Consider the following 51,501-nt stretch of genomic DNA (forward strand, 5'->3'; position numbering starts at 1 on the left):
CGCCCGGTTACATTCCGAACCCGGAAGCTAAGCCTCACAGCGCCGATGGTACTGCAGGGGGGACCCTGTGGGAGAGTAGGACGCCGCCGAACAATTCTTCGAGAGAAGCCCCCGCCGGGTGAACCGGACGGGGGCTTTTCTGTTGTAAGGTCAACGTGCATTGTCGTTACATGGGACAGGAGGCCCCCAGGTGGAGGTCCAGGAGACGCGGGTCCAGACCGATCGCGTCCTCACCATCCCCAACCTGCTGAGCATGGGCCGGCTGGTCGGTGTTCCGCTTTTTCTCTGGCTCATCCTGTGGCCGGCCTTCGGCGGGCCCAACAATGACGGTTGGGCGCTGTTGATCCTGGCGCTGAGCGGAGTCAGCGACTACCTGGACGGAAAGCTCGCCAGGCGGTGGGGGCAGATCAGTCGGGTGGGGCAGCTGCTGGACCCGCTGGCTGACCGGCTCTATGTGCTGTCCACGCTGGTCGGATTGACCTGGCGTGAGATTCTGCCGTGGTGGGTGACGGCGATTCTGCTGGCCCGGGAACTGTTCATCGCCTCGCTGTTGCCCATTCTGAACAAGCACGGTTACGGGCCGCTGCAGGTGAGTTTCCTCGGGAAAGCCGCGACCTTCAATCTGATGTACGCGTTTCCGCTTCTGTTGCTCGGCAACGTGCACAGCTGGATCGCGCGGCCGGCCGAGGTGGTGAGCTGGGCCTTCATCTGGTGGGGAACCACGCTCTACTGGTGGTCCGCCATTCTTTACGCGGTGCAGGCGCGGCAGATCGTCAAGGCCGCTTCGGCGACCTCGGCGTCCACAGCCTGAGACGTGATCTGAGAGAAGTCCCACGCTGTACCGGTGCGTCGGACGATACCTTCCGGGTAGAGAACCCTCTGGAACGGTTTGATGGACCTGCAGGTCCACCACCGCGAAGGAGGACGCACCCGTAATGAAAGCCGTTGTCATGGCAGGGGGCGAGGGCACCCGACTCCGCCCGATGACCTCCAGCATGCCGAAGCCGCTGCTTCCGGTCGCCAATATGCCGATCATGGAGCACGTGCTTCGGCTGCTGAAGCGGCACGGCCTCTCCGACACCGTGGTCACCGTCCAGTTCCTGGCGTCACTGGTCAAGAACTACTTCGGTGACGGTGAGGAACTGGGGATGCATCTCACGTATGCCCATGAGGAGACGCCACTAGGCACTGCGGGGAGTGTCAAGAACGCCGAGGACGCGCTCAAGGACGACTCCTTTCTGGTGATCTCCGGTGACGCGTTGACCGACTTCAATCTCTCCGAATTGATCGACTTTCACCGCAGCAAGAACGCTCTGGTCACCGTCTGTCTCACCAGGGTGCCGAATCCTCTGGAGTTCGGTATCACGATCACGGACGACGACGGGCGGGTCGAACGCTTCCTGGAGAAGCCGACCTGGGGGCAGGTCTTCTCCGACACGGTGAACACCGGTATCTACGTGATGGAACCCGAGGTCTTCGACTACGTCGCGGCGGGGGAGTCCGTCGACTGGTCGAGCGACGTCTTCCCGCAGCTGTTGAAGGAGGGCAAGCGGGTCTACGGCTACGTCGCCGAGGGCTACTGGGAGGACGTGGGCACCCACGAGAGCTACGGCAAGGCCCAGGCGGACGTCCTGGAGGGCAAGGTCGACGTCGAGATCGACGGCTTCGAGATCTCGCCGGGCGTCTGGGTGGCCGAGGGGGCGGAGGTCGACCCCGAGGCCGTCCTGCGCGGGCCGCTGTACATCGGCGACTACGCCAAGGTCGAGGCCGGTGTGGAGATCCGCGAGCACACCGTGCTGGGCAGCAACGTGGTGGTCAAGCGCGGGGCCTTCCTGCACAAGGCGGTGGTGCACGACAACGTGTACGTCGGCCCGCAGAGCAATCTGCGCGGCTGCGTGGTGGGCAAGAACACCGATGTGATGCGGGCCGCGCGGATCGAGGACGGCGCGGTGATCGGGGACGAGTGCCTGGTCGGCGAGGAGTCGATCATCGCGGCGAACGTCAGGGTCTACCCGTTCAAGACGATCGAGGCCGGGGCCGTCGTCAACACCTCGGTGATCTGGGAGTCCCGCGGTCAGGAGCACCTCTTCGGTCTCCGCGGCGTCTCGGGGATCCTGAACGTCGAGATCACCCCCGAGCTGGCCGTACGGCTGGCCGGCGCGTACGCCACGACGTTGAAGAAGGGTGCCACTGTCACCATTGCGCGTGACCATTCGCGAGGTGCGCGTGCGCTCAAACGGGCGATGATCTCGGCGCTGCAGACGAGCGCGATCGACGTCCGAGACCTGGAGAACGTGCCGATGCCGGTGGCCCGGCAGCACACGGCGCGGGGGAGCGCGGGCGGGATCTTCCTGCGGACCACACCCGGAGTGCCGGACTCGCTGGACATCCTGTTCTTCGACGAGCGCGGCGCGGACCTCTCGCAGGCGGGACAGCGCAAGCTCGACCGCGTCTACGCGCGCCAGGAGTACCGGCGGGCCTTCCCCGGCGAGATCGGGGACCTGACCTTCCCGTCCAGCGTCTTCGACTCCTACGCGGGCAACCTGCTGCGGACGGTGGACACCACCGGGGTCCGGGAGGCCGGGCTGAAGGTGGTCGTGGACACCGCGCACGGCAGCGCGGGGCTGGTTCTGCCGAGCATCCTCGGCCGGCTCGGGGTGGAGGCGCTCACCGTCTCCAGCGGGCTGGACGAGGCGCGGCCGACCGAGGACGCGGAGACGCGGCGGGCCGGGCTGGCCAGGCTCGGTGAGTTGGTGGCCTCCTCACGGGCGGCCTTCGGTGTCCGCTTCGACCCGGTCGGTGAGCGCGTCGCCTTCGTCGACGAGCTGGGCCGGGTGATCGACGACGACCGGGCGCTGCTGGTGCTGCTGGACCTGGTCGCGGCCGAGCGCCGCAGTGGGCAGGTGGCGCTGCCGGTGACCACGACCCGGATCGCCGAGCAGGTCGCCGCCTACCACGGCACCCAGGTCATCTGGACCACGACGACGCCGGACGACCTCGCGAAGGCGGCCTCCGCCGAGGGCACGGTGTTCGGCGGGGACGGGCGCGGTGGCTTCGTGGTGCCCGAGTTCAGCGGGGTGCTGGACGGCGCCGCCGCCTTCGTCCGCTTGGTCGGCCTGGTGGCCCGGACCCAGCTCACGCTGAGCCAGATCGACGCGCGGATCCCGCAGGCGCACATCCGGCGCCGGGACATCGCGACGCCGTGGGCGGCCAAGGGCATGGTCATGCGCTCGGTGGTGGAGGCGGCCGGAAGCCGGCGGTTGGACACCACGGACGGCGTCCGGGTGGTCGAGGCGGACGGGCGCTGGACGCTGGTGCTGCCGGACCCGGCCGAGGCGGTCACCCACCTGTGGGCCGAGGGACCGGACGACGAGGCCACCGAGGCTCTGCTCGACGAGTGGGCGGCGGTGGTCGACGGCGCGGGGCGGTGACGGCCTGAGCGTACGAATGCCCTGATCGGCGGGGCGTGCGGACTGGTTCGCACGCCCCGCTGTCCGTTTTCGCGTCATTCGGAGCGGTCCGTCACTTTCCCTGGGTGTGTGCAACGTGTGTGCAGTTCAGGGGCCGTGCACGGGGTCCCTCGCGTTCATGGGACGATGGTCCGCATGCCAGCGACGCCGACGCCGAGTGCCCCGAACGGACGGTACAACCGTCCGGACGCCTCGATGTCGCTGCTGACGAACGTGATGGACCACAGCCTGGACGAGGGCTACGCCGAGGCGGCCGCCGCGCGGGGCGGCGAGCACGACAGCCGGATACCCCGGACCCTGCGGGGTCTGCTCACGCTGGGCGCCGGACTGGCGCTGGTCGGGGGCGTGGTGACGATCGGAGCGGTGAACGCGCACAAGGCGGAGCCTTCGCTCGCCAAGGAGCGGGACGCGCTGATCCACCGGATCAATGACAGCAACGGGTCGGCCGACAACCTGCAGAAGCAGGTCCAGGACCTGCGGCGCAAGGTCGAGGAGACGCAGCAACAGGCGCTCCCCTCGGGGGACGGCGACGCGGGTGGTCTGACCGGCACGGTGGGCCTGGGAGAGGTCATCGGGCCGGGAGTGAAGCTGGTCCTGGAGGACGCCCCGGGAACGGGGAGCGGGGGAAACGTCGACCCGCGGGCCGGGCAGGGCTTCTCCAACAGCGGGCGGCTGCGCGACCGCGACCTGCAGCTGGTGGTGAACGGTCTGTGGGGGTCCGGAGCGGAAGCGGTCTCGATCAACGACCAGCGGCTGACCGCGCTGTCCGCGATCCGCGCCGCTGGTGAGGCGGTGCTGGTGGACAACCGGCCGCTGGTCCCGCCGTACAACATCCAGGCGATCGGGGACGGGCCCAAGCTCCTCTCCGCCTTCGAGAGCGACATGGCCGGGCAGTACCTGCGGCTGCTCCAGGAGAAGTACGGCATCAAGTCGACGCTTTCCGCGCAGAAGAGCCTGACGCTGCCGGCGGCGGTGGGGGTGACGCTGCGGACCGCCCAACCGGTCACGCCCGAGCCCACGCCCACGACGACCCCGTCGGCCACGTCGTCGGCCGGCCCGAGCGGCACTCCTTCGGGCGGTTCCGGAACCTCGGAGAGCCCCGGCGCGTCCGTTTCACCATCCGCACGCAGCGGTGGTCCGACCCCGAAGCGGCGTCCGACCAGCGGATCCACCAAGACCACGACAGGGACAGGAGCAGCTAGACCGTGATTGCCGTACTGGGTCTCGTGATCGGGGTGGTCGTCGGCCTCTTCGTCCAACCCGAGGTGCCGGACGCCGTCGTGCCGTACCTGCCGATCGCGGTGGTGGCGGCGCTGGACGCGGTGTTCGGCGGCGTCCGGGCGATGCTGGACGGGATCTTCAACGACAAGGTGTTCATCGTCTCGTTCCTGTCGAACGTGGTGGTCGCAGCGCTGATCGTCTTCCTCGGTGACCAGCTGGGCGTCGGCTCGCAGCTGTCCACGGGAGTGGTCGTCGTCCTGGGCATCCGCATCTTCTCCAACGCGGCCGCGATCCGGCGTCATGTCTTCCGTGCCTGAGCCGGGCCGCGAGGCGGCGGAGGAGAAAACGGCCGGGAAGGCTGTCGAGGCGCCCGGGCCGGAGGTGCCGGAGGAGACCGCTGCGGTCGAACATGCGGAGGCGGGAGCGGAGCCGGAGGCGGAGAAGTCTGACGCTGAGGCTGAGCTTGAGGGCGCCGTGGCGGAGCCGGAGCCGGAGCCGGTGGTATCGCTGACGAAGGCGCCGGAGCCGGAGTCCGCTGCCGGGACGTCGAAGGCGGAGCCCGAGCGTGACCCGAAGCCCGAGCCGACGGCCCAGCCGAAGCCCGAGCCGAAGGTCGAGCCAGAGGTCGAGGCAGGGTCGGAGCCCACTGAGTCCGAGCCCGCCGAGCCGGCCGGGACCGCCGAAGCCGAGCAGCCCTCCGCAGGGGACCGGACCGCCGGTCGGCGGCGGCTGAAGGCGGCGCTGTGGCCGCCGCGGCTGTCGCGCGGGCAGCTGGTGGTGGCGCTGCTGCTGTTCTCGCTCGGCCTGGCGCTGGCGATCCAGGTGCGCTCGACCAACGACCACCACAACCAGTTGCGCGGGGCCCGGCAGGAGGACCTGGTCCGGATCCTCGACGAACTGGACAGCCGTCAGCAGCGTCTCCAACAGGAGAAGGCGGAGCTCGAGCAGTCCCTGGCCAAGTTGGAGAACAGCTCCAACCAGGCCAAGGAGGCCCAGGAGCAGACCAGGAAGAAGATGACGGAACTGGGGGTGCTGGCCGGTACGGTCAAAGCCACTGGTCCGGGCATCGTACTCACGGTCGATGATCCCCAAGGGCAGGTGAAGGCAGATATGCTGCTGGACACCCTGCAGGAACTTCGAGCGGCGGGGGCGGAGGCGATTCAGATCAACGATGTGCGCGTGGTGGTCAACACCTACTTCACCGACCTGTCGGGCGGCGGGGTGCAGATCGATGGCAAGAAGGTCGCGCCGCCCTATCGGTTCACCGTCGTGGGGAACCCGCAGGATCTGACTCCCGCGCTGAACATCCCGGGTGGTGTCGTCCGTACGCTGGAGAGCCACCAGGCGCGGGCGACGATCACCCAGCAGCAGAAGGTGGTCGTGGACGCCCTCGTGGATCCGAAGACGCCGCAGTACGCCAAGCCGGCTTCGAAGTGACGGGGCGTCCGACGAACGGCCCGTCACGGCCGGGCGGCACCCGCTGCGGGGCGCCGCCGCCGCGTGGGAGAGACTGGTTCGCACCAGTACGCTCCGTAGCACCAATCGCAGCACCAACCGTCGGAGTACCACTCCAGCAGGCCCGAGCCGCAACCGGGCCCGCAGCCTGTCCGAGGTTCTCACCCTGCCCCGCGGGCGGGTCTGTCACACGCAAGGGGATTCGCCCGTGAGTTTCTTCTCGAAGTTGTTCGGTCGCAACAAGGGCCGTGACGCGGCCGCCGTCGAGGCGCCCACCGCTCGGCACCGTCGGCCGGAGGACGAGCCCGTAGTGCCGGGCATGCGCTCCGCCCCCGAGGCCGCGCCGTACACCGGACAGCAGCTCTACCGGGACGGCGGCGCCGCCCAGTTCGCGGGAAATCAGGCGGGCTACGGCGCGTCGGTTGACCCCTCCGGCGACCCGCGCATAGGTTTCCCGTCAGCACCCTCAACCTCTGGTGGAGGGTTTGCCCCGGACCCGTACGCCGGGCACAACCCGTCGGGTGTGCCGCGCCAGGAGGCTGTGAACATGGCTGGCCCTACTCCGTGTCCCAGGTGTGGTAACCAGAACCCGGCCGCGGCCCGCTTCTGTTCCAACTGCGGCACCGCACTGCGCGGCGGCCTGCTGCCCGAGGGGGCGGCAGAGACCACCTCGACCATCTCGATCTCCGGTCTGGAGTCCTACGATCCCACCACCACGACCGGCACCGGCACCACGCCGGCCCTGTCGGCCGAGGTGCTGCAGGCGATCGACGCGCTGCCGCCGGGCTCGGCCCTGCTGATCGTGCAGCGCGGCCCGAACTCGGGCAGCCGGTTCCTGCTGGACTCGGACGTCACCACGGCAGGACGTCACCCGCAGGGCGACATCTTCCTGGACGACGTGACGGTCTCGCGCCGCCACGTGGAGTTCCGCCGCACCCCGGTCGGCTTCAGCGTCGCGGACGTGGGCAGCCTGAACGGCACTTACGTCAACCGGGAGCGGATCGACGAGGTGTCGCTGAACAACGGCGACGAGGTGCAGATCGGCAAGTACCGGCTGGTGTTCTTCGCCGGCCACCACCGGGGGTACTGAAACCAACGTCGGCAGGAGCCCGAGTGAGCAGCGATTCCCCTTCTTCTCTCGGGGCGGCCAACCCCGCGTCGTCGTCCGGTCCGCAGCTGGACCGGGTCGGGCGCGGGGTGGTCGCGGGCCCCAGGCAGCCGCTCCGGCCGGACCGGCCGGCCGGGCGGCGGCGCGGCGGTGACGATCTGCTGAGCATCGGCGCGGTGCTGGCCTTCCTGCGCGACGACTTCCCCGAGGTGACCATCTCCAAGATCCGCTTCCTGGAGGCGGAGGGACTGGTGGAGCCGCAGCGCACTCCCTCGGGGTACCGCAAGTTCAGCCCGGCCGACGTCGAGCGGCTGGCCTACGTGCTGCGGATGCAGCGCGACCACTACCTGCCGCTGCGGGTGATCCGCGAACACCTGGACGCGATCGAGCGCGGCGAGGCCCCGCCCGCGCTTCCGCCGGCCACCGAGGCCCGGCCCGGGCCGATGGAGGAGGCCGACCGCGAGTTGGTGTCCTCCGCCGACGTTCCGTTCGGGGTCCGGCTGGGGCGCGCCGAGCTGCTGGCCGCAGCCGAGGCCGGGGAACGGGAACTCGTCGAGTGGGAGTCCTACGGGCTGGTCACGCCGGGCCCGGACGGCGGGTACGACGGCGAGGCGTTGCAGGTGGCCCGGCTGGTCGCGGAGCTCGGCCGGTACGGGCTGGAGCCGCGGCACCTGAGAGCCATGAAGGCGGCGGCGGAACGCGAGATCGCGTTGGTGGAGCAGGTGGTGGCGCCTCTGCGGCGGCACCGGAACCCGCAGACCCGGGCGCACGCGGAGGCCACCGCGCGGGAACTCGCGACGCTGTCCGTACGGCTGCACGCGGCCATGGTCCAGGCCGGTTTGCGGACCCGTCCGTAGCGTCCGAAGAGTCCTCCGCCCGTCGGGTGCACCGCGCTGACCAGCGGCGTCGGTCCTGCGCTTTCATATCCGGGGTCGGAGCCATAGGGTTGCCTGTGTGAATGAGCTCGACGTCGTGGGTGTCCGAGTGGAGATGCCTTCCAACCAGCCGATCGTGCTGCTGCGGGAGGTCGGGGGAGATCGCTACCTGCCGATCTGGATCGGCCCCGGCGAGGCGACCGCGATCGCCTTCGCCCAGCAGGGCATGACTCCGGTGCGCCCGCTGACGCACGACCTGTTCAAGGACGTCCTGGAAGCGCTCGGTCAGCAGCTCACCGAGGTCCGGATCACCGACCTGCGGGAGGGCGTGTTCTACGCCGAGCTGGTGTTCGCCGGCGGGGTCGAGGTGAGTGCCCGGCCGTCCGACGCCATAGCGCTAGCCCTGCGCACCGGCACGCCGATCTACGGGAGCGAGGAAGTGCTCGCCGAGGCGGGCATCGCGATTCCGGACGAGCAGGAGGACGAGGTCGAGAAGTTCCGCGAGTTCCTCGACCAGGTGTCGCCCGAGGACTTCGGGGGCAGCGGTCCGCAGTAGCGCGGACGGTCCGGTCGGTGGTTTCGCGCGCCGTTTTGCCAAAAACCGCCCGTCTACCCACACTGGGGGCACGAAAAACCACTCTCCTGAGTGATGTGGTTTGTCTGGCCCGGCGTGGCGATCGTTGACGGGTCATAGGGGACTGCCTACCGTCAGGAGTGGCTGTCCGGGTGGCCGATGCCCGCAGTCGGGTTGCCCGCAGCACAAGTGGACGGAGGTAGGCATGAGCAGCACCGGCGATGACGCGGCCGCGGGAGGCCTGTGCGCCGTGCACGTGCCCCGCGCCGCCCGTACCGTGACCGACCTGCCCCGCATGGGCAGGTTCCCGGCCGTACAGCCGGGGCAGCCCGCCATCGAGCGGCTGGCCCCGACATCCGAACTGATCGGCTTCCGCGGCCCGACGGCCTGCGCGGCGGCCGGCATCACCTACCGCCAGCTGGACTACTGGGCCCGCACCGGACTGCTGGAGCCCAGCGTCCGGACGGCGTACCCGGCGACCAGCCAGCGGCTCTACAGCTTCCGCGACATCCTGCTGCTCAAGATCGTGAAGCGGCTGCTGGACGTCGGCGTCTCGCTGCAGAACATCCGGGTGGCCGTCGCCCATCTGCAGTCCGCCGACCAGGCCGACCTGGCCGGGCTGACGCTGATGTGCGACGGTGCGACGGTGTACGAGTGCACCACGCCGCAGCAGGTGGTCGACCTGCTGAAGGGTGGTCAGGGGGTCTTCGGCATCGCGGTGGGGGCGGTCTGGCAGGAGCTGGAGCTGACCCTCGGTCGGCTGCACGCGGAGCGCACCGACACCGGCGAGACGCTCGTCGGGCAGGACCCGGGGGACGAGCTGGCGCAGCGGCGCAACCGGGCGGTCTGACACGCGGTTCCGGGGCACACGTTCTGACGTGCCGGTGGTGAGCCACTGATCTCGACGAGGCCGTGGGCCCGAACGGGGAACCGTTCGGGCCCACGGCCTCGTCGTGTTGCCCGGTGGAACGATCGAGGGAGGGCACGTGGGGGTCGGCACCGGGATAGCGGGGCTGCTGCGACGCCGGGCGGCGGGGATGCGGGTGCGGCTGCGGGAGCGGCGCACCCAGCGCAGGGTCTTCCAGGTGACGACGCTGCTCTGCTCGCTGGCGCTCGCGCCGAGCGCCTGGCTGTGGACCGCGGCGGGGGACCGGGTGGGCACGGTCGAGAGTGCGCCGTCTGCGCCGGTGGCGGTGGTCTTCGGCGCGGGCCTGGACCAGGGCAAACCCTCGCCGTACCTGGAGCACCGGCTGACGGCGGCGCTGGACCTGTACCGGGAGGGGAAGGTGCAGGCCATCCTGGTGACCGGGGACAACGGGCGGGTCTCGTACGACGAGCCGGACGCGATGTACCGGTACCTGACCGAGCACGGAGTGCCGCAGGACCGGGTGGTCCGCGACTACGCCGGTTTCAACACCTGGGACTCCTGCACCAGGGCGCACCGGATCTTCGGGGTGGACCGCGCGGTGCTGGTCAGCCAGGACTTCCACGTCCGGCGGGCGCTGGCGCTGTGCGAGGCGGCGGGAATCCGGTCGTACGCGGTCGGGGTGCCGGAGCTGCACGACTCCACCTGGCTGTACGGCGGGCTGCGGGAGATCGCGGGGGCGGGCAAGGCGGCGGTGAACGCCTGGTTGCGGCCGGACCCGGCGCTGCTCGGGCCCAAGGAGGACGGCATCCCGAAGGCGCTGGCGCAGGCGGCGAAGGAGTAGCCGGCGGCCCCGGCCACCGGCCCCGGGGCGCCGGGCGTCGGTCGCGGGGCGTCGGCCGGGTTCGTACACACTGTCGGACCCGTGCGCGATGATCAGCGGGTGCGATCTCTGCCGAGCATCATCCACCTCGACATGGACGCCTTCTTCGCGGCGGTGGAGCAGGCGGCCAAGCCCAGCCTGCGCGGCAAACCGGTGATCGTCGGCGGGCTCGGCGGGCGCGGGGTGGTCTCCACGGCCTCGTACGAGGCGCGCAAGTTCGGGGTGCACTCGGCGATGCCGATGGCCCAGGCGCGGCGGCTGTGCCCCAACGCGGCCTTCCTGTCCGGGCGCTTCGAGGCGTACCGGCAGACCAGCGAGATCGTGATGGGGCTGCTGCGGGAGCTGTCACCGCTGGTGCAGCCGCTGAGCCTGGACGAGGCCTTCGTCGATCTGGAGGCCGGTGCGTACGGCCCGGTGCTGGCGGAGGCGGACCATGACACCGGTGAGCGGTTGGTGCTCGCCCTGGCGGAGGACCTGCGGGCGGACATCCAGCGGCTCACCGGGCTGACCGGCTCGGTCGGGGCGGCGGGCTCCAAGCTGATGGCGAAGATCGCCTCCGAGCAGGCCAAACCGGACGGGCTGGTGCTGATCGAGCCCGGGCAGGAGCGGGCCGTGCTCGGGCCGATGCCGGTGCGGGCGCTGCCCGGCATCGGGCCGGCCACCGAGCAGGTGCTGCGGCGGGCCGGGCTGACCACGGTGTCGGACCTCGCGGAGGCGGGGGAGGCGGAGCTGGTCGCGCTGCTCGGGCGGGCGCACGGCGCCGGGATCCACCACATGTCGATAGGGCTGGACGAGCGGCCGGTGGTGGCCGACCAGGACGCCAAGTCGGTCTCGGTGGAGGACACCTACGAGGTGGACCTGGCCGACCGGGACCGGGTGCTGCGCGAGGTGGAGGCGCTGGCTGCCCGGTGCGTGCGACGGCTGCGGGCGGCCGGGCGCTCGGGGCGGACGGTGGTGCTCAAGGTCCGGCGGTTCGACTTCTCGACGCTGACCCGCTCGGAAACCCTCGGCGGGCCCACCGACGACGAGGCGGTGATCACCACGACGGCGCGGCGGCTGGCCGAGCAGGTGGACATCACCGGCGGGGTCCGGCTGCTCGGCGTGGGCGTGGCCCAACTGGCCGACTACACCCAGGAGGACCTGTTCGCGCAGGCGCTGCGCGAGGAGGCGGCCGAGCACACCGAGGCGGCCCGGGCGGCGGAGGCCGAGGAGGAGCCGGAGGAGGTCGTGGTGCGGCGCTGGATGCCCGGACAGGACGTCCACCACGCCGAGTTCGGGCCGGGGTGGGTGCAGGGCAGCGGCGTCGGGAGGGTCACCGTGCGGTTCGAGACGCCGTGGAGCGAACCGGGACGGGTACGGACCTTCGCGGTCGACGACCCGGCGCTGGAACCGGCCCGGCCGTTGCCGCTGCGGCGGGTGGCGGGCGCGGAGGACGGTGAGGGGCCGGACGGCTGAGGGCCTCGGGATGCGGAACGGCCCCACCCGGTAGGAGTACCGGATGGGGCCGCATACCGTGCCGGACTCCGCACCGTCGTGATGCCCTCGCGACGTACGGAGGCCGGGCCCGCGCGCCCTGTCCCTGAGCGCGCGGGCCGGACGCCTGGTCAGGCGTCGGTCTTGGCCAGCTCGGCGCTGGAGTCCTGCGGGGCCGAGCCGCCCAGGGGGGTGGCGGCCGGCTTGACGGTGCGGATCAGGAACGGGACGGCACCGGCGACGATGCAGACGATGGCCGTGGTCCAGAACGCGTGCTTGTAGGCGTCCAGGGTGGGCAGCAGCACCGGGATCTTGATCGGGAGCTTCATGGTGTCGCCGGTCAGGATGGCGGTCATCACGGCCGTGCCGATCGCGCCACCGACGGTGCGCAGCACGGAGTTCATGCCGTTGGCGATGCCGCTCTGCTCGACCGGGACGGCGCCGTTGATGAAGGCCGGCATCGCGGCGAAGGCGAGGCCGATGCCGAGACCGAAGATCGCCGAGGCGGTGTAGATGTCGCCCTCGTGGCTGTGCCGCAGGGCCAGGTAGGCCATCGCGACGGCGCCGAGGACACCACCGAGGACCAGCGGCAGACGGGGACCGCGGCGGGCGATCAGCAGGGCGCCGACAGGGGCGGCCACCATCGAGCCGATCGCGGACGGCAGCAGCATCACGCCGGCGTGCAGGACGGTCGCGGTGAAGCCGTAGTGGGCCAGCTTCTCCGGGGTCTGGGCGAAGTTGCTGATGACCATGAACGAGCCGTACATGCCGAAGCCGATGAGCAGGCCGGCCAGGTTGGTGAAGGCCACGGCCGGGCGGGACATCATCTTCAGGTCCACCAGCGGGTGCGAGACCTTGGTCTCGATGATCCCCCAGATCAGGGCGACCACAGCGGCGACGGCGAACAGGCCGAGGGTCTTGGTGGAGGTCCAGCCCCAGTGGTTGCCCTGGCTGACCGCGACCAGCAGGGCGGAGAGCCAGCCGGCCAGGGTGAGGGCGCCGAGCGGGTCGGCGCCGCCGTCCTTGTCGGTCACCGGGTCGGACGGGACGCGGAAGGCGACCAGGGCCACCGCGAGCAGGCCGAAGGCCAGGCCCATCCAGAAGATCGACTTGTAGTTCCAGTGCTCCAGCAGGAGGCCGGTCGCCACCAGGCCGAGGCCGGAGCCGACGCCCATCGAGGCGCTGATGGCGGCGACGCCGCCGGTCACCTTCTGCTTGGGCAGCTCGTCGCGGACGATGCTGATCGCCAGCGGCATCACGCCACCGCCGGCGCCCTGCAGGACGCGGGCGACGATCAGCCAGCTGAAGGAGTGGGTGCTGACCGCCAGCGCCGACCCGGCGACCAGGCCGGCCAGCGAGATCAGCAGCATGGGCTTACGGCCCCGGAGGTCGCCGAAGCGGCCCAACAGGGGAGTCAGCACGGCTGCGGAGAGCAGGTTGGCGGTCATCAGCCAGGTGATGTTGGACCCGGAGACGTCCAGTTCCTTGGCCAGCGACGGCAGGATCGGGACGACCGCGGTCTGCACCACGCTGAACGACAGCATCGCCAGGATGAGGGCCGGCAGGACCCGGGCGTTGCTCTGCTTCTCGGCCGCGGTGGTGGGCTGGGGTGCCTCACTCACGGTTGCTTCCTCCCGTACATAGTGAATGAACTGAAGTAACCATGCAGGGAGATACTTCAGAGTGTCAAATATCGAGTGGTTAAGCTTTGGCAAAGGCGGCGGGATGTCGCCTGCGGCGGGGCCGGGGGTTGAGGGCAGGAGGGCGGCGTTCGCGGGGAGTTGGGGCCGGGGTGGGGGCATGGCGAGGGCCCCGGACGGGGTCCGGGGCCCTGGGGGGTGGGTCGGGTCAGGAGAAGGGGCGCAGGGAGTCGGGGCGGGCGCCGTTGGTCGCGGGGGTGGTCGGGTCGGGGTCGGCGGTGGTGCTGTCGTGGAATTCGACGCGCTCGCGGCGGAGTTCGTCGCGGACCACCTCCTCCGTGGTGTAGCGCTCGACGATCAGGCGGACCCGCTCGACCGGGGCGACGTACTTGCGGATGATGGGGTGTTCCTCGCGGAGGGTGACCTCCTCGACCGCCTCGGCGATCTCCTTGTCGGTGAGGGTGGCGCGCTCGGCGTCGCTGACCGGGATGCGCTCGACCCGGACCCGCTCGCGGACCAGCGGGATGCGGCGCTCGACCTGCTCGCTGGTCACGTACTTGCGCAGCTTCGCGGTGCCCAGGGCGTGCCACTCGGTGGTGATGTCCAGCCGCTCCTCGCGGCAGGTGACCTCGACCGGGGCGCTCGGGGCCGAGGTGGCAGCGCTGCCGGTGGGTGTCGGGGTGGGCATGGCTGGGGTGGGCTGCGGTTTCGGCTTCGGCTCGACGGCGGGGGTGGTCGCTGTGGTGGCGGCGCTGGTGGTGGGTGTCGGGGTGGGCATGGCTGGGGTGGGCTGCGGTTTCGGCTTCGGCTCGACGAGAGGGGTGGCCGCTGTGGCGGCGGCGGGTGCGGGGGTGGTGAGGGTCCGCACGGTGGCCTCCGCGGCGGTGTCGGTGCCGACGGCACTGGGGACGGTGACGGTACTGACGGGGTTGGTCGGGCCGGGCTCGGCGGAGTGGAAGTCGAGCGGCTTGGCGGTCGTGGTGGCCGGAGGGGTGCCGAAGTCGAGGTCGGGCTGGACGGGCCGGCCGGGTTCCTCGGTGGCGGTCTGGCCGGCCGCCGCGGTGTCGAGGCCGTAGTAGCGGTACAGCTGGAGTTCCTGGGCCGGCGACAGGTGCTGGCCCACGCCGAAGTCCGGGGACTCCTTGACCAGCGACTTGTCGTAGGGCACCCGGAGTTCCTCGCCGGAGAACTCGCTCGTGGTGAGCGGGACGAAGGCGTCCCGGCCGAAGATGCCGGTCCGGACGGCGGCCCACTCGGGCTGGCCGGTGGCGTCGTCCAGGTACACCTCGTCGACCGTGCCGATCTTGTCGCCGTTGCGGTCGACGGCCTTGTGGCCGATGAGGTCTCTGGGGTCGAAGTCGGTCTGCACTCTTTCCTCCAGCTGCGCTGCGGCTGCGGAACTCCCGCAGGTACGGCCGTCGGAGCACCCGTCCCGGCCGCCACTTCACACCAAAAGGCATGAATCGGACCGACGCGACCGGGGTGCGCCGGACGGGCTCGGCGCTGGGCCATCCGGGGGACGCGCGTAGACCCGGAGTGACCTGACACACCCGTGATCGGCAGGCCTCCCGCTGGTACCCTGGGCGGCGACTGCCGAGCCCGCTCGGGAGAGTCCCCGACGGCGAAAGACGCTGGTCGGGGCGCCGAAGGAGCAACTCCTCCCCGGAATCTCTCAGGCATCCGTACCGTGCGGGATAGGTCACTCTGGAAAGCAGGGCAGGAGCGTCGGCGCGGGAGCCGGCGATCACCACCCTCACCGACGGTGCAAGCCGACGGAGCGCCGACAGCGCGACGTGCGGGCGAAGCTCTCAGGTCCCGATGACAGAGGGGGAGGCCTTCCGGGTTCGTCCGCCCAGGCGATCCGCTGTCCGCAGCGGAACGACCGGTCGGCGTGCGTGCCCCCGCCGGTCCGTGACCAGGAGGCCTCGACCACCATGAACGCCCAGCCGAACGCGGGACGCCCCACCGGCGCCTCGACCCTCACCGAGCTTGAGCTGGCCAGCCCCTTCGAGAACCGCCACATCGGCCCCGACGCCGCTGCCCAGGAGAAGATGCTGGCGTCCGTCGGCTACGGCTCGCTGGACGAGCTCGCCGACACCGCCGTTCCCGAGGCGATCCGCTCCATCACCGCCCTGGACCTGCCCGCCGGCCGCAGCGAGGCGCAGGTCCTCGCCGAGCTGCGCGAGCTGGCGAACCGCAACAAGGTGCTCCAGCCGATGATCGGCCTGGGCTACTACGGCACCTTCACCCCGCCGGTGATCCTGCGCAACGTCATGGAGAACCCGGCCTGGTACACCGCGTACACCCCGTACCAGCCGGAGATCTCGCAGGGCCGCCTGGAGGCGCTGCTCAACTTCCAGACCCTGGTCTCCGACCTGACCGGTCTGCCCACCTCCGGCTCCTCGCTGCTGGACGAGGGCACCGCGGCCGCCGAGGCGATGGCGCTGGCCCGCCGCGTCACCAAGGTCAAGGGCGGTGTCTTCCTGGTCGACGCCGAGACCCTGCCGCAGACCATCGCGGTGATCAACACCCGTGCCGTGCCGACCGGTGTCGAGGTCGTCGTCGCCGACCTGTCCGAGGGCATCCCGGCCGAGATCGTCGAGCGCGGCGTCTTCGGCGTGCTGCTGCAGTACCCGGGCGCCACCGGCGTGGTCCGCGACCTCGCCCCGGTGATCGAGCAGGCGCACGGGCTGGGCGCGATCGTCGCCGTTGCCGCCGACCTGCTGGCGCTGACCCTGCTGAAGTCCCCGGGCTCGCTGGGCGCCGACATCGCCTGCGGCACCTCGCAGCGCTTCGGCGTGCCGATGGGCTTCGGCGGTCCGCACGCCGGCTACCTGTCGGTGCGCGCCGAGTACGCCCGCTCGCTGCCCGGCCGCCTGGTCGGCGTGTCCGTCGACTCCGACGGCAACCGCGCCTACCGCCTGGCGCTGCAGACCCGCGAGCAGCACATCCGCCGCGAGAAGGCCACCAGCAACATCTGCACCGCGCAGGTGCTGCTCGCCGTGATGGCCTCGATGTACGCGGTCTACCACGGTCCGGACGGCCTGGCCGACATCGCCCGCCGCACCCACCGCTACGCCGCCGCCCTCGCCGAGGGCCTGCGGGCCGGCGGCGTGGAGCTGCTGCACGGCGAGTTCTTCGACACCGTCACCGCCGTCGTCCCGGGCCGTGCCGCCGAGATCGCCGCCGCCGCCCGCACCCACGGCATCAACGTCCACCAGGACGGCGCGGACCGGATCTCGATCTCCACCGACGAGACCACCACCCGCGAGCACCTGGCCGGCGTCTGGGCCGCGTTCGGCGTCCCCGCCGTCGAGGTGGCCGAGACCGCCGAGACGCTGCCCGCCGCGCTGCTGCGCGAGGACGAGTACCTGACCCACCCGGTCTTCCACAGCCACCGCTCGGAGACCGCCATGCTGCGCTACCTGCGCCGCCTGTCGGACCGGGACTACGCGCTGGACCGCGGCATGATCCCGCTGGGCTCCTGCACCATGAAGCTCAACGCGACCACCGAGATGGAGGCGGTGACCTGGCCGGAGTTCGGGCAGCTGCACCCCTTCGCGCCGATCGACCAGGCCGAGGGCTTCCTGACCCTGATCCGCCAGCTGGAGCAGCAGCTGGTCGAGGTCACCGGCTACGACGCCGTGTCGATCCAGCCGAACGCCGGCTCCCAGGGCGAGCTGGCCGGCCTGCTGGCCGTTCGCGCCTACCACCACGCCAACGGCGACACCCAGCGCGACGTCTGCCTGATCCCGTCCTCGGCGCACGGCACCAACGCCGCCTCCGCGGTGATGGCCGGCATGCGCGTGGTCGTGGTGAAGACCCTGGTCGACGGCGACGTGGACGTCGAGGACCTGAAGGCCAAGATCGAGCAGCACCGCGACAACCTCTCCGTGCTGATGGTCACCTACCCGTCGACCCACGGCGTGTACGAGACCCAGATCACCGACATCTGCGCCCTGGTGCACGAGGCCGGCGGCCAGGTGTACGTGGACGGCGCCAACCTGAACGCCCTGGTCGGCCTGGCCAAGCCGGGCAAGTTCGGCGCGGACGTCTCGCACCTGAACCTGCACAAGACCTTCTGCATCCCGCACGGCGGCGGCGGCCCCGGCGTCGGCCCGGTCGCGGTGCGCGCCCACCTGGCGCCGTACCTGCCCAACCACCCGCTGCAGGAGGAGGCCGGCCCGGCCACCGGTGTCGGCCCGATCTCGGCCGCGCCGTGGGGTTCGGCGGCGATCCTGCCGATCTCCTGGGCGTACGTCCGGCTGATGGGCGGCGAGGGCCTGAAGCACGCGACCCAGGTCGCGGTGCTGAACGCCAACTACATCGCCAAGCGGCTGGCGCCGCACTTCCCGGTGCTCTACACCGGCCCGGGCGGGCTGGTCGCGCACGAGTGCATCATCGACCTGCGCCCGCTGACCAAGGAGACGGGCGTGACGGTGGACGACATCGCCAAGCGCCTGATCGACTACGGCTTCCACGCGCCGACGATGTCCTTCCCGGTGGCCGGCACGCTGATGATCGAGCCGACCGAGTCCGAGGACCTGCACGAGATCGACCGGTTCTGCGACGCGATGATCGAGATCCGGGCCGAGATCGACAAGGTCGGCTCGGGGGAGTGGGCGGCCGAGGACAACCCGCTGCGCAACGCCCCGCACACCGCCGCCACCCTGGCCGGCGACTGGGCGCACGGCTACTCGCGGCAGGAGGCGGTCTTCCCGGCGGGCGTGAACCCGGCGGACAAGTACTGGCCGCCGGTGAGCCGGATCGACGGCGCGTACGGCGACCGCAACCTGGTCTGCTCCTGCCCGCCGCTGGACGAGTACGGCGTCTGATCCTCAGCGGACGGACATGGGGCAGGGCCCTGGCAGAACGTTTCTGCCGGGGCCCTGCCCTTTGTCGTTCCCAGTCGGGTCGTCTCTTACGGTTCGTCTTCTACGGTCGGGTCGGCGGCTGCCCCCGCCGGGCGGCCCCGGGCCGTACGGTTCCGGCCGTACGGGTCGGGTCGTCCGCCCTCGGCCCGTGCTGTCTCAGCCGGTGGTGTCTCAGGCCGCGTGGGCGACGGGGCGGCGCGGGGCGATCACCCGGCCGTCGGGCAGCAGCTCTCCGGTGTCCTCGAACAACACGACGCCGTTGCAGAGCAGGCTCCAACCCTGCTCCGGGTGGCAGGCCACCGGCACGGCCGCCTCACGGTCCTCGGACTCGGCCGACGGGCACTCAGGACGGTGCTGGCACATACGCGTACCCTCGCTTCGCTCTGCGATCCTCCCCGTGGTGCGGTCCCGGAGGTGGTGCCGTCCGGAGCCGCCGCGGTAGTCGGATCCTGTCCGCAACGCCGACCAGGTGTGGACCGGCGCTCAAGTGGGTAGGACAGGTGGTCCTTCCACGCTGGTTCCCAGTGTCGGCATCTGTGGGCGCGCGCGCAGGGATTTCGTGACATGCACCACAACCCCCGTGCAGAGATCACCCGTTCAGGTGGGGCCGGAGGGAAATCCTGCACCGATGGGCCAGTCGGGGGATAGCCCGGTGGGGCCATTGCGGGTGGCCCGGCCGGGTGATGGCCGTTCGGGTGAGGCCACGGAGCGGGGAGGGCGCGGCGAAGGGCCGCCGGGCGGTGGCCCGGCGGCAGGGTGCGGACGGGGCGGCGCGGGCTCAGGAGGAGCCGAGCAGCAGCGGTCGGGCGAGCGGAGCACGGGCGAGCAGCGGCAGCAACTCGGCGGCCGGGTAGGCGCGGTGCGCGGTGACGCCGAGCGGGGCCGGGGCGAGCGGGATCAGCAGGTCGGCGGCCGGGCCGGTGTCGGGACTGTGCAGCCACAGCGCCGTCGCGTACTGGCCGGGGAAGGTGAGCAGCCGGGGCTGGCAGCGGGAGCGGGCGTTCTGGGCGAGCTGCCAGGCCTCGCGCAGCGCCCGGACGGTGGAGGAGAGGTAGGGGCCGGCGGTGAAGTGGGAGAAGGTGTGGCCCTCCGCGCTCTGGATCACCTCGGCGGCGGCGGTCACGTCGGCGCCGTCCTTGATCAGGAAGCGCCAGCCGGTCCGGCGGGCGGCGGGGAGCTCGGGGTGCGGGCCGTCCAGGACGTGCACCGCGAGCGGATGCGCGGGGAGCAGTGGTCCGGTCGGGTGACGCAGTGCTGCGGCGGCGGGCTGGCGCAGCGCGGTGTCCGAGTCGAGCGCGCCCAGGACCGCGCGCAGGGCGCTCGGCGGGGGCTGGGGGGTCTGCAGGGTCATGGCGGGGTCCGCCTCTCCAAGCGAGATCGGCGTGCGAGTGCGGCATACCGGCGTGGCACGGCGCGTCTTCGGTGACGGGGGCCTGGCCGTGTCCGGTTGTGCAGGATCGCGGAGCCGGCGCGGTCGCCGCCGTCGACGAGGGACTCGGGGCGGGAGAAGACCGGCCGGAGCGCAGTGCGAATTCCTCGAATTCATCGAACAAATGCGCAGGGTGATCTGTTTATCACAGGCCGTGGTGGCGGGCAAGTCTACAGATGGCCTGAATTTCCGCCAGTTGCCTTGCATTGCAAGCCAGTACGAGCATTCGGGTATCGATCTTCGAGGTGGGCATGATGCTTGCACGGTCGGACGGCCGGGTGTCTCAGGAGGAGGGGACCGTGGGCGAGAAGGTCGTGGCGACTCGGGCGGATCTGGCGGATCGGCAGCAGTACCGGCTCAAGCTCCAGGCCTGCCTCGACGCGCTCGGGCGGATGCTGCGCGAGGACCGCTTCGACCGGCCGCGGGCGGTGGTGGGGCTGGAGATCGAGCTCAACCTGGCCGACGAGCAGGGCCTGCCGGTGATGCGCAACGCCCAGGTGCTGAGCGCGATCGGCTCCAGCGACTTCCAGACCGAACTGGGTCAGTTCAACATCGAGGTCAACATCGTGCCGCACCGGCTCTGCGGGCACGTCTTCGAGGAACTGCGCGAGGAGATCGACACCGGGCTGCGCTACGCCGACCGGCGGGCGGCCGAGGCCGGTGCCCGGATCGTCATGGTGGGCATCCTGCCGACCCTGGAGCACGACCACACCGGGCTGGACGCGATGAGCCACAACCAGCGGTACAGCCTGCTCAGCGACCAGATCCTGGCCGCCCGGGGCGAGGACATCGCGCTGGACATCGAGGGCGTCGAGCACCTCCAACTGGAATCGGTCACCATGGTGGCCGAGGCCGCCGCGACCTCGCTGCAGCTGCACCTGCAGGTGACCCCGGAGCGGTTCTCCTCGGTGTGGAACGCCGCCCAGGCGATCTGCGGGCCACAGCTCGCGCTCGGCGCCAACTCCCCGTTCCTGTTCGGACGGGAGCTGTGGCGCGAGACCCGTCCGGTGCTCTTCCAGCAGGCCTGTGACACCCGTTCGGCGGAGCTCAAGGCCCAGGGCGTGCGCCCGATCACCTGGTTCGGCGAGCGCTGGGTGGACTCGGCGTACGACCTGTTCGAGGAGAACCTGCGCTACTTCCCGGCGCTGCTGCCGATCTGCGACGACGAGGACCCGCTCAAGGTGCTGGCCTCCGGCGCCGCGCCCAAGCTCGCCGAGATGCGGTTGCACAACGGCACCATCTACCGCTGGAACCGGCCGATCTACGACGTCTCGGGCGGGGTGGCGCACCTGCGGGTGGAGAACCGGGCGCTGCCGGCCGGGCCGACGGTGGCCGACACGCTGGCCAACGCCGCCTTCTACTACGGGCTGGTGCGGGTACTCGCCGAGCAGCCCCGGCCGGTCTGGAGCCGGCTGCCGTTCGAGCGAGCGGAAGAGAACTTCCGCCAGGGCGCCCGGTACGGCATCGACGCGGTGTTCCAGTGGCCGCGGCCCGGTCGGGCGGGCCGCGGCGGCGGGCTGCAGACGGTCTCCGCCGTCGACCTGGTGCTGGGCGAACTGCTGCCGATGGCCTACCAGGGGCTGGACGAGTGGGGCGTGGAGCCGGCCGACCGGGACCGCTACCTGGGGATCATCGAGCAGCGCTGTCTGCGCCGCACCAACGGCGCGGCCTGGCAGAGCGCGACCTTCCACCGGCTGCGCGAGCAGTACGGGATGGACCGGCCGGCCGCGCTCGCCGCGATGACCAGGCGCTACGCCGAGCACATGCGCGGCGGAGAGCCGGTGCACACCTGGCCGGTGGGGTAGGGGCCGGCGGATCCCGCCGGCGCACATCCGCCGGACAGGCCCCGCCACCGCTGTGTCAGGATGATCGCTCCGGTGTCGGCCGACGGCCGGAGCGACCGCCCGTCCGCTGGAGCGCCCGTGACAACCCGCCCGACCGCGCCGGAGACCGCACAGCCCACCCGTCGGCTGCTCGGCGCGGAGCTGCTGATCGTCCTCGGTCTCTCCCTCGGGGCCAGCGGGATCAGCGCGCTGATCAGCTTCGCGGGCTCGCTCACCGAACCGCTCCGGCTCGGCCAGCAGGTCGCCACGCTGAACGGCTCGCGCGCGCCCGGGCGGCCCTGGCTGGACCTGGTGTGGCAGCTGTACTACGTCGGGCGCGGACTGATGCCGGTGGTGCTGGTCGGCTACCTGCTGGTGCGCGAGGGCACGTCGCTGCGGGTGCTGGGCTTCGACCTCGGGCAGAAGCTGCGCGACCTCGGCCGGGGCGCGGCCGTCGCGGCGGCGATCGGCGGCTCCGGGCTGGCGCTGTACCTGGCCTCGCAGGCGGCCGGGTACAACCTGACGGTCGCGCCCTCGGGGCTGCCGGAGGTGTGGTGGCGGGTGCCGGTGCTGGTGCTCTCGGCCTGGCAGAACGCGATCCTGGAGGAGGTCGTCGTCCTCGGCTACCTGCTGCGCCGACTGGGGCAGTTGGGATGGTCCTGGCCGGCGGTGCTGGTGGCGAGCTCGGTGCTGCGCGGCTCGTACCACCTGTACCAGGGGGTCGGCGGGCTGGTCGGCAACATGGTGATGGGGGCGGTGTTCTGCCTGCTGTACCGGCGCTGGGGGCGGGTGATGCCGCTCGTGGCGGCGCACGCGCTGATCGACACGGTGGCCTTCGTCGGGTACGCGCTGCTCGCCGGCAACGTCAGCTGGCTGCCGACCCCCTGACCGCCGATCCGCCGGCGGTCGGCGCCCGGCCGCGCGGCGGCCGGGTGAGCAGGCGGTCGACGTGCCGGCGCTCCAGGCCCTGGCCGGGATCCACCGGCACCAGCAGCCGGTCGCGGCGCCACAGCGACCTGCGGACCAGCCGGGGCGGGATGACGTCGTCCACCCAGGCGAACGGCCGGCCCTCGGCGTAGCGCAGCAGCGGCGCCCACTTGCGGGTGGAGAACAGCTCCATCAGCGGGACGCGCGGGTCGCCGGGCTGCGGGACGTACCCGGTGAAGCGGACGAAGGGGAGCGGGTCCAGGCCGATCGCCGGGGCGATGTGGGTGTTGGCGTGCTCCTCCCAGGTGGTGGCCCAGACCAGCTCGTACGATCCGGCGAGTTCCCGCAGCCACTGGCCGTGCTTGGCGGCGAGCAGGACGGCGTAGCCGAGCAGGGTGTGGGAGTCGAAGCCGGCCTCCGGATGCGGACAGACCGGGTTCAGCACCCCGTCGACGTCCAGGAACAGCAGGGGCTTCGGCACCGGTGGGCTCCCAAATGGATGGTTTTTCCTACTCGGTCGGACGAACCACGGGTACCACTGGTTGCACGTCGGCAGGCGCACGTGGGGCGCACAGGGCGCTCACGAGGCGGGCGCGGGCTCGTCGACGGGCACCGGTGCGTCCGAGGTGCTGCGGGCCGGGGACCGGCGGGTGAGCCGGCGCACCTGGGGGTCGAGCAGGACCGCGGCGCTGAGCAGCAGGCACAGCACGGCGCACGCCCAGAGTGCGCCGGAGAGGCCGAGCACGGTGGCGGCCGGGCCGGCCAGCGCGGTTCCGATCGGGGTCAGCGAGTAGGAGCCGAGTTCGTCGTAGGCGATGACCCGGGAGAACATCTCCTCCGGGACCTCCTGCTGGAGCGCGACCATCCAGTTGACGCCGAAGACGGTGACGCCGACCCCGGAGAGGAACATCGCGGCGACCAGCACCGGCAGCGGTGCGGCGACGGCCAGGGCCAGGGCGGGCACGCCGAACAGGAACACGCCCCAGTTGCCGACCAGCAGGATCCGGCGGGGACGCCAACGTGCCATCAGCAGGCCGGTGACCACCAGGCCGACGCCGTAGGCGGACATCGCCAGGCCCCAGGCGCCCGCACCGCCGAGCCGGTCGTTGGCCACCGTCGGCCCGTACACCGCCTCGACCGCGTTGATGCAGGCGACCAGGACGGCGAACTGCAGCACGATCACCCAGAGCCAGCGGCGGGAGGCGAACTCCTGCCAGCCCTCGCGCAGGTCGCGCAGCACGCTGCTGCCGGAGGCGGCGGGTGCGGACTCGGCCTCCAGGAGGAACCGGAGGGCGGCGGCGATCAGGAAGCACAGCGCGTCCAGGGCGAGCACCCAGCCGGGGCCGAAGGCGGCGGTGAGCGCTCCGCCGAGGGCGGCGCCGCCGATCTGGGAGGCGTTCTGGCCCATCCGGAAGACCGAGAACGCACGGGCGGCGTGCTCCTGGGGGACGGCATGCATGATCATGCCGCCGGCGGCGGGGGAGTAGAGGGCGTAGCCGGCGCCACCGGCGGCGGAGAGCACCAGCAGTTGCCACAGCTGGACGTTCCCGGCCAGCACCAGCGCGGCCAGGACGGCCTGGGAGACACCGCTGAACAGGTTGGCGGCGACCATGATGTGGTGGCGCGGCAGCCGGTCGGCGAGGGTGCCGCCGACGACCAGGAGCAGTACGGTGGGCAGCAGGCGGGCTGCGGTGACGTAGCCGACCTCGGCGGTGGTGCCGCCGTTGCCGAGGACGGCGAAGGCGGTGGCGATGGGGGCGCCGGCGTTGCCGAGGCCGCTGATCACGGTGGCAGCGGTCTGGATGCGGAAGTTGCGGCTCGCCCAGGCGAAGCGGCGGGCGGCTGTCGGTGGGGGTTGGGTCGGCACCCAGCGACTATGGCCTTGAGTTCGTACAGGTGTCCATCGTGTTTTGACACCTGGATCGGCGGTCAGCCGAGGTGGCCCCAGAGGAAGCTGACCGTGCGCCGCCAGGCGACCCCGGACTGCAGGGCGTCGTAGGTGCCGAGCGGGTTCTCGTCGTTCATGAAGGCGTGTCCGGCCGGGTAGAAGTGGAACTCGGGGCGGACGTCGGTGGCCTCGCCGATCCGGATCGCGGCCTCGTCCACGGCGGCCATCGGGATCGAGCGGTCGAGTTCGCCGAAGTGCCCGAGGACGTGGGCGGTCAGCCCCCGGTAGTCGAAGTCCGGGTCGGGTGGCAGGCCGTAGAAGGGGACCACGGCGGCCACCTTGTCCCCGGACCGGGCGGCCAGCATCAGGGCAAAGCCGCCGCCCATGCAGAAGCCGACCACACCGACGGCGTCGCCGACCACGCCGTCCAGCGAGAGCAGGTGGTCGACGGCGCCGGAGAGGTCCTCGACGGCCCGCTCGACCGGGAGTTCGCGTTTGAGGCGGGCGGCCTCGGTCCGGTCGTGGGTGGTGGCGCCGCCGAACAGGTCGGGGGCGAGGACGGTGAACCCCTCGGCGGCGAAGCGGTCGGCCATGTCCGCGACGTGCGAGGTGAGACCCCACCACTCCTGCACCACCACCAGGCCGGGGCCGATGCCCTGCGGAGGGCGGGCCAGGTACCCGTGCGCGGTGCGGCCGTTGCTCGGGAAGGTGACGTTCTGCCTGGAGCCGCCCTGGTCAGGCATGGCTTCCTCTCGGTGGGTCGGGCCGCGTGCGGCGTGGGTGGGCAGGGGAGCGGCCTCTCAGCCCATCTCTTCCAGGGCGCGGCCCTTGGTCTCCTTGATGCAGAAGGCCACGAACGGGATGGAGAGCAGCGCGAAGGCCGCGTAGATGACGTACGTCGCGGAGAGGTTCCAGTCGGCGAGGTCCGGGAAGGTGACGGTGATCGCCCAGTTGGCGATCCACTGGGCCGAGGCGGCGACCGACAGCGCCAGCGCCCGGATCCGGTTGGGGAACATCTCGCCGAGCAGCACCCAGACCACCACGCCCCAGGAGAAGGCGAAACAGAGCACGAAGACGTGCGCGGCGATCAGGGCGACGGTGGCGTGGGTGTGGTCGAGGGTGGCGGTCTCGCCTGTGCCGTGCCGGTAGGAGAACGCCCAGGCGGCTGTGCCCAGCGCGATCGCCATGCCGATGGAACCGGCCAGGGCGAGCGGCTTGCGGCCGATCCGGTCCACCAGGACCATCGCGATCACCGTACCGATCACGTTGATGATCGAGGTGGAGAGGCTGATCAGCAGCGAGTTGGACTCGTTGATGCCGACCGACTGCCAGAGGAAGGAGGAGTAGTAGAAGATCACGTTGATGCCGACGAACTGCTGGAACACCGAGGCGCCGATGCCGACCCAGACGATCGGCAGCAGACCGAAGCGCCCGCCGCGCAGGTCCCTCAGCCGGGGCTTGTGGGCGGACTCCAGCACCGCGCGGATCTCCGCCACCCGGGCGTCCAGGTCGACGTCCTGGCCCTCGACCTCCACCAGCACCTCGCGGGCCTGAGCCTCGCGGTGGTCGGCGATCAGGAAGCGCGGCGACTCCGGGATGGCCAGCGCCATCAGGCCGTACACCAGGGCCGGAATGGCCTCGACGCCGAGCATCCACTGCCAGGCCTGGATGCCGCCGAGGTGGCCGGTGGACTCGCCGCCGGCGGCCTGGTTGAGCGCCCAGTTGGCGAGCTGGGAGACGGTGATGCCGAGCACGATCGCCATCTGCTGGAAGGAGGCGAGCCGGCCGCGGTAGGCGGTGGGGGCGACCTCGGCGATGTAGGTGGGCGCGATCACCGAGGCGATGCCGATCGCGATGCCGCCGACCACGCGCCAGGCGGCCAGCGCCTCGATGTTCGGCGGGAACATCGAGCCGACGCCGCTGGCCGCGAACAGTGTGGCGGCCAGCAGCATCGTGCGCACCCGGCCGAGGTGGTCGGCCAGCCGGCCGGCGGCCACCGCGCCGACGGCCGAGCCGAGCAGGGCGATGGCGACCACGAAGGCGGTGGTGCCGTGGCCCACGGCGAAGTGCTTCTGGATGCCCGTCACCGCGCCGTTGATCACCGCGCTGTCGTAGCCGAACAGGAAACCGCCCATGGCCGCGGCCGCGGAGATGAACACCACGTGCCCGAGGTGGGCCTCGCCGGAAGCTCGTGGACTGTGGACTGTGGGCACGCGCGCTCCCCGAGGTGGACGGGCCCGCACCTACGGTCGGGCAGGGCTCGTCTCACATTCGATCAGCGCGGCGGCCGGCCTGCGCGAGTTGAGTTCCAATCGGGTGACCCAGGGTCAGTCCCTCTGGTTTTGTCGGATCAGGCAAGGATCCGAGGGACTGGCCCCAAGTCAGTCGGCGGCGCGCGTCATGGCCGTGCGCCGCTGATGGCGCCGCAACAGCTGGGTCCGGGCGGCGGCGTCCTGGTCGTGACGGAGGGCCGGGGCGCCTGAGCGCTCGACGAGGCGCTCGGCGATCGCGTGCTGCGCCTCGGCGGGCTTCTTGTCGTCGTACTTGAACTTGGCCCGCACCTCGCGCACCGTCAGCCGGAGCCCGCGCAGCCCCGGCAGCAGCCGGGCGAACTCGCCCTCGCCGGGGACCACCCGGACCTCCGGGGTCTCCGGCTGGAAGTGCGCCAGCTGACGGTTGAGGATCTCCGCCTTGTCGGCGGCGGACTCGACGACCTCGGCCGTGCAGTGGAAGTGGACCGAGGCGTAGTAACTGGTGGGCGTGCCGGGCGCGCCGCGCCAGTGGCCGGGGGCGAAGGCGTAGCCGTCGGTGACCGCGAGGGTGACGTTCGGGTCGGCCCGGACGGCGGCCAGCAGCGGGTTGGGCGCGGCGAGGTGGAGCAGGATCTCGCCGCGCTCGGCGTCCAGCAGGAAGTGCGTCGGGACCAGCACCGGGCCCTCGTCGGGGCGGCCGTTGGCGGCGAGCAGGCCGAAGTCGCGGCCCTCGGCCAGCCAGGCGCGCCACTCGTCCTCGTCACCGCGGTCCCAGGACCTGATCAGCATCGGTGCGGCCCTTCTCAGCGGGGGTAGCCGTGCAGGTGCGCGGGCAGCGGGACGGACCCGTCGTACGGGACGGGGGTGCCGTGCACGGTGGTGACCGGGATCAGGCCGGACCAGTGCGGCAGGTCGGCGTCCTCGGGGTCGTCGTTGGCGCCGTCCTCACGGGTCTTGGCCGAGACCTCGTCCAGCTCGAGCCGGATCACGGCGGTGGCGGCGAGTTCCTTGGCGTTGGCCGGGCGGATCTCGCCGGAGCGGCCGGGGATCGCGTGGTCGACCAGGGCGGCCAGCGCCATGTCCAGTTCCTCCGGGTCGGTGACCTGGTAGGCGGTGCCGTGGGCGACCACCGAGCGGAAGTTCACCGAGTGGTTGAACGCGGACTTGGTCAGCACCAGGGCGTCGACCTGGGTCACGGTGATGCAGACCGGCATGCCCTGCTCGTCGGAGGCGCCGCGCAGCGGGCGGCTGCCGGTGGAGCCGTGGACGTAGAGGCGGCTGCCGACCCGGGCGAAGATCGTCGGCAGCACGACCGGGGCGCCGTCGGCGATGAAGCCGAGGTGGCAGATGTAGGCGCTGTCGAGGATGGCGTGGATCGCCTCCTGCTCCCAGGTGGCGCGGTCCTTGTACCGGGTGGGGGTGGTGCGCGGGGTACGGGAGTAGGTGGCGTCGCTGGTCGGCGTCGTGGTGTTGTGCGTCGGCGTGTCCGGCATGACAACCTCAATGTACTAGTGCATAATATGCTTTGTGCTAGGAGACTATCCGCTGAAAGGGCGACGCGCCAGCGAAATCGCCGCCCACATCGAACAGGGCGTGAGCAGCGGGCGGCTCGCCCCGGGAACCGCGCTGCCCCCGCTGCGCGACCTGGCCGCCGAACTCGGCGTCAACCCCAACACCGTGGCCGCCGCCTACCGGCTGCTGCGCGACCGGGGCGTGATCGAGACGGCCGGCCGCAAGGGCAGTCGGATCCTGCCCCGGCCCGCGCTCACCACCCGCGACCAGATCCGCGTCCCCGTACCCCCGCACGCCCGCGACCTGTCCACCGGCAACCCCGACCCGGCTCTGCTTCCCGACCTCGCCCAGGCCCTCGCGGCGGCCGCCGAGGCTGCGAAGGCCGAGCCGGTGCTCTACGGGCACCCGAACATCGACGCCGGACTGCTCGCGCTCGCCCGCGCCTCCTTCCAGGCCGACGGGCTGCCCGGCGGCCCGATCGTGGTCGCCTCCGGCTCGCTGGACACCATCGAGCGCACCCTCGGCGCGCACCTGCGCCCCGGCGACGCGGTGGCGGTGGAGGACCCGGGCTGGGGCAGCCTGCTCGACCTGCTGCCCGCGATGGGGCTGCGGCCCGCGCCGATGCGGCTGGATGACGAGGGGCCGCTGCCCGACTCGCTGGCCGCGGCGCTCGCCGAGGGCGCCCGCGCGGTCGTGGTGACCAGCCGGGCGCAGAACCCGACCGGCGCGGCGCTCAGCGCCCGGCGGGCCGAGGCGCTGCGGGCCGTCCTGGCCGGGCACCCCGGAGTGCTGCTGATCGAGGACGACCACGGGCACGGCATGGTCGACCAGCCGTACCACCCGCTGGTCGGCGCCGGGCCGCGGCACTGGGTGGTGGTGCGCTCGGCGGCCAAGGCGTACGGGCCGGACCTGCGGATGTCGGTGGCGGTCGGGGACGAGGAGACGATCGGCCGGGTCGCCGGGCGGCTGCGGCTGGGCGCCGGGTGGGTCAGCCACCTGCTGCAGCGCGCCGTCGCCGAGCTGTGGCGCACCGACGCGGCGCCGGTCGCGCGGGTGGCGGCCGCCTACCGGGCGCGGCGGGACGCGCTGCTGGGCGAACTGGCGGCGCGTGGGATCGCGGCGCACGGGGAGAGCGGGTTGAACGTCTGGGTGCCGGTGCCGGACGAGACCTCGGCGCTGGCGGCGCTGGTGCAGCGCGGCTGGGTCGCGGCGCCCGGGGCGCGGTACCGGATCCAGTCGCCGCCCGGGCTGCGGTTCACCACGGCCCGGCTGGAGCCGGCGGACGCCCGGCGGTTGGCGGAGGACCTGGCGGAGGTGCTGGGGTCGGGCGGGGCCGGTTCGCGGCTGGTGTGAGCGGGGCTGCCGGGGATGGGGTGGTTTGCGGGCAGATTCCGGCGGCGGGGTGAACCGCGGGTCGACCGCGGGTGAGGCCTGGTCTGAACCCGTCGGTAACAAATGCGGAAACCTGGCGCAGACGCCTAGCGGCGGCGGGCGAGGCCATGTCATCTTCATCGCGCCACCGGCCGGCGGCCCACCCCCACCTACGCGTCTTCCCGTCCCCACACCACGGGGGAGACCGAGCCGCAGGAGTTCCGCCGTGCCCGAAAACTGTTCGAGCATCACCCGTAGCACCCCTGGACTCGGCCGTCGGCTGCTCGCCGCCGCCTTCGCCCTGCCGCTGACCGTGGCCGGGCTGGCCGTCGCCGCGCCCGCCTCGGCCGCCCCGGCCGGGTCCACCGCGAGCGTCACGCTCGGCGACAGCTACATCTCCGGCGAGGCCGGACGCTGGATGGGCAACGCCGCCGGCACCACCGACGGCCACAACGGCACCGACCGGGCCTGGAACGGCAGTTCGGCCGATCCTTCGGTCGTCTACGGCGCCACGGCGGCGAGCGGCTGCGACCGCTCCGACGTCGCCGAGGTGGTCGGCGCCGCGACGGTCGCCCAGAGCCAGATCAACCTGGCTTGCTCCGGGGCCGTCACCGCGAACATCTTCCGCGCCGCCGACGGCGGTCAGTCGCTCAAGGGCGAGGCCCCTCAGGCCGACCAACTCGCCACCGTGGCACGGCAGAACAACGTCAAGCTGATCACCCTGTCGATCGGCGGCAACGACCTCGGCTTCGGCAGCATCATCTCCGACTGCGTGCAGGACTACCTGATCTGGAACTCGTACTGCCACGACTCGGCGCAGTCCGCGGTCGACTCCAAGATGCCGACCGCGATGGCCGGGGTCGGCAAGGCGATCGACGAGATCCGCGCGGTGATGGCCGACGCGGGCTACGCGCAGTCGGACTACCGGCTGGTGCTGCAGTCCTACCCGTCGCCGATCCCGCGCAGCGCCGAGATGCGCTACCCGGAGAGCGGCTGGAGCCGTTCGGACACCGGCGGTTGCCCGTTCTGGAACGCGGACGCCGACTGGGCGCGCGACTCGATGGTGCCGCAGATCTCCAAGGCGCTGGCCGGGGTCGCGGCGACCAAGGGCGCCCAGTTCCTGGACCTGTCCGACATGCTGCAGGGCCGCGAGGTCTGCTCGACGGCCACCCAGCAGCCGACCGCGAGCTCCGCTCCGTCCGCTACCAGCAGCGAGTGGGCGCGGTTCGTGGACGGCGGGTTCAACACCACCCAGGGCGTGCTGCAGGAGTCGATGCACCCCAACTACTACGGGCAGTTGGCGCTCGGGCGCTGCCTGACCCTGCTGTGGGGGCAGAGCAGCGGTGACTACGCCTGCCGCAACACCGCCGGGCAGGACGCGAGCGGGATGTACCTGGCCGCACGCTGACGGACGTGCTTCGGCGCCCCGGCCGCGGCATTCGCGGCGGGGGCGCCGATGGCGTCCCGGTTCAGCCCTTGGCGAGCAGCGACTGGGCGTGGGCCCTGACCTGATCCTTCGTCAGATAGGCGTCGGTGTACTCGAAGTCGCGCAGACGGGCGGGCTGGCGGGCGAGGAAGCCGGTGCGGACGAAGTCGTCCCCGGCGGTCGCGTTGAGCAGCCAGTTCGAAGCCACCCGGAACTTGGCCGCATTGGTGCGCATCGCCATCAGGTGGTAGCCGCGGGCCACCAACTGGGCGGGCAGGCCGTGCAGTTCGACACCGATCGGCTTGGAGACCGCGTCCTTGCCGCCGAGGTCGACCACCAGGCCCAGATCCCTGTGGTAGTACGGCTCCAGCGGCTGGTTGCGGAGCGAGGCGATCACGTTGTCGGCCACCACGCGGCCCTGCCGGGCGGAGTGCTGGGCGGTCGGCGGGCAGACCGCGCCGTCGCCCTTGGCGAGGTCGGGGACGGCCGCCGCGTCGCCGAGCGCGAACACCCCCTCGAACTGCGGCACGCGCATCTCCGCCGTCACGGCGAGCCGGCCGCGGACCGTCTCCGCGTCCAGGGTGCCGATCAGCGGGCTGGCGGCCACGCCGGCGGTCCAGATCAGCGTGCGGCAGGGGAGCACCCGGCCGTCGGTGAACTTGACCGTCTCGGCACTGACTTCGGCCACCGAGACGCCCAGCGACACCTCGATGCCACGGCCCCGCAGGATCTCCAGGGCGGCGGTGCCCAGCACGTCGCCGAGTTCCGGCATCAGCTTCGGGGCGATGTCGATCAGGTGCCACTTGATCTGCCGGGCGTCGAGCCGCGGGTAGCGGCGGGCGGCGGCAGTGGTGAGGCGCTGCAGGCAGGCGGCCGTCTCGGTGCCCGCGTAGCCGCCGCCGACCACCACGAACTGCAGCCGGGACTCGCGCTCCTTCTGGTCCAAGGTGGCCGAGGCGAGGTCGAGTTGGGAGATCACGTGGTCGCGGATGTAGGCGGCCTCGGCGAGCGTCTTCATGCCGCGGGCGTAGTCGGTGAGCCCCGGGATGTCGAAGGAGCGGGTGATGCTACCGGGGGTGAGGACCAAGGCGTCGTACTTCTTCGCGACCACCTCGTCGGTGATCTTGCGGATGACGCAGACCTTGGAAGCCGGGTCCACACCGATGGCGCCGCCGGGGATGATGTGGGTGCGGCGCAGGGATCGGCGCAGCGAGACGGCCACGGACTGGGGGGTGAGGACGCCGGCGGCGACGTGGGGGAGGAGAGGGAGGTAGAGCTGGTAGCTGAACGGCGTGACCAGCGTGATCTCGGCCTCCGACGGCGCGAGCTTGCGTTCGAGGCGGCGGGCGCACTCCAAGCCGGCGAAGCCACCGCCCACGATCAGGATCCGAGGTCGTTCCATCGCTCATCCCTTTGTCGTGCAGGTCGTACCGTGAGGGTCCCCACTACTGTCCGCCACACTCGCACGGAGCAGCGGGGGCTGCCACCGGGGGCGGGCGGATGAGGGAGGGGAGCGGCAGGTGGGGTGCGGGGGTTGGCGCGGACGGGTGGAGTGGGGTGCTGCCGGGTGGGGCGGATGAGGGGGAGCGGTTCGGGGCGAGAGGAGGGGGCGGGCACCGATAAGCTGTCGGGCGTGCTCCCCGAGGTGACGGCGGTCCGGTATGTGACGCCACTGCGAGAAGGCGGCTCGATGCCGGGCCTGGTCGAGGCCGACGACCGGCGGCTGTACGCGCTGAAATGGGTCGGCGCGGCGCAGGGCCGCAAGGCGTTGGTGGCCGAGGTGTTGGCCGGGGAACTGGGCCGGCGGATCGGGTTGCCGGTGCCGGAGCTGGTGACCGTCGACCTGGACCCGGTGCTCGCGCGCAGCGAGCCGGACCACCAGATCCAGGATCAGATGCGGGCCAGCGGCGGCACCAACCTCGGGATGGCCTTCGTCAGCGGCGCGCTCAACTTCGATCCGCTGTGCTTCGACGTGGACCCCGAACTCGCCGGTCAGGTGCTCTGGTTCGACGCGCTGATCGGCAACGTCGACCGCTCCTGGCGCAACCCCAACCTGCTGGTGGCGACCGGCGGGCTGCGGCTGATCGACCACGGCGCGAGCCTGATCTTCCACCACAACTGGCCGGGCGCCGCCGCCTGGGTGCGTCGTCCGTACGACGCCTCCGACCACGCGCTGCTGCGCGCCCGGCCGGACCTGGCGGCGGCGGACAAGGCGCTGGCACCGCTCGCGGAGGCGGCGATCGAGGCCGCGGTGGCGCAGATCCCCGAGGTCTGGCTGCTGGACGAGTTCGGCTTCGACTCTCCCGAGGAGGTACGCGCTGCGTACCGTTCCCAGCTGACCGAGCGACTGGCCGGTCCGCGTGACTGGCTGCCGGAGGTGCCCGCGTGACCGAGTCGCTGCCGGCCGGGCTGCCGGCCGTCGTGGAGCTGTACGACTACGAGTACGCCGTGATCCGCGCGGTGCCGAGGGTCGAGCGGGGTGAGTGCGTCAACGTCGGGGTGCTGCTGTACTGCCGGCAGAGCGCGCACCTGGCCGCGCGGACCCACCTGGACCAGGCCCGGCTGCTGGCGCTGGACCCGGTGGCGGACGTGCAGGGGGTGCGGCGGGCGCTGCAGGGGATCGAGGCGGTCTGCCTGGGTGGGCCGTCGGCCGGTCCGGCGGCCTCGGACAGCCCCGGGCAGCGGTTCCGCTGGCTGACCGCGCCGCGCAGCGCGATCGTCCAGCCGGGGCCGGTGCACACCGGGCTGACCGCGAACCCGGACGCGGAACTGCGGCGGCTGTTCGACCAACTGGTGCTCTGATCCGGTCCTGATCCGCTGCGATGCGGTGCCGATCCGCTGTGATCCTGCTCCGAATGGCTGGACTGTGAGGCGACTCGCCGACGGTTGCCGTGGTCAAAGCTTGAGTTACTGAAGCACTGGGTCGTACGCTGGCCCCATGGGTTCGACGACGACGACCGTACCGACCAACGCCGAGCTGATGGAGGCGTTGGCCGCCGTCGGTGCCGCGTACTTCCAGGACTTCGCGGCGGCCGCGGCCCGGCACGGGCTCTCCTCCTCGCAGGCCAAGGCGCTGGGCTCGGTGCAGGAGCCGGTGCCGATGCGGGCGCTGGCCGGGCGGCTGGGCTGCGACGCGTCGAACGTGACCGGGATCGTGGACCGGCTGGAGTCGCTGGGCCTGGCCAACCGCGAGGCGGCGGCCGGTGACCGCCGGGTGAAGATCGTGGTGATCACGGACGAGGGCCGGGAGATCCTGAACCGCATCCGCGGTGAGATGGCCCGCACCCACCAGGCCTTCGAGGCGATGACCGACGAGCAGCGGGTCGCCCTGCACTCGATCTGCGCCCAGGTCCTGCCGGTGCTGGCCGGTCGGACGGGTGGCGCGCAGCAGTAGCGGGTCGCCCGGCGCGATGACGGCCAAGGTGCCGACGGGGGCGGGCGGTTCGGCGAGCGGAACGGCGAGCGGAACGGCGAGTCCGTCCGGGGCGTGTTCGGAATCCGGCCCGGCCGCCCCAGCCGCCGACGATCGGCGTGACCTCGGCTGTTAGGCTTGCGAAGCGTGAGCGCGAAGCCCCAGATCCCCAATGTCCTGGCCTCCCGGTACGCCTCGGCGACCCTGGCCCAGCTGTGGTCCCCCGAGCACAAGGTGGTCCTTGAGCGCCACCTGTGGCTCGCCGTCCTGAAGGCCCAGCAGGACCTCGGTGTCGAGGTGCCGGCGAGCGCCGTCGCCGACTACGAGCGGGTGATCGACCAGGTCGACCTCGGCTCGATCGCCGCCCGTGAGCGGATCACCCGCCACGACGTGAAGGCCCGCATCGAGGAGTTCAGCGAGCTCGCCGGCCACGAGCAGATCCACAAGGGCATGACCTCCCGGGATCTGACCGAGAACGTCGAGCAGCTGCAGATCCGCCAGTCCCTGGAGCACGTGCGGGACCGCACGGTGGCCGTGCTGGTGCGTCTGGCCAGCATCGCCGCCCAGCACTCCGAGCTGGTCATGGCCGGCCGCTCGCACAACGTGGCCGCGCAGGCCACCACCCTGGGCAAGCGCTTCGCGTCGATCGCCGACGAGTTGCTGGTCGCCTTCCGCCGTCTGGAGGAGCTGATCGCCCGCTACCCGCTGCGCGGGATCAAGGGCCCGGTCGGCACCGCCCAGGACATGCTGGACCTGCTCGGCGGCGACACCGAGAAGCTGGCCGAGCTGGAGCGCCGGGTCGCCGGGCACCTCGGCTTCGAGAACGTGCTGACCAGCGTCGGCCAGGTCTACCCGCGCTCGCTGGACTTCGAGGTGCTCACCGCCCTCGTCCAGCTGGCCGCCGCGCCGTCCAGCCTGGCCAAGACCATCCGTCTGATGGCCGGCCACGAGCTGGTGACGGAGGGCTTCAAGGAGGGCCAGGTCGGCTCCTCCGCGATGCCGCACAAGATGAACACCCGCTCCTGCGAGCGTGTCAACGGCCTGGCCGTGATCCTGCGCGGCTACGCCTCGATGACCGGCGAGCTGGCCGGCGACCAGTGGAACGAGGGCGACGTCTCCTGCTCGGTGGTGCGCCGGGTCGCGCTGCCGGACGCCTTCTTCGCCTTCGACGGCCTGCTGGAGACCTTCCTGACCGTCCTCGACGAGTTCGGCGCCTTCCCGGCCGTGGTCGAGGCCGAGCTGGACCGCTACCTGCCGTTCCTGGCCACCACCAAGGTGCTGATGGGCGCGGTGCGCGCGGGCGTCGGCCGGGAGACCGGGCACGAGGTCATCAAGGAGCACGCCGTCGCCTCCGCGCTGGCCATGCGCGCGGGCGCCCGGGAGAACGAGCTGCTGGACCGGCTGGCCGCCGACGAGCGGATCCCGCTGGACCGGGCCGCGCTGGACGCGCTGCTGGCCGACAAGCTGTCGTTCACCGGTGCGGCCGGGGCGCAGGTCGCCGAGGTGGTCCGCCTGGTGGAGGCCGTCGCGGCGGCCTACCCGGAGGCGGCCAAGTACGCTCCGGCCGACATCCTCTGACGCTTCGTCAGTTGTCCGACGAGGGCCCTGCCACCGTTCCGGTGGCGGGGCCCTCGGGCGTCTTGGTGTGTCCGGGGTCGAGCGGCGGGGTGGTGGTGGCGCAGGGCCAGTCGCAGTTCGGCTCGGCCACCGGGTGCTCCTGGGGGGCGAGCACGTTGCCCCGGACGGTGGCGAAGGCGATCAGCCCGCCGCCGACCAGCAGACCCGCGCAGATCAGCATCGCGGTGTGGAAGGCGGAGTCCACCGAGGACGGCACCCGGTAGGCATCGCCGCTCAGGCCGGCCAGCGCCGGGAGGGCGGCCACCGCGAGCAGGCCGGCCGCGCGGGCGGCGGCGTTGTTGACGCCGCTGGCGATGCCCGCGTGCCGTACATCGACGGCGGCCAGCACCGTCGCGGTCAGCGGTGCGACCAGCAGGGCCATCCCGCTGCCCATCACCGCGACGGCGGGCAGCACGTCCGCCCAGTAGGAGGAGCCGGGGCCGGTGCGCAGCATCAGCAGCACCCCGGCGGCGCAGAGCAGCGGGCCGACGGTGAGCGGGATGCGCGGGCCGATCCGTTTGCCGAGGCGGCCGGCGCGCGCCGACAGGGTCAGCATCAGCACCGTGATCGGCACCAGGGCGAAGCCGGAGACCAGGGGCGAGAAGCCGGACACGATCTGCAGCTGGACCACCAGCAGGAAGAACACCCCACTGAAGGCCGCGTAGACGCAGAGGGTGACCAGGTTCACGGCGGTGAACAGCCGGGACGAGAACAGTCCGAGCGGCAGCATCGGATCGGGTGCGCGGCGCTCGACGGCGACGAAGGCGGCGCCGAGCAGCAGGCCGATCGCGCCGGTGAGCCAGACGGCGGGGGACAGGCCCTCCCCGGCGGCGGTGAGCGCGTAGGTGATCGCGCCGAGGGCGAGTGCGGCGAGCAGCGCGCCGGGCACGTCGAAGCGGCCGGAGGCGGACTCGTCGCGGCTCTCCGGGACGTAGCGGGAGGTGACCGCGATCACGGCGGCGGCCAGCGGCAGGTTCAGCAGGAAGATCCAGCGCCAGCCGGGGCCATCCACCAGCCAGCCGCCGAGGAAGGGGCCGATGGCCGCGGACACCCCGCCGAGACCGGACCACAGGCCCACCGCCGCCGAGCGGTCGTCAGGATGGAAGACGGCCTGGAGCATGGCGAGCGAGCCGGGGGTGAGCAGCGCCCCGCCGATGCCCTGGACGGCGCGGGCGGCGATCAGCACGTTGATGTTCGGGGCGACGGCGCAGGCCGCGGAGGCGGCGGCGAACCAGACCACGCCGATCAGGAAGACCTTGCGCCGTCCGTACCGGTCGCCGAGCGCGCCGCCGAGCAGGATCAGGCCCGCCAGCGTGAGCAGATAGGCGTTCAGCGTCCATTGCAGGGACGCCAGGGAGGCGCCGAGGTCGGCGCCGATCCGGGGCAGGGCGACGTTCACCACGGTGCCGTCGAGCATCGCCATGCTGGAACCGAGCACCGTTGCCAGGAGAACCCAGCGGCCCTGCGCGGTGCCCAGGCGCAGGGTGCCGGCCGTTGAGGTGGCCACGGCCTGATCCTGCGCCCGGCAGGGTGCACGTGACAAGGGTCACCGGGCGGTGTGTCCGGGGTGGGCAGTGCGTGAGCGGACGGTCGCACTGGGCCACCGAGGTCGGCGCAGCGTCGTGGATCAGTGGCGTCGAGTGAATGGATTGTGTACGCACCGTACGGCGGGCCATGCGGAGGGTGACCGCGCCGCGGGGGGTTGTCGCTGGTTCAAGAGATCGACATTGCTTCACCCGAACGGATGGGTTTTAGTTCAGCGACCACCCAGCCAGCCTGGGTGGACCCACCGGGTGGAACGCCGAGTCCTGCCGCTGCCCAGTGGTTCGAACTGAGCTCTGCACGGCAGGAGCGGGGGACCCACAGGTAAGTCGCCGGACCGGAGTCCGCGCTGTTCAGCGCGAACGTCCAGGACCGGCTTGGGGTGAAGCCGCGCATGCGGCCGGGCAGCTCCAGCCCGAACCCGACAGCTCACCTCGCAGGCGTCGGAGAGGAATCCCATGCCTGCTCAGGCTCGTCGTATCGCCGTGCCCCGCGCCGCCCGCATCGGCATCGCCGTCGCCGTCACCGGTGTCTCCTTCGCCCTGCCGCTCGTGACCACGATGAGTGCCCAGGCCCACAATGCCCCGGCCGCCTCGGTCGCGCAGCACGCCGCCGCCGTGGACGCCGTGTCGGCCGCCCCGGCCGCCGCCCACGACGGCTACCTCGTCGTCGGCGGCGACAGCCTGTCCAGGATCGCCGACGCCCGGAACGTCGAGGGCGGCTGGCCCGCGCTGTACGAGCAGAACCGCTCGGTGGTCGGCGCCGACCCGAACCTGATCTTCCCGGGTCAGTGGCTGTCGCTCGCGGCCCACGCCGACGCGGCCGCCGAGCCGGTCGCTCCGGCCGAGCCCGCGGCCCCGGCCGCTCCGGCTGCCCCGGTCACCCAGAGCGCCGCCGCTGCCGCAGACGCTCAGGTGCAGGTTCAGACCGAGGTCGCCAAGCCGGGCGTCCAGGTCCAGACCCAGATTCAGAACGCCGCTCCGGCCAAGGCCGTCACCGCCGCCCCGGTCGCCGCCACCGTCGGCTATGTCGCTCCGCTGGCCAACCCGGTGCCGGGCGAGGCCTACGGCGTGGCCGGCTCGATGTGGGCCTCCGGCCACCACACCGGCCAGGACTTCGTCGCCTCCACCGGCACTCCGGTGCGCGCGGTCGCCAACGGTGTCGTGGTGAAGGCCGGCAACGGTGGTGCCTACGGCAACCAGGTCGAGATCAGGCTCGCCGACGGCAGGTACGCCCAGTACGCGCACCTCTCCGTGGTCGGTGTGAAGATCGGTCAGACCGTCACCGTCGGCCAGCGGCTCGGCCTCTCCGGCGCCACCGGCAACGTGACCGGCCCGCACCTGCACTTCGAGATCCGCACCGGGTCGGAGTACGGCTCGGACATCAACCCGGTCGCCTACCTGCGGGCGCACGGCGTCGCGCTCTGACGCTGCGCAGACCCTGTTCGGACCCCGCGCTGACCGCGGGTTTCAGGAACCACCGCTGGTGCGGGGCGAATCGACCGCCCGGGATGGTCATGTCGGGTGACCGCTCGACCGGGTGATCGCCGCACCGGTGGACATGGGCGCGGGACACGCCCAGGGCCGGCCCGGCTTCGCGAGGACCCCTCGTGGAGCCGGGCCGGCCGTTGCCGTTCGCGGCTCCGGGGGAGTTCGAGTGGTCGGGATCGCGCCGGCGCCGGCGGCCGGAGCGGTACGCGCGGATGGGGCGGATCGTGCTGGAGGACGCCGTCGAGCGGTGACGCCCGGGCGCGGTCAGTTCCGGCGGACGGGCAGGCCGTGCTCGGCGGCGGCCAGCAGCTCGTGCATCCGGTGCCCGAAGTCCTCGGTGTCGCCGGCGGGTTCGGGGAAGACCAGGCGGACGTCGCGGTGGCCGTGCGGGTGGTCCAGACGCAGTACCAGGCCGTAGCGGTCGAGGGCGAGCGGGCGGATGTCCGGGTGCCCGGCGAGCAGGGCCGGGTCGAGCAGGCCGGTGAGCAGGTCGAGGGCGTCGGCGTGCTCGTCGGCCAGGTGGGTGAGCAGCGCGGCCTCGTGCCGGGCCAGCGGGTCGGGGGCGGCGAGGGCGAGGTCGGCGGCGGTGAGCGCGCCGGTGCCGTACGGGGTGGCGAGGACGGCGTGGGCGACGTCCACGCGCAGGTGGACGCTGAGGCCGTCGTCGGCGAGGTGGGCCAGGTGCAGCCGGCCGGCCAGGGTGAGGCGGCCGCGGATCCGGTCGCGGACGGCGACCGGGGACACGTCGGTGACGTCGAGGACGACGGCCAGGCCCTCGGTGGCTCCGGCGGCGGCCGCGGTGAGCGGGGCGTCCAGCGGGGCGCGCAGGCGCAGTCGGGAGCCGTGCACGGAGACCGGGGTGTCCAGGTCGTGGTGTTCGCCGAGGGCGCGGACGGTGAGTGAGGAGGTCGCGCTGAGCAGGCTGTGGACCCGTTCGGCGGTGGTGGGCTCGGGCACCTCGGCGTCGCCGGTGGGCAGACTCATGCGCCCACCTCGCTGCGCCCGGCAGGGGCATTCGCCCACGCGCACCTTTCGATGATTCTCCCCCAGCCTTCGGCCGGGGGGACCCCCATGCTGCGCTCGCTCATGAACGGACCTCCTAATAGTTAGGTGAGCCTAACCTAATGTCCGCGCAGGGGTGTGGCAAGCGGATGGTGGGGTGCGGCGAGGCCCGGACGCGTGACGGCGTCCGGGCCCTCGGGGGTTTCGCGGGGCGTCAGGCGACGACGGCCTGGGCGTCGATCTCCACCAGCATGGGCTCCTGGGGCAGCTCCACGAAGGCCGTGGTGCGGCAGGGCTTCACGCCGCCGGGCTTGATGTTCTCCTCGATGAACTCGGCGTAGACCTCGTTCATCAGCGGGAAGTCGGCGCGCTTGGTGAGGTACACGCGGAACATCACCACGTCCTCGATGGTGGCGCCGCCCGCCTCGACGATGGCCTTGACGTTCTCCAGGGTGCGGCGGGTCTGGGCCCTCACGTCGCCGTGGTGGAGGTACTCGCCGGTGGCCGGGTCCTGCGGGCCCTGGCCGGATACCTGCAGGATCGGGCCCTTGCGGACGCCCTGGGAGAACATCCACGCGGGGGCGGGGGCGCCGTCGGTGCGGATCTCGGGCTTGTCGCCGGTCCGGGGGTGCTCGGACATGGGGTTCCTTTGGATGTGGCGGATCGTCAAATGTGGTCGGGGTGGCCGCAGTCGGCCGAGACGGCGCGGGCGGTGGCGAGCAGTCGCGGGAGGAGGTCCAGCACCTGCTCGTACGGGAGGACGACGTCGGGGACGGAGATGGAGGCGGCGGCGACCACCCGGCCGCTGGCGTCCCGGATCGGGGCGGCCACGCAGTTGATGAAGGACTCGTGCTCGGCGTGGTCCTCGGCCCAGCCCCGGGCGGCGACCTTCTCCAGCTCGGCGAGCAGCGCCTCTGGCGTGGCGAGGGTGCGCTCGGTGTGCGGGGTGAAGTCGATCCCGGCCACCACCCGGCGGCGCTCTGGCAGCGGCAGGTCGGCCAGCAGCACCTTGGACACGGCGGCGCAGTGCAGCGCGGCGCGCAGGCCGATCCGGGAGTACATCCGGACCGGGTGGCGGGAGTCGAACTTGTCGATGTAGACCACCTCGCCGCCCTCGTACGCGGCCAGGTGCACGGTCTGGCCGGTGGCGGCGTTCAGCTCGGCGAGGTGCGGGGCGGCGATCCGGCGGATGCCGCGCTGTTCCAGGGCGAGGCCGGAGAGCGCGAACAGGCCCGCGCCGAGGTGGTAGCGGTAGGCGGAGTCGCGGTAGACGAACCGTTCCTCCTCCAGGCTCTGGAGCAGTCGGAGCACGGTGGTCTTGTGGACGCCGAGCACCTCGGCCAGCTGGTCGAGGGAGCGCTCGCCCTCGCCGAGCTGGGCGAGGATGCGCAGGGCGCGGGTGACGGTCTGGCTCATCGGGCTCGGGCTCCGGTCGGTGGGCTGGGGGGCGTGCTCATCGTGCCCGGGCCCGATCGGCCCGTGCCCCGGTCGGGGCGGCCTGCGGCGGGGGTGGACCGGCCTGGGCTCGGGGCTGTTCGCCGCGGGTTCGCGCTCGGGTGCCTCGGGTCCAGGACTGCTCGCCCCGGACCCGGGACCGGTCGTCGGTGGGCAGCGCCGGGGAGGTGATTCCCTCGGCGCTGACCCGGGTGGCAGCCCAGTCGGCGGGCGAGGCGTCGAGCAGCGCGGCCACCACGGACTCGGGCGGCAGCTCGGCCTGGTCGTCGGGGGCGGTCAGCGCGCAGGCGGCGCTCAGGTGGCCGAGCCGCAGCCGGCCGCGCTGGTCCAGGCCGTGGATCGTGCCGGCCAGGTAGCCGGCCGCGAAGGCGTCACCCGCACCGGTGGCCTCGACCACCTCGACGGCCAGCGCCGGTTCGGCGACCGCCGTACCGTCCCGCTCCAGGGCGGTGACCACCCGGGCGGCGTCCTTGACCACGACGGTGGCGGGGGAGGGGAAGCGGCGGCGCAGCGCGGTGGGCTCGTCGGTGCCGAAGGCGGCCTGTGCCTCGTCGGCGCCGAGCAGCAGCAGATCGGCGGCGTCCAGCAGCGGCGGTAGCACGGCCGGGTCGCGGTCGTGCCAGAGCGCGGGGCGCCAGTTGAGGTCGAAACTGACCAGCCGGCCCGGGCGGCGGTCGGCGAGCAGGGCGCGCAGCAGGGCCAGGCAGTCGTCGGAGAGTGCGGCGGTGATGCCGGACAGGTGCAGCAGCCGGGCGCCGGCCAGCAGCGCGACGGCGGCCGGGTCGGTGAGCAGCGCGGGGGAGAGCGCGGCGGCCGCGGAGCCGCGCCGGTGGTAGTGCAGGCGGCTGCGGCCGGGGCCGAGGTCGTGCCGGTGGCCGGTGTCGCCGCCGACCTCCTTGAGGTAGAGGCCGGTCGGTCGGTGCGGGTCGACGGTGACGGCGGAGACGTCCACCCCGCGGGCGGCGAGCTCGGTGAGCAGGCGGCGACCGAAGCCGTCGTCGCCGACCCGGCTGATCCAGGCGGTCGGTACGCCGAGTGCGGCCAGCGCCCCGGCCACGTTGGACTCCGCGCCGCCGACGGACAGTCGGAAGTTCTCCACGGCCTCCAGCGGGCCCGAGCGGTCCGGGAGCAGGGCGGCCATCGACTCGCCCACGCAGACGGCCGTCGGGGGAGGACCAGGGTGGCGGGTCGGCCCCGGGGCGTCCTGTCGCGGCATCTGCTGGGCTCCTCGTCTGCGGCCGTTCCGTCGTGCGCGGGTCGACCTGGGCCGGCCGTCGGTGCTTGAGCGTCGGTGCGTGACTGTCGGCGTTGGACCGTCGGTGCGTGACCGTCGGTGTCAGACCGCTCGTGTTCGACCGTGGGTGTTTGACCGTCAGGCGGGTCCGTTGACCGTGATCCGGCGCCGATGCTAGAACCGTGCTTCCAGCATGTGCAACCCTCGTTGCGTATGTTGCAACGAGGTGGATGGAGGAAATGGTGGAGCAGACGTTCGCGAACGGCACCAACGGGCCGGGCATCGCCGAAGGGGCGGTGGCGGCGCTGGCCGATGAGACGCTCGACTGGCGGTTCAAGGCCGCCCCGCCGGAGAGCTGGGGACACGCCGTCCGGGACTGGCTCGCCACCGGCCCGACCCTCTCCTCGCTCGGCACCCCGCTGCTCACCCTCGACAGCGCCGCGCTCGACCACAACGTCCGTACCATGGCCGACTGGTGCGCCAAGGCGGGCGTCGCACTCGCCCCGCACGGCAAGACCACCATGGCGCCCGCCCTGTGGCAGGCCCAGCTCGCCGCCGGCAGCCACGGCATCACCCTCGCCAACCTGCCGCAGGTCCGGGTCGCCCGGGCCTTCGGCGTGCAGCGGATCCTGCTCGCCAACACCCTGCTCGACCCGGCCGGGCTCGGCTGGCTCGCCGCCGAGCTGCGTGCCGACCCGGACTTCGCCTTCCTCTGCTGGGCCGACTCCACCGAGGGCGTCCGGCTGATGGACGAGGCGCTGCGCGCCGCCGGGGCCGAGCGACCGGTCGAGGTGCTGGTCGAACTCGGCGGCCCGGGCGGGCGGACCGGCGCGCGCGGGGTGGACGCGGCCGTCGAGATCGCCGCCGCCGTCCTGCGTGCCCCCACCCTGCGGCTCGCGGGCGTCGGCGGGTACGAGGGTGCGCTCGCCCACGACGCCACCGCCGAGGGGCTGGCCACCGTCCGCGGCTACCTGAAGGCCCTCGGCGAGCTGCACGGCCGGCTCGCCGGCTCCTACCCGGACGACGCGCCGCCGGTGGTCTCGGCCGGCGGCAGCGCCTACTTCGACCTGGTGGTCGAGGAGTTGGCCGCGCTGCCGGAGGCCCTGGTGGTGCTGCGCTCGGGCGCGTACATCGCCCACGACGACGGCTTCTACCGGGGCATCTCGCCGCTCGCCCGGCACGGCGGCCAGGCCGCGTTCCGTGGCGCGCTGCACGGCTGGGCCCGGGTGGCCTCCCGGCCCGAGCCGCAACTGGCGCTGCTGGACGCGGGCAAGCGCGACCTGCCCTTCGACGAGGGCCTTCCGGAGCCGCAACTCGTCCGGGGTGGAGCGGAGTTGACCAGCACGGCGGCCCGGATCACCGCGCTCAACGACCAGCACGCCTTCCTGCGCGACGCCGGCGACCTCGCGCCGATCGGCGCGGTGCTGCGGCTCGGCGTCTCGCACCCGTGCACGGCCTTCGACAAGTGGACGGCGATCCCGGTGCTGGACTCCGCCGACGCGGCCGAGCCGAAGGTCACCGGGTTGGTCAGGACCTTCTTCTGATGGCGGAGGCGGCGAGAACGGTCTTCAGGGGCGCGACGGTCGTCGACGGCACCGGCGCCGAGCGCTACCGGGCCGACGTCCGGATCGCCGACGGCCGGATCGCCGAGATCGGCCAGGGCCTGGACGCGCCGTCGGTGGTGGACGCCGACGGGCTGGTGCTCGCCCCCGGGTTCATCGACATGCACGCCCACTCCGACCTGGCCCTGCTGCTCGAACCCGAGCACCCGGCCAAGGTCACCCAGGGCGTCACCTGCGAGGTCCTCGGCCAGGACGGTCTCTCCTACGCCCCGGTGGACGACACCACGCTGCCCGAGCTGCGCCGCCAACTGGCGGGCTGGAACGGCGATCCGGAGGACCTCGACTGGGACTGGCGTGACGTCGCCGGCTACCTCGACCGGATCGACCGCACCGGCGTCGCCGTGAACGCCTGCTACCTCGTGCCGCACGGCACACTGCGGACGCTCGCCATGGGCTGGGTCGACCGCCCGCCCACCCCGGCCGAACTCGACCGGATGCGGCAGGTGTTGGCGAAGAGCCTGCTGGACGGCGCGGTCGGCATGTCCAGCGGCCTCAGCTACACCCCCGGGATGTACGCCGACACCGCCGAACTGGTCGAGCTGTGCACCGTGGTGGCGGCCTGCGGCGGCTTCCATGCCCCGCACCAACGCTCGTACGGTGCCGGGGCGTTGGCGGGCTACGCGGAGATGGTGGAGATCTCCCGGCGGTCCGGCTGCGCACTGCACCTGACCCACGCCGCGATGAACTTCGGCGTCAACCGGGGCCGGGCGGGCGAACTGCTGGAGCTGGTCGACCGGGCGCTCGCCGACGGGGTCGACCTCACCCTGGACAGCTACCCCTACCTGCCCGGCTCCACCACCCTGGCCGCCCTGCTGCCGAGTTGGGCCGGCGAGGGCGGACCGGCCGCGACGCTGGCGCGGCTGGCGGATCCGGCGCAGTGCGAGCGGATCCGGTACGAGGTGGAGGAGAAGGGGAGCGACGGCTGCCACGGCGTGGTCGCCGACTGGGCGACGATCCAGATCTCCGGCGTCCGCTCGGCCGAGCTCGCGGGGGTGGTCGGCCGGACGGTCGCCGAACTCGCCGTCGAGCAGGGGCGCGGCGGGACGGAGGTCTTCCTCGACCTGCTGCGCCGCGACGGGCTGGCCACCACGATCCTCCAGCACGTCGGACACGAGGAGAACGTCCGGACGATCATGCGCCACCGCGTGCACACCGTCGGCAGCGACGGGCTGCTGGTCGGCGCCCGCCCGCACCCGCGTGCCTGGGGCACCTTCCCGCGCTACCTCGGCCACTACAGCCGGGATTCGGGCGTGCTGACCCTGGAGGGGACGGTCGCCCGGATGACCGGCCGGCCCGCCGCCCGGCTGGGACTGCACCGGCGCGGGCGGATCGCCACCGGACACCACGCCGACCTGGTGCTCTTCGACCCCGAGCGGGTCCGGGACGCCGCCACCTTCGAGCAACCCCGGCTGCCCGCCGAGGGGATCGCGTACGTGTACGTCAACGGCACCGCCGTCGTCCGGCAGGGTCATACCACCGGCGCCCGGCCGGGGCGCGCCCTGCGTCGCACCGATCGAGGAACTCTGGCCGTATGACCGCTCCTTCCGCTGGTCCCTCCGCCAACCCCTCCGCCGGGCTCTCGGCCGGCCGCTCCGCCGATTCGTCCGCCGGGCTTTCCGTGCTGAGCGGCGATCCGGTGATCGCGGTGGTCCGCGCGCCCCGTATCCCGGACGCCGCCGCGCTCTGCGCCGCGCTCGCGGAGGGCGGCATCCGGCTCACCGAATTCACCTGCACCACGCCGAATGTGACCGACCATCTGAAGCGGGCCTCCGAAGCGGGATGGCGGGTCGGGGTCGGGACGGTGCTGACCGCCGAGCAGGCCGAGCGCGGCATCGCCGCCGGGGCGTCCTTCCTGGTCACCCCCGGCGGCCGGCCCGAGGTCGCGGAGCGGGCGCGGGCGCGCGGGGTGCCGGTGGTGCTGGGGGCGCTCACCCCGACCGAGGTGGCCCGGGCGGTGGACCTCGGGGCGGCCGCCGTCAAGATCTTCCCGGTCCGGGTGTTCGGACCCGGCTACTTCAAGGACCTTCGCGGGCCGTACCCGGACGTGCCGCTGGTGGCCTCCGGCGGCGTGAACGCGGGCAACGCGGCCGAGTTCCTGGCACAGGGCGCACTCGCGGTGTGCGCGGGGACGGACGTGGTGCCGCCGGAGGCGGTCGCGGCGGGGGACTGGGCGGAGATCGCCCGGCGGGCCCGGGTGTTCACGGAGGCCTGTGCGGCGCCTTTCGAACGGTAGCGGGGCGGTCGGGCCGAACGCGGAGCTGAGCCGGGCTTGGGCCGGGCCGGGATCGCGGCGCCGAGCCGAGCCGGGCCGGGATCGTGGAGAGGCGGGCTGTCGGGACGGCCGGGATTGGACGAGAATCGTTGGCACCCGGCTCAGCCCGGGTAAGCCCGGCCCCTCGGCCCCGGCCCGTACGCCCCCCCCCGGACCCGGTAGGAGGACCCACCCCATGACCTCGACCCGCCCCGGGCCCGACTGGCTGGACGACGCCGTCCTCTACCAGATCTACCCGCAGACCTTCGCCGACTCCGACGGGGACGGCATCGGCGACTTCGCCGGCATCACCGAGCACCTCGACCACCTCGCCTGGCTCGGCGTGGACACGGTCTGGCTCAACCCCTGCTTCGCCTCGCCGTTCCGCGACGCCGGCTACGACGTCACCGACTACCTCACCCCGGCGCCGCGCTACGGCCGCACCGAGGACCTGGTCGCGCTGGTCGACGCGGCGCGCGGCCGGGGCATCCGGATCCTGCTGGACCTGGTCGCCGGGCACACCTCCGACCGCCACCCCTGGTTCCTGGCCGCGGCCGAGGACCCGTCCGACCACCGCTACATCTGGTCCGACCGGCAGGTGGACGGCTTCGTCGCCTCGCCCGGCAGCCGCCCCGGCTGGTACCGGCCGAACTTCTTCGACTGTCAGCCCGCGCTCAACTTCGGCTACGCGCGCGGCAGTTCCGAGGAGCCGTGGCGTCAGCCGGTGGACGCCGACGGTCCGCGCGCCAACCGGGCGGCATTGCGCGGGATCATGGCCCACTGGCTGGGCCTCGGTGTGGCCGGGTTCCGGGTGGACATGGCGTACTCGCTGGTCAAGGACGACCCGGGCAAGGTCGAGACCACCAAGCTCTGGGCCGAGCTGCGCGACTGGCTGGACCGCACCCACCCCGGGGCCGCGCTGTTCGCCGAGTGGGGCGAGCCCGCCGCAGCCGTCGCGGCCGGATTCCACGCGGACTTCTTCCTGCACTTCGGTGGCGATGACCACGGCCTTGCGCTGCGCTCGCTCTGGAACAACAACGCCGGGACGGTGGAGGAGTTCTGGCAGCAGGGCCCGTGCTACTTCGAGGCCGAGGGACGCGGCACCCCGCAACCGTTCCTGGACGCCTGGCGTTCCGCCGCCGAGCTGACCGAGGGCAGCGGGCACATCGTGCTGCCCACCGCCAACCACGACTTCTCCCGGCTCGCCACCGGTCCGCGCGGCGGCGAGCAGCTCGCCCCCGCCTTCGCCTTCCTGCTCACCTGGCCAACCCTGCCCGCCGTCTACTACGGCGACGAGATCGGCATGCGGTACGTGCCCGGGCTGCCGGACGTCGAGGGCAGCGTGCTCGGGCCGCGCTTCAACCGGGCGGGTTCACGGACCCCGATGCAGTGGAAGCCCGGCCCCGCCGCCGGGTTCTCCAGCGCGCCGCCCGAGCGGTTCTACCTGCCGTTGGACCCGGACCCGCAGCGCCCGGACGTGCTCTCCCAGCGCGCCGACCCGACCTCGCTGCTGCACACCGTCCGGCGGCTGATCGCGCTGCGCCGGGCGCATCCGGGGCTGGGCACCTCCGGCGGGGTGGAGGTGCGGAACGCCGGGTACCCGCTGGTGTACACCCGGGCCGGGCGGTACCTGGTGGCGGTCAACCCGCGCCGGGAGCCGGGGGCGGTGCGGCTGGTGGACGGCTGGGGCGCGGTGCGGCCGCTGGAGGCGCAGGGCGTGCGGGTGGCGGACGGCGAGCTGCGGGCGGACGGGTTCTCGTACGGAGTGTTCGAGCTGTCGGACTGAGCGGCTGGGGGCCGGCCCGGCTTTCGGCCAGCGTCCAACAGTTGTAAGCTGCATCCATAGATGGTTGCATTTACCACCTTCATTGGTTGTATTTGCCACCTTGATCGAGAAGTTTGCCGGAGGACGCACGAACGCCATGAGCACACCCCAGACACCCGCCGCGGCGCCCATCCTGGGGCACTCGCTTAAGCACCTCGCCGTCCACCTGCTCACCCCGCTGCTGATGTGCCTCGGCATGGCGCTCGCCTACCAAAGTGCCTTCCACCAGCCGGAGCCGAACCACCTCAAGGTCGCCGTGGTCGGGACCGGCCCGCAGGCGCGGGGGCTGGTGGAGGCGATCCAGGCCAAGGCCGGTGACGCGGTCGACGTCCGCACGGTCGGCGACCGCGCCGCCGCCGAACAGCTGCTGCGCGACCGCGACCTGGTCGGCGCCTTCGTCCCGGACGCCAGGAGCCCCGAGCTGATCGTGGCCAAGGGCAACTCGGACACCTCGGTGGTGGCCGCCACGGCGGTGTTCACCAACGTCACCGACAAGCAGGGCGTCCCGCTGCACGTCACCGACCTCACCACCCCCGCCAAGGGCGACCCGACCGGGCAGGGCCTGTTCTTCCTCCTGGTCGCGCTCAGCATCGGCTCCTACGCCAGCGTCGCGGCGATCGGCGCCGCCGGCGCCGGGCTGGGCATGCGGATCCGGGCGCTGGTGGGCGTGGCGGTCTCGCTGGTCGTGAGCGTGATCGGGATCGTCACCGCCGGACCGGTGTTCCACGTGGTCGACCACGACTACGCCGCGATCTGGGCGCTCGGCTGGCTCTACTCGGCGGGCATCGTGCTGATCGGCATCGGCCTGCACAGCTTCCTGAAGAAGTGGACCACGCTGGCCCTGATGGTGCTGTTCGTGATGCTGAACTTCACCTCCTCCGGCGGCATCTACCGGCCCGAGCTGCAGAACGGCTTCTTCGGCGCCCTGCACGGCTTCTGGACCGGCGCCGGCTTCCTGGAGGGCGCGCGCAGCATCCTGTACTTCGACGGCGGCGCCGGCCTCGGCGGGCACGTGGTGACCCTGCTGGTCTGGCTGCTGCTGGGCGGGGTGGCCCTGGTCGCCGCGGCGATGTACGAGGGCCGCGGGCGGCGTCCGGTGGAGACGGCGGCGCAGGCCGAGGAGGAGATGGAGGAGGCGGTCGCGGTCTGAGGGGCGGACGACCGTACGGCCGAGCGGCCGGGGCTCTCGACCCCCGGCCGCTCGGCCGTGCCGGTCCGTCGTTCCAGGGCCCACACACGAGGTTGAGCATCCGACGGCAAGGGCGCGCGTCCGACCAGGAGGTACCCTGCGGGAGACGCGCACTCTGGAGGAGGGGCCGGCGTGACGACCTTCGGCAGTGCGACCCCGCTGCTCAGCGCTGTCCTCGCACCGCTCGCCGACCTCGGCCGGGCCGACGCCGTGGCCCGACGGATCACCGAGGCGATCGCCCTCGGCCTGGTCGCCGACGGGGACCAGCTGCCCAACGAGAACGACCTGTCCGACCAGCTCGGCGTCGCCAACGGCACCGTCCGCGAGGCGCTCGCCCTGCTCCGCGAGGCCGGTCTGATCGAGACCCGGCGCGGCCGCAACGGCGGCAGCTTCGTCCGCATCCCCGCCGAGGGCTGCGAGCACCTCCAGCTCGCCAGGCTGCGCGACCTCGCCGTCGTCGACCTGCGCGACCTCGGGGACGAGGAAACGGCCGTCTTCGGCACCGCCGCCCGGCTCGCCGCCGAACGCGCCCCCGCCGACCTCGGCCCCCGGCTCGCCGGGCTGGTGCAGGAGTTGCGCGGCGCCGGCGGGCCCGCCGAGCAGCGCCGGGCCGACGCCCGCTTCCACATCGAACTCGCCGTCGCCGCCCGGTCGGTGCGCCTCACCCGGCTCGCCGTCCGGCTGCAGGCCGAACTCGGACCGCTGCTGTGGCTGCCCGCGCCCTACGGGCCCGACCAGGAGCAATTCGCCGAACAGCACCGCGAGATCCTGGTCGCGGTGCTGGCCGGTGACGCGGCCGGCGCCCGCGCGGCGGCGGAGACGCACGCGGTCGCCTGCGTGCACCATCTGGTGCGCGGGCAGCAGCGGTTGGCGGAGGACGGCTGAGGTGGTGGTGGAGGGTCGGGAGGTGGTGGTCCGTGTCCCGGAGATGACCCTCACCCGTGAAGCTCTCAGTCGCTCCGCTTCCTTGCGGCCGGCGGCCGGGTGAAGCAGCAGTCCCCGCAGAGCCCCGCGTCCGGACCGATCCGGTAGTAGAGGCAGCAGCTGGTCCGGCGGAAGGCCGTTCCGCGCGGCCCGGTGAGCAGTGCGCCGGACCCGGCCAGCGGCGGACGGGCCAGCAGCTCCGCGACCAACTCCCGGGCCGCTCCCGGAGCATGGGCGTCCAGCACCCGCAGGGTTCCGGCCAGGGCGGAGGCGGCGTTGCCGAGCAGCAGGCGTGCCGAGAGCGGGACGGTGGCCCGGACCGCCGCCGCGAGCGGCTCCAACTGGCCCAGCAGGACGGCCCGGTGGAGCTCGTCGGCACGACTGCCGGTCGCGCTGCGCGCCGGCTCCGGCGGAGTCCAGAGGTCGATCGGCCCCTGGTCCGGAATCCGCACCCAGGCGTGCTCCAGGGTCGGCACCGTCCCGAGCAGCACGGCCGAACCGAGGCCCACCGACCAGAAGCGGGCGGCCAGTCCGAGGTGCAGGATCGAGGTCGCGACCCGGAGCTCGGCGGTACCCAGCCGCTGCGCCACCACCCGGACCCGGGCGGCGAGCGGCGCGTCGGGTCCGGTGCCGTACAGCTCCGGCAGCGGGCGGAAGCCCGGCGGCGGCTCCCCGGACGGGTAGGTGTCCAGCGCGAAGTACGGCCCGACGGCGGCGAGTCGGCTGTAGTCGGGCTGTCGGCGGTCGTCAGGCGGCTGGCGGTCGTCGGGCCGTTGACGGTCGCCGGGCGCGGGGGGGGGGGGGGCCCCCCCCCCCCCCCCCCCCCACCCCCACCCCCCCCCCCCCCCCCCCCCCGCCGGGGCCCCCGGGGC

At 72.5% G+C, this 51,501-nt stretch carries 45 protein-coding genes, 1 rRNA gene, 1 pseudogene and 2 riboswitches; of the genes and pseudogenes, 29 read left to right on the top strand and 18 right to left on the bottom strand.

The window, feature by feature from the left end; all coding sequences use genetic code 11:
• The 12 genes from rrf to ACIRYZ_RS36025 form a co-directional block, all read left to right on the top strand.
• Positions 1-92 (top strand): 5S ribosomal RNA (gene rrf, locus ACIRYZ_RS35970); the annotation flags it as partial.
• Between the two features lie 98 nt (positions 93-190).
• The gene (pgsA, locus tag ACIRYZ_RS35975; protein WP_393030183.1) at positions 191-811 is read left to right on the top strand and encodes a CDP-diacylglycerol--glycerol-3-phosphate 3-phosphatidyltransferase; all 621 of its coding nucleotides are present in this window, start codon (positions 191-193) and stop codon (positions 809-811) included.
• 124 nt (positions 812-935) lie between these two features.
• Positions 936-3,431, top strand: a complete 2,496-nt coding sequence (locus ACIRYZ_RS35980; RefSeq protein ID WP_402952452.1) for a sugar phosphate nucleotidyltransferase — start codon at positions 936-938, stop codon at positions 3,429-3,431.
• A gap of 174 nt (positions 3,432-3,605) precedes the next feature.
• On the top strand, positions 3,606-4,679 hold the full coding sequence (locus tag ACIRYZ_RS35985) for a DUF881 domain-containing protein (protein ID WP_402952454.1): 1,074 nt from the start codon (positions 3,606-3,608) through the stop codon (positions 4,677-4,679).
• Positions 4,676-5,008, top strand: a complete 333-nt coding sequence (locus tag ACIRYZ_RS35990; RefSeq protein WP_030062488.1) for a small basic family protein — start codon at positions 4,676-4,678, stop codon at positions 5,006-5,008. The genes ACIRYZ_RS35985 and ACIRYZ_RS35990 overlap by 4 nt, the downstream gene beginning before the upstream one ends.
• A 64-nt stretch (positions 5,009-5,072) precedes the next feature.
• Positions 5,073-6,128 (top strand): DUF881 domain-containing protein, encoded by a 1,056-nt coding sequence (locus ACIRYZ_RS35995; RefSeq protein WP_402952455.1) that lies wholly within the window; start codon positions 5,073-5,075, stop codon positions 6,126-6,128.
• Positions 6,129-6,354: 226 nt separating this feature from the next.
• Complete coding sequence (locus ACIRYZ_RS36000) at positions 6,355-7,236, top strand: FHA domain-containing protein (protein WP_402952457.1); 882 nt, start codon at positions 6,355-6,357, stop codon at positions 7,234-7,236.
• Positions 7,237-7,415: 179 nt separating this feature from the next.
• On the top strand, positions 7,416-8,111 hold the full coding sequence (locus ACIRYZ_RS36005) for a MerR family transcriptional regulator (protein ID WP_393030428.1): 696 nt from the start codon (positions 7,416-7,418) through the stop codon (positions 8,109-8,111).
• 97 nt (positions 8,112-8,208) lie between these two features.
• Positions 8,209-8,685: a bifunctional nuclease family protein gene (locus tag ACIRYZ_RS36010; protein WP_030303568.1), complete on the top strand. Its 477-nt coding sequence runs from the start codon at positions 8,209-8,211 to the stop codon at positions 8,683-8,685.
• A 223-nt stretch (positions 8,686-8,908) separates the two neighbouring features.
• Positions 8,909-9,553 carry a MerR family transcriptional regulator gene (locus ACIRYZ_RS36015; RefSeq protein WP_402952459.1) on the top strand — a complete coding sequence of 215 codons (645 nt, stop codon included), beginning with the start codon at positions 8,909-8,911 and terminating at the stop codon, positions 9,551-9,553.
• A gap of 187 nt (positions 9,554-9,740) precedes the next feature.
• A complete protein-coding gene (locus ACIRYZ_RS36020; protein WP_402952549.1) occupies positions 9,741-10,412 on the top strand; it encodes a vancomycin high temperature exclusion protein in 672 nt (223 codons plus the stop codon).
• Between the two features lie 99 nt (positions 10,413-10,511).
• Positions 10,512-11,906 (top strand): DNA polymerase IV, encoded by a 1,395-nt coding sequence (locus ACIRYZ_RS36025; protein ID WP_402952460.1) that lies wholly within the window; start codon positions 10,512-10,514, stop codon positions 11,904-11,906.
• Positions 11,907-12,055: 149 nt separating this feature from the next.
• Here ACIRYZ_RS36025 and ACIRYZ_RS36030 read toward each other — a convergent pair whose 3' ends face one another.
• The 3 genes and pseudogenes from ACIRYZ_RS36030 to ACIRYZ_RS36040 all read right to left on the bottom strand — a co-directional run.
• A complete protein-coding gene (locus ACIRYZ_RS36030; RefSeq protein ID WP_402952462.1) occupies positions 12,056-13,546 on the bottom strand; it encodes an MFS transporter in 1,491 nt (496 codons plus the stop codon).
• A 226-nt stretch (positions 13,547-13,772) separates the two neighbouring features.
• On the bottom strand, positions 13,773-14,342 hold the full coding sequence (locus ACIRYZ_RS36035) for a YsnF/AvaK domain-containing protein (protein ID WP_402952551.1): 570 nt from the start codon (positions 14,340-14,342) through the stop codon (positions 13,773-13,775).
• A 216-nt stretch (positions 14,343-14,558) separates the two neighbouring features.
• A pseudogene (locus ACIRYZ_RS36040) lies at positions 14,559-14,933 on the bottom strand (PRC-barrel domain-containing protein); the annotation flags it as partial.
• Positions 14,934-15,158: 225 nt separating this feature from the next.
• A riboswitch (glycine riboswitch) is annotated at positions 15,159-15,262 on the top strand.
• A 236-nt stretch (positions 15,263-15,498) separates the two neighbouring features.
• On the opposite strand from ACIRYZ_RS36040, the gene gcvP reads away from it, so the two are divergent.
• Positions 15,499-18,399 carry an aminomethyl-transferring glycine dehydrogenase gene (gcvP, locus tag ACIRYZ_RS36045; RefSeq protein ID WP_402952463.1) on the top strand — a complete coding sequence of 967 codons (2,901 nt, stop codon included), beginning with the start codon at positions 15,499-15,501 and terminating at the stop codon, positions 18,397-18,399.
• Positions 18,400-18,609: 210 nt separating this feature from the next.
• Here the strand turns inward: gcvP and ACIRYZ_RS36050 are convergent, their stop codons facing one another.
• Together ACIRYZ_RS36050 and ACIRYZ_RS36055 are read right to left on the bottom strand one after the other, a co-directional pair.
• Positions 18,610-18,801, bottom strand: coding sequence for a DUF5999 family protein (locus tag ACIRYZ_RS36050; protein WP_380613480.1), 192 nt, complete (start codon positions 18,799-18,801; stop codon positions 18,610-18,612).
• A 415-nt stretch (positions 18,802-19,216) separates the two neighbouring features.
• Complete coding sequence (locus tag ACIRYZ_RS36055; RefSeq protein ID WP_402952465.1) at positions 19,217-19,789, bottom strand: hypothetical protein; 573 nt, start codon at positions 19,787-19,789, stop codon at positions 19,217-19,219.
• A gap of 377 nt (positions 19,790-20,166) precedes the next feature.
• Between ACIRYZ_RS36055 and ACIRYZ_RS36060 the strand changes: the two genes are divergently transcribed.
• Together ACIRYZ_RS36060 and ACIRYZ_RS36065 are read left to right on the top strand one after the other, a co-directional pair.
• Positions 20,167-21,672 carry a glutamate--cysteine ligase gene (locus ACIRYZ_RS36060; protein WP_402952467.1) on the top strand — a complete coding sequence of 502 codons (1,506 nt, stop codon included), beginning with the start codon at positions 20,167-20,169 and terminating at the stop codon, positions 21,670-21,672.
• 117 nt (positions 21,673-21,789) lie between these two features.
• Positions 21,790-22,578 (top strand): CPBP family intramembrane glutamic endopeptidase, encoded by a 789-nt coding sequence (locus ACIRYZ_RS36065; protein WP_402952469.1) that lies wholly within the window; start codon positions 21,790-21,792, stop codon positions 22,576-22,578.
• On the opposite strand, the gene ACIRYZ_RS36070 is transcribed toward ACIRYZ_RS36065, so the two are convergent.
• From ACIRYZ_RS36070 to ACIRYZ_RS36095, 6 genes are all read right to left on the bottom strand, one after another.
• Entirely contained in the window at positions 22,556-23,098 is a 543-nt protein-coding gene (locus ACIRYZ_RS36070) for an HAD domain-containing protein (RefSeq protein ID WP_402952470.1), read from the bottom strand. The genes ACIRYZ_RS36065 and ACIRYZ_RS36070 overlap by 23 nt on opposite strands.
• A 99-nt stretch (positions 23,099-23,197) precedes the next feature.
• Positions 23,198-24,484 (bottom strand): MFS transporter, encoded by a 1,287-nt coding sequence (locus ACIRYZ_RS36075; protein WP_402952472.1) that lies wholly within the window; start codon positions 24,482-24,484, stop codon positions 23,198-23,200.
• 62 nt (positions 24,485-24,546) lie between these two features.
• The gene (locus ACIRYZ_RS36080; RefSeq protein WP_402952474.1) at positions 24,547-25,248 is read right to left on the bottom strand and encodes a dienelactone hydrolase family protein; all 702 of its coding nucleotides are present in this window, start codon (positions 25,246-25,248) and stop codon (positions 24,547-24,549) included.
• 57 nt (positions 25,249-25,305) lie between these two features.
• Positions 25,306-26,718: a sugar porter family MFS transporter gene (locus ACIRYZ_RS36085; protein WP_402952476.1), complete on the bottom strand. Its 1,413-nt coding sequence runs from the start codon at positions 26,716-26,718 to the stop codon at positions 25,306-25,308.
• A gap of 168 nt (positions 26,719-26,886) precedes the next feature.
• Complete coding sequence (locus tag ACIRYZ_RS36090; RefSeq protein ID WP_402952478.1) at positions 26,887-27,546, bottom strand: FMN-binding negative transcriptional regulator; 660 nt, start codon at positions 27,544-27,546, stop codon at positions 26,887-26,889.
• 14 nt (positions 27,547-27,560) lie between these two features.
• Complete coding sequence (locus tag ACIRYZ_RS36095; RefSeq protein WP_402952480.1) at positions 27,561-28,250, bottom strand: pyridoxamine 5'-phosphate oxidase family protein; 690 nt, start codon at positions 28,248-28,250, stop codon at positions 27,561-27,563.
• A gap of 34 nt (positions 28,251-28,284) precedes the next feature.
• Between ACIRYZ_RS36095 and ACIRYZ_RS36100 the strand changes: the two genes are divergently transcribed.
• Positions 28,285-29,622 (top strand): aminotransferase class I/II-fold pyridoxal phosphate-dependent enzyme, encoded by a 1,338-nt coding sequence (locus ACIRYZ_RS36100; RefSeq protein ID WP_402952482.1) that lies wholly within the window; start codon positions 28,285-28,287, stop codon positions 29,620-29,622.
• Between the two features lie 244 nt (positions 29,623-29,866).
• Positions 29,867-31,048: a GDSL-type esterase/lipase family protein gene (locus tag ACIRYZ_RS36105; RefSeq protein ID WP_402952484.1), complete on the top strand. Its 1,182-nt coding sequence runs from the start codon at positions 29,867-29,869 to the stop codon at positions 31,046-31,048.
• A 61-nt stretch (positions 31,049-31,109) separates the two neighbouring features.
• Here ACIRYZ_RS36105 and ACIRYZ_RS36110 read toward each other — a convergent pair whose 3' ends face one another.
• Positions 31,110-32,468: an NAD(P)/FAD-dependent oxidoreductase gene (locus ACIRYZ_RS36110; RefSeq protein WP_402952486.1), complete on the bottom strand. Its 1,359-nt coding sequence runs from the start codon at positions 32,466-32,468 to the stop codon at positions 31,110-31,112.
• Positions 32,469-32,699: 231 nt separating this feature from the next.
• On the opposite strand from ACIRYZ_RS36110, the gene ACIRYZ_RS36115 reads away from it, so the two are divergent.
• From ACIRYZ_RS36115 to purB, 4 genes are all read left to right on the top strand, one after another.
• Entirely contained in the window at positions 32,700-33,455 is a 756-nt protein-coding gene (locus ACIRYZ_RS36115) for a HipA family kinase (RefSeq protein WP_393030244.1), read from the top strand.
• Complete coding sequence (locus ACIRYZ_RS36120; protein WP_402952488.1) at positions 33,452-33,868, top strand: DUF3037 domain-containing protein; 417 nt, start codon at positions 33,452-33,454, stop codon at positions 33,866-33,868. Before ACIRYZ_RS36115 ends, ACIRYZ_RS36120 begins: the two co-directional genes overlap by 4 nt.
• 136 nt (positions 33,869-34,004) lie before the next feature.
• Positions 34,005-34,460, top strand: a complete 456-nt coding sequence (locus ACIRYZ_RS36125) for a MarR family winged helix-turn-helix transcriptional regulator (RefSeq protein ID WP_393030250.1) — start codon at positions 34,005-34,007, stop codon at positions 34,458-34,460.
• Positions 34,461-34,625: 165 nt separating this feature from the next.
• Complete coding sequence (purB, locus tag ACIRYZ_RS36130; protein ID WP_402952490.1) at positions 34,626-36,056, top strand: adenylosuccinate lyase; 1,431 nt, start codon at positions 34,626-34,628, stop codon at positions 36,054-36,056.
• A gap of 7 nt (positions 36,057-36,063) precedes the next feature.
• On the opposite strand, the gene ACIRYZ_RS36135 is transcribed toward purB, so the two are convergent.
• Positions 36,064-37,602 (bottom strand): MFS transporter, encoded by a 1,539-nt coding sequence (locus ACIRYZ_RS36135; RefSeq protein ID WP_402952492.1) that lies wholly within the window; start codon positions 37,600-37,602, stop codon positions 36,064-36,066.
• Between the two features lie 312 nt (positions 37,603-37,914).
• A riboswitch (cyclic di-AMP (ydaO/yuaA leader) is annotated at positions 37,915-38,093 on the top strand.
• Between the two features lie 2 nt (positions 38,094-38,095).
• On the opposite strand from ACIRYZ_RS36135, the gene ACIRYZ_RS36140 reads away from it, so the two are divergent.
• Positions 38,096-39,064, top strand: a complete 969-nt coding sequence (locus ACIRYZ_RS36140) for a peptidoglycan DD-metalloendopeptidase family protein (RefSeq protein ID WP_402952494.1) — start codon at positions 38,096-38,098, stop codon at positions 39,062-39,064.
• 182 nt (positions 39,065-39,246) lie between these two features.
• Complete coding sequence (locus ACIRYZ_RS36145; RefSeq protein ID WP_402952496.1) at positions 39,247-39,378, top strand: hypothetical protein; 132 nt, start codon at positions 39,247-39,249, stop codon at positions 39,376-39,378.
• Between the two features lie 13 nt (positions 39,379-39,391).
• Here the strand turns inward: ACIRYZ_RS36145 and ACIRYZ_RS36150 are convergent, their stop codons facing one another.
• The 4 genes from ACIRYZ_RS36150 to ACIRYZ_RS36165 form a co-directional block, all read right to left on the bottom strand.
• Positions 39,392-40,111 (bottom strand): DUF2470 domain-containing protein, encoded by a 720-nt coding sequence (locus ACIRYZ_RS36150; RefSeq protein ID WP_402952498.1) that lies wholly within the window; start codon positions 40,109-40,111, stop codon positions 39,392-39,394.
• A 232-nt stretch (positions 40,112-40,343) separates the two neighbouring features.
• Positions 40,344-40,769, bottom strand: coding sequence for a RidA family protein (locus ACIRYZ_RS36155; RefSeq protein WP_402952500.1), 426 nt, complete (start codon positions 40,767-40,769; stop codon positions 40,344-40,346).
• Positions 40,770-40,795: 26 nt separating this feature from the next.
• Positions 40,796-41,545 (bottom strand): IclR family transcriptional regulator, encoded by a 750-nt coding sequence (locus tag ACIRYZ_RS36160; RefSeq protein WP_402952502.1) that lies wholly within the window; start codon positions 41,543-41,545, stop codon positions 40,796-40,798.
• 37 nt (positions 41,546-41,582) lie between these two features.
• Positions 41,583-42,800 carry a sugar kinase gene (locus ACIRYZ_RS36165; RefSeq protein WP_402952504.1) on the bottom strand — a complete coding sequence of 406 codons (1,218 nt, stop codon included), beginning with the start codon at positions 42,798-42,800 and terminating at the stop codon, positions 41,583-41,585.
• Positions 42,801-43,057: 257 nt separating this feature from the next.
• Here ACIRYZ_RS36165 and ACIRYZ_RS36170 point away from each other — a divergent pair, with 257 nt between their 5' ends.
• From ACIRYZ_RS36170 to ACIRYZ_RS36195, 6 genes are all read left to right on the top strand, one after another.
• On the top strand, positions 43,058-44,362 hold the full coding sequence (locus ACIRYZ_RS36170; protein WP_402952506.1) for an alanine racemase: 1,305 nt from the start codon (positions 43,058-43,060) through the stop codon (positions 44,360-44,362).
• Positions 44,362-45,975 carry an amidohydrolase family protein gene (locus ACIRYZ_RS36175; RefSeq protein WP_402952507.1) on the top strand — a complete coding sequence of 538 codons (1,614 nt, stop codon included), beginning with the start codon at positions 44,362-44,364 and terminating at the stop codon, positions 45,973-45,975. The genes ACIRYZ_RS36170 and ACIRYZ_RS36175 overlap by 1 nt, the downstream gene beginning before the upstream one ends.
• Positions 45,972-46,673, top strand: a complete 702-nt coding sequence (locus ACIRYZ_RS36180) for a bifunctional 4-hydroxy-2-oxoglutarate aldolase/2-dehydro-3-deoxy-phosphogluconate aldolase (RefSeq protein ID WP_402952508.1) — start codon at positions 45,972-45,974, stop codon at positions 46,671-46,673. Before ACIRYZ_RS36175 ends, ACIRYZ_RS36180 begins: the two co-directional genes overlap by 4 nt.
• 214 nt (positions 46,674-46,887) lie before the next feature.
• Complete coding sequence (locus ACIRYZ_RS36185) at positions 46,888-48,477, top strand: alpha-amylase family glycosyl hydrolase (protein ID WP_402952510.1); 1,590 nt, start codon at positions 46,888-46,890, stop codon at positions 48,475-48,477.
• Between the two features lie 136 nt (positions 48,478-48,613).
• The gene (locus tag ACIRYZ_RS36190; protein ID WP_402952511.1) at positions 48,614-49,666 is read left to right on the top strand and encodes a hypothetical protein; all 1,053 of its coding nucleotides are present in this window, start codon (positions 48,614-48,616) and stop codon (positions 49,664-49,666) included.
• 171 nt (positions 49,667-49,837) lie between these two features.
• The gene (locus ACIRYZ_RS36195) at positions 49,838-50,590 is read left to right on the top strand and encodes a FadR/GntR family transcriptional regulator (RefSeq protein ID WP_402952513.1); all 753 of its coding nucleotides are present in this window, start codon (positions 49,838-49,840) and stop codon (positions 50,588-50,590) included.
• Positions 50,591-50,655: 65 nt separating this feature from the next.
• On the opposite strand, the gene ACIRYZ_RS36200 is transcribed toward ACIRYZ_RS36195, so the two are convergent.
• The gene (locus ACIRYZ_RS36200) at positions 50,656-51,219 is read right to left on the bottom strand and encodes a (2Fe-2S)-binding protein (RefSeq protein WP_402952515.1); all 564 of its coding nucleotides are present in this window, start codon (positions 51,217-51,219) and stop codon (positions 50,656-50,658) included.
• Between the last annotated feature and the right edge of the window lie 282 nt (positions 51,220-51,501).

It is taken from the genome of Kitasatospora sp. NPDC101155, assembly GCF_044768305.1.
Classification (GTDB): Bacteria; Actinomycetota; Actinomycetes; order Streptomycetales; family Streptomycetaceae; genus Kitasatospora.

What these genes read in the sequence shown, in the direction of transcription:
- ACIRYZ_RS36175 (WP_402952507.1), top strand. Translation starts at nt 44,362, where the DNA reads ATGGCGGAGGCGGCGAGAACGGTCTTCAGGGGCGCGACGGTCGTCGAC.
- ACIRYZ_RS36050 (WP_380613480.1), bottom strand. Translation starts at nt 18,801, where the DNA reads ATGTGCCAGCACCGTCCTGAGTGCCCGTCGGCCGAGTCCGAGGACCGT.
- ACIRYZ_RS36035 (WP_402952551.1), bottom strand. Translation starts at nt 14,342, where the DNA reads ATGCCCACCCCGACACCCACCACCAGCGCCGCCACCACAGCGACCACC.
- ACIRYZ_RS36155 (WP_402952500.1), bottom strand. Translation starts at nt 40,769, where the DNA reads ATGTCCGAGCACCCCCGGACCGGCGACAAGCCCGAGATCCGCACCGAC.
- ACIRYZ_RS35980 (WP_402952452.1), top strand. Translation starts at nt 936, where the DNA reads ATGAAAGCCGTTGTCATGGCAGGGGGCGAGGGCACCCGACTCCGCCCG.
- ACIRYZ_RS36150 (WP_402952498.1), bottom strand. Translation starts at nt 40,111, where the DNA reads ATGAGTCTGCCCACCGGCGACGCCGAGGTGCCCGAGCCCACCACCGCC.
- ACIRYZ_RS36170 (WP_402952506.1), top strand. Translation starts at nt 43,058, where the DNA reads ATGGTGGAGCAGACGTTCGCGAACGGCACCAACGGGCCGGGCATCGCC.
- ACIRYZ_RS36165 (WP_402952504.1), bottom strand. Translation starts at nt 42,800, where the DNA reads ATGCCGCGACAGGACGCCCCGGGGCCGACCCGCCACCCTGGTCCTCCC.
- ACIRYZ_RS35985 (WP_402952454.1), top strand. Translation starts at nt 3,606, where the DNA reads ATGCCAGCGACGCCGACGCCGAGTGCCCCGAACGGACGGTACAACCGT.
- ACIRYZ_RS36080 (WP_402952474.1), bottom strand. Translation starts at nt 25,248, where the DNA reads ATGCCTGACCAGGGCGGCTCCAGGCAGAACGTCACCTTCCCGAGCAAC.
- ACIRYZ_RS36110 (WP_402952486.1), bottom strand. Translation starts at nt 32,468, where the DNA reads ATGGAACGACCTCGGATCCTGATCGTGGGCGGTGGCTTCGCCGGCTTG.
- ACIRYZ_RS36190 (WP_402952511.1), top strand. Translation starts at nt 48,614, where the DNA reads ATGAGCACACCCCAGACACCCGCCGCGGCGCCCATCCTGGGGCACTCG.
- gcvP (WP_402952463.1), top strand. Translation starts at nt 15,499, where the DNA reads ATGAACGCCCAGCCGAACGCGGGACGCCCCACCGGCGCCTCGACCCTC.
- ACIRYZ_RS36090 (WP_402952478.1), bottom strand. Translation starts at nt 27,546, where the DNA reads ATGCTGATCAGGTCCTGGGACCGCGGTGACGAGGACGAGTGGCGCGCC.
- ACIRYZ_RS36055 (WP_402952465.1), bottom strand. Translation starts at nt 19,789, where the DNA reads ATGACCCTGCAGACCCCCCAGCCCCCGCCGAGCGCCCTGCGCGCGGTC.
- ACIRYZ_RS36180 (WP_402952508.1), top strand. Translation starts at nt 45,972, where the DNA reads ATGACCGCTCCTTCCGCTGGTCCCTCCGCCAACCCCTCCGCCGGGCTC.
- ACIRYZ_RS36185 (WP_402952510.1), top strand. Translation starts at nt 46,888, where the DNA reads ATGACCTCGACCCGCCCCGGGCCCGACTGGCTGGACGACGCCGTCCTC.
- ACIRYZ_RS36140 (WP_402952494.1), top strand. Translation starts at nt 38,096, where the DNA reads ATGCCTGCTCAGGCTCGTCGTATCGCCGTGCCCCGCGCCGCCCGCATC.
- ACIRYZ_RS36125 (WP_393030250.1), top strand. Translation starts at nt 34,005, where the DNA reads ATGGGTTCGACGACGACGACCGTACCGACCAACGCCGAGCTGATGGAG.
- ACIRYZ_RS36160 (WP_402952502.1), bottom strand. Translation starts at nt 41,545, where the DNA reads ATGAGCCAGACCGTCACCCGCGCCCTGCGCATCCTCGCCCAGCTCGGC.
- ACIRYZ_RS36015 (WP_402952459.1), top strand. Translation starts at nt 8,909, where the DNA reads ATGAGCAGCACCGGCGATGACGCGGCCGCGGGAGGCCTGTGCGCCGTG.
- ACIRYZ_RS36095 (WP_402952480.1), bottom strand. Translation starts at nt 28,250, where the DNA reads ATGCCGGACACGCCGACGCACAACACCACGACGCCGACCAGCGACGCC.
- ACIRYZ_RS36020 (WP_402952549.1), top strand. Translation starts at nt 9,741, where the DNA reads ATGCGGGTGCGGCTGCGGGAGCGGCGCACCCAGCGCAGGGTCTTCCAG.